General features: G+C 69.9%; 57 protein-coding genes and 1 tRNA gene (1 of these 58 only partly in view). 40 read left to right on the top strand and 18 right to left on the bottom strand.

Features of this window, described 5'->3' with window-relative positions:
• From nuoN to gloA, 25 genes are all read left to right on the top strand, one after another.
• On the top strand, positions 1-620 hold the 3' end of the coding sequence (gene nuoN, locus C8P66_RS13865; RefSeq protein WP_111398870.1) for an NADH-quinone oxidoreductase subunit NuoN. Its footprint begins 799 nt before the window's first position; only the last 620 of its 1,419 coding nucleotides appear in the window; the start codon falls outside the window, past its left edge; the stop codon is at positions 618-620.
• On the top strand, positions 617-1,339 hold the full coding sequence (locus C8P66_RS13860; RefSeq protein WP_111398869.1) for a biotin--[acetyl-CoA-carboxylase] ligase: 723 nt from the start codon (positions 617-619) through the stop codon (positions 1,337-1,339). The genes nuoN and C8P66_RS13860 overlap by 4 nt, the downstream gene beginning before the upstream one ends.
• Positions 1,340-1,347: 8 nt before the next feature.
• Positions 1,348-2,181 (top strand): type III pantothenate kinase, encoded by an 834-nt coding sequence (locus tag C8P66_RS13855; protein ID WP_111398949.1) that lies wholly within the window; start codon positions 1,348-1,350, stop codon positions 2,179-2,181.
• Between the two features lie 51 nt (positions 2,182-2,232).
• Entirely contained in the window at positions 2,233-3,882 is a 1,650-nt protein-coding gene (locus tag C8P66_RS13850; protein ID WP_111398868.1) for a ribonuclease J, read from the top strand.
• Complete coding sequence (locus tag C8P66_RS13845; RefSeq protein WP_111398867.1) at positions 3,879-4,142, top strand: DUF1467 family protein; 264 nt, start codon at positions 3,879-3,881, stop codon at positions 4,140-4,142. Before C8P66_RS13850 ends, C8P66_RS13845 begins: the two co-directional genes overlap by 4 nt.
• A gap of 439 nt (positions 4,143-4,581) precedes the next feature.
• On the top strand, positions 4,582-5,886 hold the full coding sequence (proS, locus tag C8P66_RS13840) for a proline--tRNA ligase (protein ID WP_111398866.1): 1,305 nt from the start codon (positions 4,582-4,584) through the stop codon (positions 5,884-5,886).
• Positions 5,886-7,142, top strand: a complete 1,257-nt coding sequence (locus C8P66_RS13835; protein ID WP_111398865.1) for a lipoprotein-releasing ABC transporter permease subunit — start codon at positions 5,886-5,888, stop codon at positions 7,140-7,142. Before proS ends, C8P66_RS13835 begins: the two co-directional genes overlap by 1 nt.
• Complete coding sequence (locus C8P66_RS13830) at positions 7,135-7,815, top strand: ABC transporter ATP-binding protein (RefSeq protein WP_111398864.1); 681 nt, start codon at positions 7,135-7,137, stop codon at positions 7,813-7,815. The genes C8P66_RS13835 and C8P66_RS13830 overlap by 8 nt, the downstream gene beginning before the upstream one ends.
• A gap of 20 nt (positions 7,816-7,835) precedes the next feature.
• Positions 7,836-11,258: a DNA polymerase III subunit alpha gene (gene dnaE / locus C8P66_RS13825; protein WP_111398863.1), complete on the top strand. Its 3,423-nt coding sequence runs from the start codon at positions 7,836-7,838 to the stop codon at positions 11,256-11,258.
• 52 nt (positions 11,259-11,310) lie between these two features.
• Positions 11,311-12,405: a zinc-binding metallopeptidase family protein gene (locus C8P66_RS13820; protein WP_111398862.1), complete on the top strand. Its 1,095-nt coding sequence runs from the start codon at positions 11,311-11,313 to the stop codon at positions 12,403-12,405.
• Positions 12,406-12,724: 319 nt separating this feature from the next.
• Positions 12,725-13,597 (top strand): 30S ribosomal protein S2, encoded by an 873-nt coding sequence (rpsB, locus tag C8P66_RS13815; protein ID WP_111398861.1) that lies wholly within the window; start codon positions 12,725-12,727, stop codon positions 13,595-13,597.
• A 73-nt stretch (positions 13,598-13,670) separates the two neighbouring features.
• A complete protein-coding gene (gene tsf, locus C8P66_RS13810; protein ID WP_111398860.1) occupies positions 13,671-14,618 on the top strand; it encodes a translation elongation factor Ts in 948 nt (315 codons plus the stop codon).
• Between the two features lie 78 nt (positions 14,619-14,696).
• Positions 14,697-15,416 carry a UMP kinase gene (gene pyrH, locus C8P66_RS13805; RefSeq protein WP_111398859.1) on the top strand — a complete coding sequence of 240 codons (720 nt, stop codon included), beginning with the start codon at positions 14,697-14,699 and terminating at the stop codon, positions 15,414-15,416.
• A gap of 34 nt (positions 15,417-15,450) precedes the next feature.
• Complete coding sequence (frr, locus tag C8P66_RS13800) at positions 15,451-16,023, top strand: ribosome recycling factor (RefSeq protein ID WP_111398858.1); 573 nt, start codon at positions 15,451-15,453, stop codon at positions 16,021-16,023.
• Complete coding sequence (uppS, locus tag C8P66_RS13795) at positions 16,023-16,802, top strand: polyprenyl diphosphate synthase (protein ID WP_111398857.1); 780 nt, start codon at positions 16,023-16,025, stop codon at positions 16,800-16,802. The genes frr and uppS overlap by 1 nt, the downstream gene beginning before the upstream one ends.
• Before the next feature lie 5 nt (positions 16,803-16,807).
• Positions 16,808-17,659 carry a phosphatidate cytidylyltransferase gene (locus C8P66_RS13790; RefSeq protein WP_111398856.1) on the top strand — a complete coding sequence of 284 codons (852 nt, stop codon included), beginning with the start codon at positions 16,808-16,810 and terminating at the stop codon, positions 17,657-17,659.
• A complete protein-coding gene (dxr, locus tag C8P66_RS13785; protein ID WP_211314146.1) occupies positions 17,656-18,828 on the top strand; it encodes a 1-deoxy-D-xylulose-5-phosphate reductoisomerase in 1,173 nt (390 codons plus the stop codon). The genes C8P66_RS13790 and dxr overlap by 4 nt, the downstream gene beginning before the upstream one ends.
• A 21-nt stretch (positions 18,829-18,849) precedes the next feature.
• On the top strand, positions 18,850-19,956 hold the full coding sequence (gene rseP, locus C8P66_RS13780) for an RIP metalloprotease RseP (RefSeq protein WP_245903515.1): 1,107 nt from the start codon (positions 18,850-18,852) through the stop codon (positions 19,954-19,956).
• A gap of 90 nt (positions 19,957-20,046) precedes the next feature.
• Positions 20,047-22,365 (top strand): outer membrane protein assembly factor BamA, encoded by a 2,319-nt coding sequence (gene bamA, locus C8P66_RS13775; RefSeq protein ID WP_111398854.1) that lies wholly within the window; start codon positions 20,047-20,049, stop codon positions 22,363-22,365.
• A gap of 26 nt (positions 22,366-22,391) precedes the next feature.
• Entirely contained in the window at positions 22,392-23,159 is a 768-nt protein-coding gene (locus C8P66_RS13770) for an OmpH family outer membrane protein (protein WP_111398853.1), read from the top strand.
• A gap of 2 nt (positions 23,160-23,161) precedes the next feature.
• Positions 23,162-24,196, top strand: coding sequence for a UDP-3-O-(3-hydroxymyristoyl)glucosamine N-acyltransferase (gene lpxD, locus C8P66_RS13765; RefSeq protein ID WP_170141576.1), 1,035 nt, complete (start codon positions 23,162-23,164; stop codon positions 24,194-24,196).
• 3 nt (positions 24,197-24,199) lie between these two features.
• Positions 24,200-24,697, top strand: a complete 498-nt coding sequence (gene fabZ, locus C8P66_RS13760; protein WP_111398852.1) for a 3-hydroxyacyl-ACP dehydratase FabZ — start codon at positions 24,200-24,202, stop codon at positions 24,695-24,697.
• Positions 24,698-24,699: 2 nt separating this feature from the next.
• The gene (gene lpxA, locus C8P66_RS13755; RefSeq protein ID WP_245903514.1) at positions 24,700-25,557 is read left to right on the top strand and encodes an acyl-ACP--UDP-N-acetylglucosamine O-acyltransferase; all 858 of its coding nucleotides are present in this window, start codon (positions 24,700-24,702) and stop codon (positions 25,555-25,557) included.
• Position 25,558: 1 nt separating this feature from the next.
• Positions 25,559-26,398, top strand: coding sequence for an LpxI family protein (locus C8P66_RS13750; RefSeq protein WP_111398851.1), 840 nt, complete (start codon positions 25,559-25,561; stop codon positions 26,396-26,398).
• Entirely contained in the window at positions 26,398-26,787 is a 390-nt protein-coding gene (gene gloA, locus C8P66_RS13745; protein ID WP_111398850.1) for a lactoylglutathione lyase, read from the top strand. Before C8P66_RS13750 ends, gloA begins: the two co-directional genes overlap by 1 nt.
• A 25-nt stretch (positions 26,788-26,812) precedes the next feature.
• On the opposite strand, the gene C8P66_RS13740 is transcribed toward gloA, so the two are convergent.
• From C8P66_RS13740 to C8P66_RS13725, 4 genes are all read right to left on the bottom strand, one after another.
• Positions 26,813-27,520, bottom strand: a complete 708-nt coding sequence (locus C8P66_RS13740; RefSeq protein ID WP_146422862.1) for a hypothetical protein — start codon at positions 27,518-27,520, stop codon at positions 26,813-26,815.
• A 69-nt stretch (positions 27,521-27,589) separates the two neighbouring features.
• Complete coding sequence (locus C8P66_RS13735) at positions 27,590-27,769, bottom strand: hypothetical protein (RefSeq protein ID WP_111398848.1); 180 nt, start codon at positions 27,767-27,769, stop codon at positions 27,590-27,592.
• Positions 27,769-28,947 (bottom strand): M20 aminoacylase family protein, encoded by a 1,179-nt coding sequence (locus tag C8P66_RS13730; RefSeq protein ID WP_111398847.1) that lies wholly within the window; start codon positions 28,945-28,947, stop codon positions 27,769-27,771. Before C8P66_RS13730 ends, C8P66_RS13735 begins: the two co-directional genes overlap by 1 nt.
• 17 nt (positions 28,948-28,964) lie before the next feature.
• The gene (locus C8P66_RS13725; RefSeq protein WP_111398846.1) at positions 28,965-30,668 is read right to left on the bottom strand and encodes a dihydroxy-acid dehydratase; all 1,704 of its coding nucleotides are present in this window, start codon (positions 30,666-30,668) and stop codon (positions 28,965-28,967) included.
• Between the two features lie 142 nt (positions 30,669-30,810).
• Here C8P66_RS13725 and rplM point away from each other — a divergent pair, with 142 nt between their 5' ends.
• The 7 genes from rplM (at position 30,811) to C8P66_RS13690 (ending at position 35,234) form a co-directional block, all read left to right on the top strand.
• Positions 30,811-31,302, top strand: coding sequence for a 50S ribosomal protein L13 (rplM, locus tag C8P66_RS13720; protein ID WP_111398845.1), 492 nt, complete (start codon positions 30,811-30,813; stop codon positions 31,300-31,302).
• A 2-nt stretch (positions 31,303-31,304) separates the two neighbouring features.
• Positions 31,305-31,820 carry a 30S ribosomal protein S9 gene (gene rpsI, locus C8P66_RS13715; RefSeq protein ID WP_111398844.1) on the top strand — a complete coding sequence of 172 codons (516 nt, stop codon included), beginning with the start codon at positions 31,305-31,307 and terminating at the stop codon, positions 31,818-31,820.
• Between the two features lie 96 nt (positions 31,821-31,916).
• Complete coding sequence (gene argC / locus C8P66_RS13710) at positions 31,917-32,873, top strand: N-acetyl-gamma-glutamyl-phosphate reductase (protein WP_111398843.1); 957 nt, start codon at positions 31,917-31,919, stop codon at positions 32,871-32,873.
• The gene (locus tag C8P66_RS13705; RefSeq protein WP_111398842.1) at positions 32,870-33,400 is read left to right on the top strand and encodes a gamma carbonic anhydrase family protein; all 531 of its coding nucleotides are present in this window, start codon (positions 32,870-32,872) and stop codon (positions 33,398-33,400) included. Before argC ends, C8P66_RS13705 begins: the two co-directional genes overlap by 4 nt.
• A 39-nt stretch (positions 33,401-33,439) precedes the next feature.
• Entirely contained in the window at positions 33,440-34,000 is a 561-nt protein-coding gene (locus tag C8P66_RS13700; RefSeq protein ID WP_146422860.1) for a hypothetical protein, read from the top strand.
• Entirely contained in the window at positions 33,981-34,604 is a 624-nt protein-coding gene (locus C8P66_RS13695) for a hypothetical protein (RefSeq protein WP_111398840.1), read from the top strand. The genes C8P66_RS13700 and C8P66_RS13695 overlap by 20 nt, the downstream gene beginning before the upstream one ends.
• A gap of 9 nt (positions 34,605-34,613) precedes the next feature.
• A complete protein-coding gene (locus tag C8P66_RS13690; RefSeq protein ID WP_111398839.1) occupies positions 34,614-35,234 on the top strand; it encodes a hypothetical protein in 621 nt (206 codons plus the stop codon).
• Between the two features lie 25 nt (positions 35,235-35,259).
• Here C8P66_RS13690 and C8P66_RS13685 read toward each other — a convergent pair whose 3' ends face one another.
• The 4 genes from C8P66_RS13685 to denD form a co-directional block, all read right to left on the bottom strand.
• Positions 35,260-36,243 carry a tripartite tricarboxylate transporter substrate binding protein gene (locus tag C8P66_RS13685; RefSeq protein WP_111398838.1) on the bottom strand — a complete coding sequence of 328 codons (984 nt, stop codon included), beginning with the start codon at positions 36,241-36,243 and terminating at the stop codon, positions 35,260-35,262.
• A gap of 88 nt (positions 36,244-36,331) precedes the next feature.
• A complete protein-coding gene (locus tag C8P66_RS13680) occupies positions 36,332-37,078 on the bottom strand; it encodes an SDR family NAD(P)-dependent oxidoreductase (RefSeq protein WP_111398837.1) in 747 nt (248 codons plus the stop codon).
• Between the two features lie 83 nt (positions 37,079-37,161).
• Positions 37,162-37,743, bottom strand: coding sequence for a TetR/AcrR family transcriptional regulator (locus C8P66_RS13675; protein WP_111398836.1), 582 nt, complete (start codon positions 37,741-37,743; stop codon positions 37,162-37,164).
• Between the two features lie 38 nt (positions 37,744-37,781).
• Positions 37,782-38,771 (bottom strand): D-erythronate dehydrogenase, encoded by a 990-nt coding sequence (denD, locus tag C8P66_RS13670; RefSeq protein ID WP_111398945.1) that lies wholly within the window; start codon positions 38,769-38,771, stop codon positions 37,782-37,784.
• Positions 38,772-38,854: 83 nt separating this feature from the next.
• Between denD and C8P66_RS13665 the strand changes: the two genes are divergently transcribed.
• The 5 genes from C8P66_RS13665 (at position 38,855) to C8P66_RS13645 (ending at position 43,919) form a co-directional block, all read left to right on the top strand.
• Entirely contained in the window at positions 38,855-40,018 is a 1,164-nt protein-coding gene (locus C8P66_RS13665; protein ID WP_111398835.1) for a diaminopropionate ammonia-lyase, read from the top strand.
• A gap of 65 nt (positions 40,019-40,083) precedes the next feature.
• On the top strand, positions 40,084-41,070 hold the full coding sequence (locus tag C8P66_RS13660; protein ID WP_111398834.1) for a tripartite tricarboxylate transporter substrate binding protein: 987 nt from the start codon (positions 40,084-40,086) through the stop codon (positions 41,068-41,070).
• 99 nt (positions 41,071-41,169) lie between these two features.
• Positions 41,170-42,168, top strand: coding sequence for an NAD(P)H-quinone oxidoreductase (locus tag C8P66_RS13655; RefSeq protein ID WP_111398833.1), 999 nt, complete (start codon positions 41,170-41,172; stop codon positions 42,166-42,168).
• 117 nt (positions 42,169-42,285) lie between these two features.
• Positions 42,286-43,161 (top strand): DMT family transporter, encoded by an 876-nt coding sequence (locus tag C8P66_RS13650; RefSeq protein ID WP_245903512.1) that lies wholly within the window; start codon positions 42,286-42,288, stop codon positions 43,159-43,161.
• Positions 43,161-43,919, top strand: a complete 759-nt coding sequence (locus tag C8P66_RS13645; protein ID WP_111398831.1) for an alpha/beta fold hydrolase — start codon at positions 43,161-43,163, stop codon at positions 43,917-43,919. Before C8P66_RS13650 ends, C8P66_RS13645 begins: the two co-directional genes overlap by 1 nt.
• 24 nt (positions 43,920-43,943) lie before the next feature.
• Here the strand turns inward: C8P66_RS13645 and C8P66_RS13640 are convergent, their stop codons facing one another.
• From C8P66_RS13640 to C8P66_RS13630, 3 genes are all read right to left on the bottom strand, one after another.
• Positions 43,944-44,864: a 2-hydroxyacid dehydrogenase gene (locus tag C8P66_RS13640; RefSeq protein WP_111398830.1), complete on the bottom strand. Its 921-nt coding sequence runs from the start codon at positions 44,862-44,864 to the stop codon at positions 43,944-43,946.
• Between the two features lie 94 nt (positions 44,865-44,958).
• A complete protein-coding gene (locus C8P66_RS13635; protein WP_111398829.1) occupies positions 44,959-45,936 on the bottom strand; it encodes a Bug family tripartite tricarboxylate transporter substrate binding protein in 978 nt (325 codons plus the stop codon).
• A gap of 70 nt (positions 45,937-46,006) precedes the next feature.
• Positions 46,007-46,567 carry an invasion associated locus B family protein gene (locus C8P66_RS13630; protein ID WP_111398828.1) on the bottom strand — a complete coding sequence of 187 codons (561 nt, stop codon included), beginning with the start codon at positions 46,565-46,567 and terminating at the stop codon, positions 46,007-46,009.
• A 107-nt stretch (positions 46,568-46,674) separates the two neighbouring features.
• On the opposite strand from C8P66_RS13630, the gene C8P66_RS13625 reads away from it, so the two are divergent.
• Complete coding sequence (locus C8P66_RS13625) at positions 46,675-47,265, top strand: tetratricopeptide repeat protein (RefSeq protein ID WP_146422858.1); 591 nt, start codon at positions 46,675-46,677, stop codon at positions 47,263-47,265.
• 21 nt (positions 47,266-47,286) lie between these two features.
• On the opposite strand, the gene hpf is transcribed toward C8P66_RS13625, so the two are convergent.
• The 7 genes from hpf to C8P66_RS13590 form a co-directional block, all read right to left on the bottom strand.
• Positions 47,287-47,874 carry a ribosome hibernation-promoting factor, HPF/YfiA family gene (gene hpf, locus C8P66_RS13620; protein ID WP_111398826.1) on the bottom strand — a complete coding sequence of 196 codons (588 nt, stop codon included), beginning with the start codon at positions 47,872-47,874 and terminating at the stop codon, positions 47,287-47,289.
• A gap of 47 nt (positions 47,875-47,921) precedes the next feature.
• The gene (rpoN, locus tag C8P66_RS13615) at positions 47,922-49,472 is read right to left on the bottom strand and encodes an RNA polymerase factor sigma-54 (RefSeq protein ID WP_111398825.1); all 1,551 of its coding nucleotides are present in this window, start codon (positions 49,470-49,472) and stop codon (positions 47,922-47,924) included.
• A gap of 46 nt (positions 49,473-49,518) precedes the next feature.
• Positions 49,519-50,271, bottom strand: coding sequence for an LPS export ABC transporter ATP-binding protein (gene lptB / locus C8P66_RS13610; protein ID WP_111398824.1), 753 nt, complete (start codon positions 50,269-50,271; stop codon positions 49,519-49,521).
• The gene (locus C8P66_RS13605) at positions 50,271-51,215 is read right to left on the bottom strand and encodes an LptA/OstA family protein (RefSeq protein ID WP_111398823.1); all 945 of its coding nucleotides are present in this window, start codon (positions 51,213-51,215) and stop codon (positions 50,271-50,273) included. Before C8P66_RS13605 ends, lptB begins: the two co-directional genes overlap by 1 nt.
• Positions 51,212-51,889 carry an LPS export ABC transporter periplasmic protein LptC gene (gene lptC, locus C8P66_RS13600; RefSeq protein WP_245903510.1) on the bottom strand — a complete coding sequence of 226 codons (678 nt, stop codon included), beginning with the start codon at positions 51,887-51,889 and terminating at the stop codon, positions 51,212-51,214. The genes C8P66_RS13605 and lptC overlap by 4 nt, the downstream gene beginning before the upstream one ends.
• A 131-nt stretch (positions 51,890-52,020) precedes the next feature.
• Entirely contained in the window at positions 52,021-52,671 is a 651-nt protein-coding gene (locus tag C8P66_RS13595; RefSeq protein WP_245903508.1) for a ribonuclease D, read from the bottom strand.
• A 22-nt stretch (positions 52,672-52,693) separates the two neighbouring features.
• Positions 52,694-52,780 (bottom strand) — tRNA-Leu (locus tag C8P66_RS13590).
• Between the two features lie 133 nt (positions 52,781-52,913).
• Between C8P66_RS13590 and C8P66_RS13585 the strand changes: the two genes are divergently transcribed.
• Together C8P66_RS13585 and C8P66_RS13580 are read left to right on the top strand one after the other, a co-directional pair.
• On the top strand, positions 52,914-53,867 hold the full coding sequence (locus C8P66_RS13585; protein WP_111398943.1) for a complex I NDUFA9 subunit family protein: 954 nt from the start codon (positions 52,914-52,916) through the stop codon (positions 53,865-53,867).
• 191 nt (positions 53,868-54,058) lie between these two features.
• Complete coding sequence (locus C8P66_RS13580) at positions 54,059-55,489, top strand: NAD(P)-dependent oxidoreductase (protein ID WP_111398821.1); 1,431 nt, start codon at positions 54,059-54,061, stop codon at positions 55,487-55,489.
• Positions 55,490-55,584 lie beyond the last annotated feature (95 nt).

Here is a 55,584-nt window from a genome sequence, read left to right as displayed (position 1 = left end):
TCGTGCTGGCCTCGCTCGGCTCGATGCTGCTCGGCGCCTTCGCCGCGATCGGGCAGACCAACATCAAGCGGCTGATGGCCTATTCCTCGATCGGGCATGTCGGCTACGCGTTGATGGGTCTCGCGGTCGGCTCGGATGCGGGCATGCGCGGGCTGCTGCTCTACATCGCCATCTATCTGTTCATGAACCTCGGCGCCTTCGCCGTGCTGGTCGCGATGCGTCGCGGCGGGCGGGCGCTGGAGGGGGTGGACGACCTCGCCGGCCTGGGCCGCACCGATCCGGGCATGGCCCTGGCGATGGCGGTGTTCATGTTCTCCATGGCCGGGATCCCGCCGCTCGCGGGCTTCTTCGGCAAGCTCTACGTCTTCCTCGCCGCGGTGCAGGGCGGCTATTGGACGCTGGCGGTGGTCGGCGTGCTCGCCTCGGTGGTCTCGGCCTACTACTACCTGCGGATCATCAAGGTCATGTATTTCGACGACTCCGCCGGCGCGATGGACCCGCGCCCGGCCGGGCTCTCGGTGGTGCTGGCCGGCAGCGGGCTGTTCACCGCGCTGTTCTTCCTGTTTCCCGCCCCGATCCTTGCCGCGGCACAAGCGGCCGTTGCCGCCTTGATGGGATGATCACGGGCGCACCCGCATGGCGGCTGCGCCGCTATGCTCATCTGCCCAGTACGCAAACCCTCGCCGTGACTCTGGCCGAGGCCGATGAGCCCGAAGGCCTCGCCATCCTCGCCGACCGCCAGTCGGCGGGGCAGGGGACCCAGGGGCGGGTCTGGGAAGGGGCCAGCGGCAATCTGCACATCTCGATGCTGCTGCGCCCCCGCGGGCCCATGGCCGAGGTCGCGCAATACGCGCTCCTGGCCGGCATCGCCCTGGCCGAGGCCGTGGCCGGCTTCGCCCCCGATCCGGCCGCACTCAGCCTGAAATGGCCAAACGACCTGCTGCTGGGCGGCGCCAAGATGGCCGGCATCCTGACCCAGGCGGCCGCGCGGCCTGAGGGCGGGATCGACTGGGTCATCTTCGGTATCGGCGTGAACCTGGTCGCGGCACCCCCGGTGCCCGGGCGCAGCACGGCCTGCCTTGGCCGGGCGGTTCCGGTCGAGGCGCTCGCCGCGGCGCTGCTGGCCCGGATCGACCATTGGCGCCTGGTCCGCAGCGTCGAGGGCTTTGCCCCCATCCGCGCCGCCTGGCTCGCCCGCGGGCCGCAGCGCGGCACTTGGCTCAACCTCTCCCGCCCGGATATCTCCGGGCGGTTCGAGGGCTTGGGCGAGGATGGCTCGCTCCTGCTCGGCACCGCGGGGCGCATCCATGCCCTGCGTGCCGGCGAAATCCGGGATTGATCCTGCCGATGCTGCTCGCCGTGGACGCCGGGAACACGAATATCGTCTTTGCCGTGCATGACGGCGTGGACTGGCGTGGCCGCTGGCGGGTGGCGACCCGCGATGACCGGACGAGCGATGAATATGCCGTCTGGCTGATGGCGCTGCTGACCCATGCCGGGCTCAAGACCACCGACATCGACCGCTGCGTGATCGGCACGGTGGTGCCGGCAGCACTCTACAACCTGCGCCGGCTGTGCCGGGACTGGTTCGACTGTGAGCCGCTGGTGGCTCGCGCGCCCTTGGACTGGGGCTTCGACATCCGCGTGGACAGCCCGGGCGAGGTCGGCGCCGACCGCCTGCTGAACGTCCTCGCGGTGCATCACCACTACAAGGGCCCGGCGGTGGTGATCGATTTCGGCACCGCCACCACCTTCGATGTGGTGGACAAGGACGGGGCCTATCTCGGCGGTGTGATCGCGCCGGGGATCAATCTTTCGATAGATGCCTTGCACCGCGCCGCCGCCCGGCTGCCCCGGATCGGCATCGGCCGGCCGCAGGCGGTGATCGGGCGCAGCACGGTTCCTGCCATGCAATCAGGCATTTACTGGGGCTATGTCGGCTTGATCGAGGGCATCGTCTCCCGCATACGGGCCGAATACGGCAAGCCGTTGAAGGTCGTCGCGACCGGTGGCCTTGCCTCCCTCTTCGCCGAAGGCACGCTTGTGATCGAGCGGACCGATCCCGACATTACCCTCGAAGGGCTCCGCCTGCTGGCCGAACGCAATCCGGCGCCCGCCGTTTCCTTCGCGCGCATGCGTGACCCGCTGCTGAACGACACGCTGACGCCCGACCCCGACTGACACCCGATCAACCGCCCCACAGACTCAAGACACGGATAGAACAGACCAGGAATGAGCACGACCACCGGAGATTTCGCCTTCATCCCGCTCGGCGGGACAGGCGAGATTGGCATGAACCTTAATGTCTATCGTTGCGACGGATCGCTTCTCGCCATTGACTGCGGCATCGGCTTTGGGGGCGCGGACACGCCCGAAGCCGATGTGATGGTGCCCGACCCCGCCTGGCTCGCTGAAAAGCGGGACAAGCTGGTGGGGCTCGTCATCACCCACGCGCATGAGGACCACTTGGGCGCGGTTGCCGCCCTTTGGCCCATGCTGCGCTGCCCGGTCTATGCCGGCCCCTTCGCCGCGGCGGTGCTGCGGCGCAAGCTGGGCGAGGCCGGCCTCACGCGCGAGGTGCCGCTGCATACCATCCCCCTCGGCGGCAGCTTCGAGCTGGGGCCGTTCGGGCTGCGCTTCCTGCGCGTCACCCATTCGGTGCCCGAGGCGCAGGCGCTGGCGATCCGCACCCGGCATGGCCTCGTGGTCCATACCGGCGACTGGAAGCTCGACCCCGAGCCGCTGATCGGCCTGCCGACGGATGAGGCCGCCTTCGCCGCCCTTGGCGAGGAAGGCGTCCTGGCCATGGTCTGCGACAGCACCAATGCCATGGTCGAGGGCCATTCCGGCAGCGAGGCCGAGGTCCGCCGCAACTTCAAGGCGCTGCTCAAGGGCATGAGGGGCCGCGTCGCGGTCACCTGCTTCTCGACCAACGTCGCGCGGCTGGAATCCATCGCCCTGGGTGCGGCCGCCAATGGCCGCAAGGTCGCGCTGTTCGGCCGCTCGCTGCGCAATGCCGAGGCCGCGGCGCGGGAATGCGGCTACCTGCGCGGCATCCCCTCCTTCATCTCCGAGGATGCCGCAAGCTCGCTGCCCGACGACCAGCTGCTGATCATCGCGACCGGCAGCCAGGGCGAGCCGCGTTCGGCGCTGTCCAAGATCGCCGCCGACATCCACCCGAATATCGCGCTGGGTGAGGGGGATACGGTCATCTTCTCCTCCCGCATGATCCCGGGGAATGAGCGGGCGATCATCAAGGTCCAGGATGAGCTGGCGCGCGCCGGCTGCCGGGTGATGACGGCCGAGGACCATATGGTCCATGTCTCCGGCCATCCGGCCCGGGATGAGCTGAAGAAGCTCTATGCGCTGGTGAAGCCGAAGTATTCGGTGCCGGTGCATGGCGAATGGCGGCATCTGTCCGAACACGCCGCCTTGGCCGAATCCTGCGGCGCGATTCCTTTCCTGATCGAGGATGGCGACATCCTCCGGCTTGGACCCGGCAAGCCGGATATCGCGGGCGATGTGCCCTTCGGCCGGCTGGTGGTCGATGGCGAGCGGCTGCTGCCGCTCGATGGCAACGTCCTCGCGGCGCGGAAGAAGATGCTGTTCAACGGCGTCGTCATCGCCTCCCTCGCGGTCGATCAGACCGGGCGGGTCATGGGGATTCCCCGGATCAGCGCGCCGGGCCTGTTCGATGAGCAGGATCCCGCGGCTGGCCAGATCGCGACCGAGCTGGCCCGTGGCATCGGCGACCTCTCCGGGCCCACGCGCAAGGAGGATGGCAGCCTGCGTGAGGCCGCCCGGCATCTGGTGCGCAAGGCCGTCGGCCGGCGTCTGCGCAAGCAGCGCCCGTCGGTCGAGGTGCATCTGATCCGCGTATGAGCTGGCTTACCGCCTTCGTCGTCTATTTCCTGATCTGGTGGCTGGTGCTCTTCGCCGTCCTCCCGATCGGGGTCCGCCCGGACGACGCGGGCGATCCCGCGGCCGGCGGCTGGCGCGGCGCGCCGCAGCGGCCGCGCATGGGCGCCAAGGTACTGGCGACCACGGTGATCGCGGCGGTGATCTTCATCGGAGTCTGGTGGCTGATTCAGAGCGAGTGGCTGTCATTCCGCAGCGACTGGCTCGCGGTTCAGGACCGCTAACGACCTTCTGCACACAAAATAGGCGGCAGGAGAGGCTATCCTCTCTTGCCGCCTATCCTGCGCGCAGTGTGATGCTGAGTGCTTGATTTTTGGAGCCGGGCGCCCGCGTTTCGCGTTGTTGAGCCCGACCCCTTCCGCCATTCTCATCTTCAGGAAGAGGGCTGGTCCTCTTCCTGCCGTGTGACTGGCGTTTCCTCCCTAAACTCGGGCCGCGTCCGCAAGGACTGCGGCCCGTTTTTTTTCTAGCCTGTGTCTTCCCGGACGCCAAGCGATTTCGGCCCGTCAAAGGCAGAAAACCGGCGAAAAGTTGTTTTTGGACGGGTGTTCTAGAAATTTTCTTGCTGCGGTGCAGCGTGACGCCCGCTCTGAGCGCAGGCAGCGTTCCCGTCCTTGCGGGGGTGCTTTAAGAAGGGGCGAGTCCCAACAGGAGCCCAGCCCCTTGCGCCTTTCCCGCGCCTTCCTGCCTACCTTGAAGGAAACGCCCGCCGAGGCGCAAATTGTTTCGCATCGTCTGATGCTTCGCGCCGGTTTGGTGCGCCAGACCAGCGCCGGCATCTATGCCTGGCTGCCGGCGGGCTTGCGGGTGCTGCGCAAGGTCGGCCAGATCGTGCGGGAGGAGCAGGACCGCGCCGGGGCGCAGGAAATCCTGATGCCGACCATCCAATCGGCCGATCTCTGGCGCGAGAGTGGGCGCTACGATGACTACGGCAAGGAGATGCTGCGCATCACCGACCGTGGCGAGCGCGACATGCTCTTCGGCCCGACCAATGAGGAGATGGTCACCGACCTGTTCAAATCCTATGCGCGGTCCTACCGGGACCTGCCGCGCAACCTCTACCATATCCAGTGGAAGTTCCGGGACGAGGTGCGCCCCCGCTTCGGGGTGATGCGCGGCCGCGAATTTCTCATGAAGGACGCCTATTCCTTCGACCTGACGCCGGAAGCGGCGGCGCATTCCTATCGCCAGATGTTCGTCGCCTACCTGCGCACCTTCGCCCGCATGGGGCTGAAGGCGATCCCGATGCAGGCCGATACCGGCCCGATCGGCGGCAATTTGTCGCACGAATTCATCATCCTGGCCGAGACCGGCGAGTCCCAGGTCTATCTGCACCGCGACCTGCTCGCCTTCGACGCCTTGGCCGAGGCCCCGAACTACGACGGCGACCTGAAGCCGCTGATGGATTTCTGGACCAGCCGTTATGCCGCCACCGACGAGAAGCATGACGAAGCCGCCTGGAACGCCATCCCGGCCGAGCACCAGGTCAGCGCGCGCGGCATCGAGGTCGGCCACATCTTCTATTTCGGCACCAAATATTCCAAGGCGATGGGCCTGTCCGTCGCCGGCCCCGATGGCGCCCAGGTGATCCCGGAAATGGGCTCCTATGGCATCGGCGTCTCCCGCCTCGTCGGCGCGCTGATCGAGGCGAACCATGACGAGGCCGGCATCAAATGGCCGGATGCCGTCGCCCCCTGGCCGGCGGTGGTGATCAACCTCAAGCAGGGCGATGCCGCCTGCGATGCGCTCTGCGAGCGCATGTATGCGGCGATCCCCGACGCGCTCTACGACGACCGCGGCGAGCGGGCCGGCGCCAAATTCGCCGATGCCGATCTGCTGGGCCATCCCTGGCAGGTCGTGGTCGGCCCGCGTGGGGCCGCGGCCGGCCGCGTCGAGTTGAAGCGCCGCGCCACGGGGGAAAAGCTCGAGCTTTCCCCCGAGGATGCCCTCGCAAAAATCCTCGGCTGATGTTCGGGGCCTTCGAACGGGCGGTCGCCTTCCGCTATCTGCGCGCGCGCAAGGGCGAGCGCTTCGTCTCGGTCATCGCGATCTTCTCGCTGGTCGGCATCGCCCTCGGGGTGGCGACGCTGATCATCGTGATGAGCGTGATGAACGGGTTCCGCGCCGAGCTTCTGGGCCGCATCCTGGGCCTCAATGGACACTTGGGCATCTACGCCCAGCATGGCGGCCCGCTGCCCGATTTCGATGCGATCGTGGCCCGGGTGAAGGGCTTGCCGGGGGTGGTCTCGGCGACGCCGGTGGTGGAGGGCCAGGTGCTCTTCACCTCCGACTACGGCGGGGCGGCGGGCGGCATCGCGCGCGGCATCCGGCCGGAGGATCTGCGCGCCAAGGAGGTCATCGCCGGCAATATCCGCCTGGGCTCGCTGGCCGCCTTCCAGGGCGAGGATGCCATCGTCATCGGCACCCGCCTCGCGCAGAAGATGCGGCTGACGGTGGGGGACCGCATCACCTTGGTCAGCCCGCAGGGCCGCGCCACGGTGATCGGGACGGTCCCGCGGGTCCGCGCCTATCGCATCGCCGCGTTGTTCGAGGCGGGGATGCAGGAATACGACAGCGGCTTCGTCTTCCTGCCGCTGGAGGCCGCGCAGATCTACTTCCAGGCCCCAGGGGCGGTGACGCAGATCGAGGTCTTTGTCACCAACCCCGACCGCGTCAACGCGGTCACGCGGGAGATCGGCGCCGCCTTCGCCCAAGGCCCGCCGATCCGGGTGCTGGACTGGCAGCAGTCCAACAGCGCCTTCTTCAACGCGGTGCAGGTCGAGCGGAACGTGATGTTCCTGATCCTGACGCTGATCATCATCGTCGCGGCCTTCAACATCGTCTCCTCGCTGATCATGCTGGTGAAGGACAAGGGGCGGGATATCGCCATCCTGCGCACGGTCGGTGCCACGCGGGGGGCGATCCTGCGGATATTCCTGCTCTGCGGCGCCTCGGTCGGCGTGGTCGGGACGGCGGCGGGGGCGGCCATCGGGCTGGTCTTCTGCCGCTATATCGAGGATATCCGGCAGGCCTTGCAGGCGCTGTCGGGCACCGAGCTGTTCAGCCCGGAGATCTACTTCCTGACCCGGCTGCCGGCGGTCGTGGACATGCATGAGGTGATGCAGGTCATCGGCATGGGCCTGTTCCTGTCGCTGCTGGCCACGGTCTATCCCTCCTGGCGCGCGGCGCGCACGGACCCTGTGGTGGCGCTGCGAAATGAGTGAACCTGTCCTGCGCCTCGCCGCCGTCGAGCGCCGCTTCCGCACCGAGGCCGGCACGCTCGACGTGCTGCGCGGCGCCGATCTCTCGATCTTCGCCGGCGAGATCGTGGCGCTGGTCGCGCCCTCCGGCACCGGCAAATCCACGCTGCTGCATCTGGCCGGGCTGCTGGAACGCCCGGATGCCGGCGAGGTTTTTGTGCAGGGCCGCGCCGCGGGCACGCTGGATGATGGCGGCCGCACGGCGATCCGCCGCTCCACCATCGGCTTCGTTTACCAGGCGCATCATCTGCTGCCCGAGTTCACCGCGCTGGAAAACATCGCGCTGCCGCAGATGGCCGCCGGCGTCGCGCGCAAACCCGCCGAGGCGCGGGGGCGGGAGTTGCTGGCCGCCTTCGGGCTGGAGGCGCGGGCCGACCACCGCCCCGGCCGGCTTTCGGGCGGCGAGCAGCAGCGGGTGGCCATCGCCCGGGCGCTGGCCAATCGCCCGGCGCTGCTGCTGGCCGATGAGCCGACCGGCAACCTTGATGTCGCGACCTCGGACCGCGTCTTCACCGAATTGCTGGAGATGGTGCGGGGGCAGGGGCTGGCGGCGCTGATCGCGACGCACAACCCGGCACTGGCGGCACGGATGGATCGCACGGTGACCCTGCGCGACGGGCATGTGATCCCGGCCTGACGGCCTGCTACCATAGGGCCATGTCCGACTCCTTCGTCCATCTGCATGCCCATTCCGCCTATTCGCTGAGCGAGGGCGCCATCAAGGCCGACAAGCTGCCGGCCCTGGCCCGTGCGGCGGGGATGCCGGCGGTGGCGCTGACCGATTCGGGCAATCTGTTCGGCGCGCTGGAATTCGCCCAAGCGGCCAGTGGCAAGGGCGTGCAGCCGATCATGGGCTGCCAGCTCTGGCTGGCGCGGCCCCCCGCCGACCAGCGCCCCGGCCAGCCGGTGCCGCCCGATCCGCTGATCGTGCTGGCCGCCAATGCGGAGGGGTTCACCAACCTCCAGCGGCTCTCCTCGCTCGGCTATATGGGCGATGATCCCTCCGGCAAGCCGGCGCTGGGGCTGCGGGATATCTGCGACAATGCGGCCGGGCTCTGGGTGCTGACCGGGGGGACCACGGGGCCGCTGGGGCGGCTGCTGGCCGAAGGCCGGCGTGATGCCGCCGAAGCCCTGCTGGGCGACCTCGCCGGCGCCTTCACCGATCGCTGCGCCGTCGAGCTGCACCGCCATGGCACCGCGCTGGATGCCGCGGTGGAGCCGGGGCTGCTGGCCCTGGCCGATGCCCGGGGGCTGCCCATCGTCGCGGCCAATGACGTGCAATTCGCCACGGCGGACATGTATTCCGCCCATGACGCGCTGTTGTGCATCGCCGAGGGCACCACCATCGGCGCCCGCGACCGCCGCCGCGTCACCCCGGAACACTGGTTCAAGCCGGCCGCGATGATGCGCGCCGCCTTCCACGACCTGGCCGAGGCCTGCGACAACACCTTGGCCATCGCCCGCGGCTGCGCCGTGATGGCCGAGGGCAAGAAGCCGGAACTGCCGCTCTGCCCCAAGGTGCGGCCGGGCATGACCGAGTCCGAAACCGTCGCGCAGATGGCGCGCGAGGGGCTGGATATCCGCCTGCGCGATGCCGATGCGGCGACCCAGGCGCGCTACCACGAGCGCCTGACCTATGAGCTCGGCGTCATCGAGCGCATGGGGTTCTCCGGCTACTTCCTCATCGTCGCCGACTTCATCCAATGGGCGAAGCAGCAGAACATTCCGGTGGGGCCGGGGCGTGGCTCGGGTGCCGGGTCGGTCGCCGCCTGGGCGCTGACCATCACCGATCTGGACCCGCTGCGCTGGGGGCTGCTGTTCGAGCGCTTCCTGAACCCCGAACGCGTCTCGATGCCTGACTTCGACATCGACTTCTGCCAGGACCGGCGCGACGAGGTCATCCAATACGTCCGCCGCGAATATGGTGCCGACCGGGTGGCGCAGATCATCACCTTCGGCCGCTTGCAGGCCCGCGCGGCGGTGAAGGATGTCGGCCGTGTCATGGGCATGTCCTATGGCCAGACCGAGCGCATCGCCTCGCTGATCCCCAACAACCCGGCCAAGCCCGTCACTCTGGCCCAGGCGATCGAGGGCGAACCCCGCCTGCGCGAAATGCAGGCGACGGATGAGGGGGTGGAGCGGCTGCTGACCACTGCGCTGAACCTGGAGGGGCTGTACCGCAACGCCTCGACCCATGCCGCCGGCATCGTCATTGGCCGCACGCCCTTGATCGACATCGTGCCGCTGTTCCGCGACCCGCGCAGCGACATGCTGGTGACGCAATACTCGATGAAATACGTCGAGCAGGCGTCGCTGGTGAAATTCGACTTCTTGGGCCTGAAGACCCTCACCGTGTTGCAGCGCTGCGTCGAGATCCTGGCCGAGCAGGGGGTCACGATCGACCTCGCCACTCTGCCGGAGACCGACGAGAAAACCTGGGCGATGCTCTGCCGGGGCGATGCCGCCGGGGTGTTCCAGTTTGAAAGCCAGGGCATGCGCGACGTGTTGCGCGCCATGAAGCCCGACCGCTTCGAGGATCTGATCGCCGCCGTCTCGCTCTACCGGCCGGGACCCATGGCGAACATCCCCGCCTATTGCGCCCGCAAGCACGGCGAGAAATGGGACGCCCCGCACCCCAAGATGCGCGACGCGGTCGAGGAGACCTATGGCATCCTGGTCTACCAGGAGCAGGTCATGCGGATCGCGCAGGAGCTTGCGGGCTATTCGCTCGGCACCGCCGATCTGCTGCGCCGCGCCATGGGCAAGAAGAACGCCAAGGAGATGGCCGACCAGCGCGCGATCTTCTCGGCGGGGGCGGTCGAACGCGGCATCCCGGCCGACAAGGCCACCGAGATCTTCGACCTGATGGAGAAATTCGCGGAATACGGCTTCAACAAGTCGCATGCCGCCGCCTATGCGCTGATCTCCTGGCAGACCGCCTATCTGAAGGCCAATTACCCGGTCGCCTTCCTTGCTGCCTCGATGACGCTCGACCTCGGCAATACCGACAAGCTGGCGGTGCATATGCAGGAGGCCTCCCGCCTCGGCATCAAGATCCTCTCGCCGGATGTGAACCGCTCCCGCGCCGATTTCACGGTCGAGGACCACAATGGGATCCCCGCCATCCGTTTTGCCCTGGCCGCCGTGAAGCGGGTCGGCGAGCAGGCGATGAAGGACATGGTCAAGGCCCGCGACGCCGGTGGTCCCTTCGACTCGCTGGCCGGTTTCGCCGAGCGGGTGGACCCGCGGCTGCTGAACAAGCTGCAACTGGAAAACCTCGCCCGCGCCGGCGCCTTCGACAGCCTGGAACCCAACCGCGCCCGCCTGGTTACCGGCGCGGAAACCGTGCTGCGCCGCGCCCAGGCGACCGCCGAGGAGCGCGTCTCCTCCCAGATCGGGCTGTTCGGCGGCGGCGCCCCCGATCCGCTGCGCCTGCCCGACATGCCTGATTGGCCGGAGTTGGAACGGCTGACCCAGGAGGCCGAGGCGATCGGCTTTCACCTCTCCGCGCATCCGCTGGATGCCTATGCCTCGGCGCTGAAGCGGCTCGGCGTCACCGGCTCGGCGCATCTGACCGACCGGGTGCGCGCCGGGGCCAGCCGGGTGAAGGTCGCCGGCACGGTGGTGAATGTGAAGGAGCGCAACACCAAATCCGGCAGCCGCATGGCCTGGGTGCGCCTCTCCGACGGCGCCGGCGGGTTTGAGGTGACGCTGTTCTCCGAAGTGCTGCATCGCTGCCGGGAGATGCTGGGCGAGGGCTCGGCGATCATGATCACCGCCGATGCGAAGCTGGAGGGCGAGACCCTCCGCCTCACCGCCTCGGAGTGCGAGACCCTGGAACGGGCCGCGGCCGGGGTCGGGCAGGAGCTGCGGATCGCCGTGGATTCGGCCGATTCCATGGCCGCCATCCGCGACCTGCTGGCGCGGGAGGGGCGGGGCAAGGGGCGTGTGATCCTGTTGCCGCGCCTGGGCCTGGGGCAGGAGGTGGAGGTCGCTCTGGCCGGGGCCTTCAACACCGGGCCGCGCCTGGCCCAGGCGATCAAGATGCTGCCAGGGGTGGGTGCCGTTACGGTCGCCTGAGGCAACCAATCGGCCGTGCCCGCGTTCCGTGTGCGACCAAAAGGGGCCGGTTATGCGTCTGTTCGAATGCCAATCCTGCGGCAACACGCTGTATTTCGAGAATACGCGCTGCGAACGCTGCGGCCATGGCCTCGGCTTCCTGCCCGCCGCCGGCATTCTCTCGGCGGTGGAGCCGGAGGAGGAGGGGCTGCGGGCGCTGGCCGATGGCGCGCTCTACCGCGCATGCAGCAATGCGACGCTCGGCACCTGCAACTGGCTGGTCCCGATCGAGGAGGATGGCCGGTTCTGCCGTTGCTGCCGGCACAATCGCAGGGCGCCCAATCTGGACGACCCCAAGGTCATGAAGATGTGGCGCACCATCGAGTTCAGCCAGCACCGGCTGTTCGTCACCTTGCTGCGCCTGAACCTGCCCTTGCCGACGCGGGAGGAGGACCCCGAGGCCGGGCTCGTCTTCGACGTGCTGGCCGACCCGAAGGACCCCAAGGCGCCGCGGGTGCTGACGGGTCATGACAAGGGGCTGATCACCTTCAACCTCGCCGAGGGCGATGACGCCGAGCGCGAGCGCCGCCGCGTCTCCATGGGCGAGCCCTACCGGACCATGCTCGGCCATATGCGGCATGAGATCGCGCATTTCTTCTGGGACCGGCTGGTGCGGGACGCGGGGCAGGGGGAGGTACTCTACGCCTGCCGCCAGGTCTTCGGGGACCCCAGCGTCGATTACGCCGCCGCCCTGAAGACGCATTATGAAAGCGGTCCGCCGGACAACTGGCAGGAGCATTACGTCAGCGCCTATGCCACCTCCCACCCTTGGGAGGATTTCGCGGAAACCACGGCGCATTACCTGCATATGGTGGATACGCTGGAAACCGCCTTCGCCTATGGCATGCGGCTGCGGCCGAATGTCGGCGATTCCACCGATATGGCGACAAGGATCGACTTCGACCCGCATGAGGAGGCGGATTTCGACCGCATCATCCATGCCTGGCTGCCGCTGACCTTCGCCATGAACAGCCTGAACCGCAGCATGGGCCTGTCGGACCTCTACCCCTTCCTCCTCAGCCAGCCGGTGATCGAGAAGCTGCGCTTCATCCACGGGCTGCTGCACCCCGCCGCCAGCCTGCCGGAGGCGGAGTCCGAAGCGGCCTGATCCGCCCGCGCCACCGGGGCGGGGTTGCCCCGGCGCGCGCATTCCGCCATACACCGCGCCGCTGGTCGGGTATCCCCCGGGAGCAAATCCCGCCTGTCAGGCGTCGCCTGACGGGCAAATGCTTGTCAGGCGCCGCCTGACGGGTAAATGCTTGTCAGGCGTCGCCTGGCGGGCAAATGCTTATCAGGCGTCGCCTGATGGGCAAATCCGCACGCGGCGCACCCTTCCCCCCTCATGGGGCCAGGGTCCGGTCCCGGCATTCGCCGGGCTTCGTGCCGCGGAGGCTCAACCGGACTTTTGAAGAAGGAAGAAATCGCCCATGGCGATGCCAGACGTTTCCCTGCGCGGCCTGCTCGAAGCAGGCGTCCATTTCGGCCACCACACCCGCCGGTGGAACCCGAAGATGGCGCCGTTCATCTTCGGCATCCGCAACCAGGTCCACATCCTCGACCTGCAGCAGACCGTCCCCCTGATGGACCGCGCCCTGCGCGCCGTCCGTGACGTGGTGGCTGCCGGTGGCCGCGTGCTCTTCGTGGGCACCAAGAAGGCCGCCGCCGAATACGTTGCCGAAAGTGCGACGCGCTGCGGCCAGTATTACGTGAACCACCGTTGGCTCGGCGGCATGCTGACCAACTGGAAGACCATCACGGGCAGCATCAAGCGCCTGAAGCAGATGGACGAGCAGCTGTCCGGCAACACCGCGGGCCTGACCAAGAAAGAGGTCCTGATGCTGACGCGCGACCGCGCCAAGCTGGACCGCGCCCTGGGCGGCATCCGTGAGATGGGCGGCCTGCCCGACATCATCTTCGTGATCGACACGGTCAAGGAGAAGCTGGCGATCGAGGAAGCCAACAAGCTCGGCATCCCGGTCATCGCCGTGCTCGACAGCAATGCCGATCCCTCGGGCATCGCCTTCCCGATCCCGGGCAATGACGACGCGATCCGCGCCATCACCTTGTACTGCGACAGCGTCGCCGGCGCCGTGCTCGACGGCATCAGCGCCAACCTGCAGGCCAGCGGCCTGGATCTCGGCGCCGCCGAGGACCTGCCGATGGAAGCCATGCCGGACATGACCGCCGAAGTGCTGGGCGAGCCCCCGGTGGATGAGGCGCTTGCCGCCGAACTCCTCGGCGAGACCCCCGCTGCCGCCGAGACCCCCGCTGCCGAAGAGCCGCCGGTCGCCCAGGCCTGATGATCCTCGCCGGGCGCTGATGCGCCCGGCGAGCCTGCTTGCTGTGTAATGACCACCCACGGGAGAGCTTCCGATGGCCGAGATTACCCCTTTGCTGGTGCGCGACCTGCGTGAACGCACCGGCGCCGGCATGATGGATTGCAAGAAGGCGCTCGTCGAAAACGGCGGCGAGATGGAAGCGGCCATCGACTGGCTGCGCAAGAAGGGCCTGTCCTCGGCCGCCAAGAAGGCCGGCCGCGCCGCGACCGAAGGCCTCGTCGGCGTCGCCTCCGGCCCCAAGGTCGCCGGCATGGTCGAAGTCAACGCCGAGACCGATTTCGTCGGCCGCAGCGAGCCCTTCCAGAATTTCGTGGCCGAAGTCGCCGGGCTCACCCTCTCGGTCGGTGACGACGTCGAGGCGCTGAAGGCCGCGACCTACCCCGGGACCCTCCACACCGTCGGCGACGAGTTGACCCGCCTGATCGCCACCATCGGCGAACACATGACGATCCGCCGCGCCAAGGTGCTGCGCGTCGAATCCGGCATCGTCGCGACCTATATGCACAATGCGATCAAGCCGGGCCTCGGCAAGATCGGCGTGCTGGTGGGGCTCGAAGCCCCCTCCGAGATCGATGCGCTCGAAGTCCTCGGCCGCCAGATCGGCATGCATGTCGCCGCCGCCAAGCCGGAGGCGCTGGAGGTTTCCGGCGTCGATCCCTCCGCGCTGCACCGCGAGCAGGACGTGCTCTCCGAGCAGGCCCGCGCCTCGGGCAAGCCGGAGGCGATCATCGCCAAGATGGTCGAGGGCCGCATCCGCAAGTACTACGAGGAAGTGGTGCTGCTGGAGCAGGTCTGGGTGCATGACGGCGAGAGCCGGGTGAAGGTCATCGTCGAGAAGGCGGGCGCCAAGCTCACCGGCTTCGCCCGCTTCCACCTGGGCGAAGGCGTCGAGAAGGCGCCGGCTGCCGATTTCGCCGCCGAAGTCGCCGCCGCCGCCGGGACCGCCCACCCGACGACCACCGGCGTCGGCCCCAAGGACTGACACACGCAAGGGGGCGGGACTTGCCGCCCCCTGGCCGTCGTCTCTAAAACCTCACAGCACACCCCCGAAGGAGCCCACATGGCCGAGCCGCGATACAAGCGCGTGCTGCTCAAGGTCTCGGGGGAGGCTCTGATGGGCGACCGCGACTATGGCCTCGACACCAAGGTGGTGAAGGCCATCGCCCAGGATGTCCGGGGCGTCCGCGAGCTTGGTGTCGAGGTCTGCCTCGTCATCGGCGGCGGCAATATCTTCCGCGGCGTCTCCGCCGCCTCCGTTGGTATGGACCGCGCCCAGGCCGATGGCATGGGCATGCTGGCGACCGTGATGAACGCGCTGGCGATGCAGAACGCGCTGGAAGGTGCTGGCGTCGAGACCCGCGTGCAATCGGCGATCACCATGGCCTCGCTGGCCGAGCCCTTCATCCGCCGCCGCGCCGTGCGGCACATGGAGAAGGGGCGGGTGGTGATCTTCGCCGCCGGCACCGGCAATCCCTTCTTCACCACCGACACCGCCGCCGCCCTGCGCGCCGCCGAGATGGGCTGCGACGCGCTGCTGAAGGGCACGCAGGTCGATGGCATCTATTCCGCCGATCCGCGCAAGAACCCGCGGGCCGAGCGCTACGAGACTCTGACCTACCTCGATATCCTCTCCCGCGACCTGGCCGTGATGGATGCCGCCGCCATCAGCCTGGCACGGGAAAACCATCTTCCCATCATTGTCTTCAACATCCATGAGCCGGGGGCCTTCACCGCCGTCATGAAGGGCGAAGGCAAGTTCACGACCGTGATAGACCAGTGATACAGACGATTTAAGACTTGGTGGGAGTTGGGTCATGCCGATCGATCTTGCAGGACTGAAAGAGGATCTGACCCGTCGCATGGACGGCGCGATCGAGACCCTCAAGAAGGAATACCAGGGCCTGCGGGCCGGCCGCCCGAGCCCGGCGCTGCTGGAGACGGTGCGCGTCGATGCCTATGGCAACAACACCCCGCTGAACCAGGTCGCCAGCGTCGCGGTCGCGGGGCCGGGGCTGTTGCAGGTCCAGGTCTGGGACAAGTCGCTGGTGAAGGCGGTGGAAGCGGGCATCCGCGAGGCCCAGCTTGGCCTGAACCCGCAGACCGAGGGCCAGGTGATCCGCGTGCCCCTGCCGCCGCTGACCGAGGAGCGCCGCAACGATCTGGTCAAGGCCGCCTCCAAATACGCCGAATCGACCAAGATCGCCATCCGCGGCGTCCGCCGCGACGGGATGGAGCAGACCAAAAACGCCGAGAAGGACAAGAAGGCGCCGATCAGCAAGGATGAGGCCAAGGACTGGACCGATGCGGTGCAGAAACTGACCGATCAATACATCAAGCAGATCGACGGCATCTTCACCGACAAGGAAAAGGACATCAAGACGGTCTGATGGCCGCCCCCGATACCTCCGCGGCACTGGAGCCCGCGACCCAGGCGCCCGCGCTGCTGCCGGCATCCGCCGGGGGGGGCGTTCCGGTCCATGTCGGCATCATCATGGACGGCAATCGCCGCTGGGCGCAGGCCCGCGGCCTGCCGCGCGCCCTGGGCCACAAGGCCGGCGCCGAGGCCGCCCGCCGCACCATCGAGGCCGCGGCCGATTCCGGCATCCGCTGGCTGACGCTCTTCGCCTTTTCCTCCGAGAACTGGAACCGGCCGGAGGAGGAGGTCCGGGACCTCACCGGCCTGCTCGGCCTGTATTTGCGGCATGAGGTCGGGCAGCTCGTGAAGAACGGCGTCCGGCTGCGGGTGATCGGGGATCGCAAGCGCTTCGGCCCGGACATCGCCGAGGCCATCATCACCGCCGAGACCCGCACCGCCGGGGGCACCCGGCTGAACCTGAATGTTGCGCTCTCCTATGGCGCGCGGGCCGAGATCGTCGCCGCCACCCGCGCCATCGCGGCCGATGTCGCGGCCGGCACCCTGCGGCTTGAGGATGTGACCGAGGCGCTGGTCTCCTCGCGCCTCTCGACCGCGGGCATGCCCGACCCCGACCTCGTGATCCGCGCCTCGGGCGAGCAGCGGCTGTCGAATTTCCTGCTCTGGCAGGCGGCCTATGCCGAATTCACCTTCCCCGATGTGCTCTGGCCGGATTTCGGCGCCGAGCATCTGCGTGCCGCCCTGGCCGAATACGCCGGGCGCGAGCGCCGCTTCGGCCTCAGGTCGGGCTGAGCCGCATGTCCGCGGCCCCGGTGGCGACGGCCAGAACGTCAAAGGATTGGCGCGACCTGCGCAAACGCGCCTTGTCGGCGGCGGTGTTGGGCCCCGCGGCGCTGGCCGGCATCTGGCTCGGGGCCGCGCCCTGGACCGCGATGATCGCGCTCGCCATCGCGGTGCTGGCCTGGGAATGGGTGCATCTCTGCGGGCTGCGGACGCGGACCTTGCCGGGGGCGGCGGTCCCGCTGGTCGTGCTGGCGGCCTGCACCTTCTCCATCGCCGATGAGGGCCGCCTCGCGCTGCTGGTGCTGTTCCTGGGCTTCGTCGGGACCTGGGTGATCGCGGCGCGGGATGTGGCGCCGACCAAGCCGCCGGCCTGGCTCGCGATCGGGGTGCTCTATATCGGTCTCGCCGGCATCGCGCTGATCGAGCTGCGTCACGACAATGCGGCGGGGCAGGCGAATGTGCTGTTCCTGTTCCTGGTGGTCTGGGCCAGCGACAGCGGCGCCTATCTCGCCGGCCGCGCCTTTGGCGGGCCCAGGCTCGCGCCCGCCATCTCGCCGGGAAAGACCTGGTCGGGGGCGCTGGGCGGGCTGCTCGGGGCGATGATCGTGGGTGTCGCGGTCGCCTCGGCCATGGCGCCCGGCCCGACCGGGCGGGTGATGGCGGTGGCGGCGCTGCTCGGCGTCGCGACCCAGGCGGGCGACCTGCTGGAAAGCGCGATCAAGCGGCATTTCCACGTCAAGGACACCTCCAGCCTGATCCCCGGCCATGGCGGGCTGCTGGACCGGCTGGATGGCGTGCTGGCGGCGGCCCCCACGGCGGCCCTGCTCGCGCTCTTCGTCGGCTATGGCGTGGTGCTGTGGCAATGAGGCGCATCACCATCCTGGGCGCGACCGGCTCGGTCGGGCGCAGCACCATCGCCTTGCTGGAGGCAGCGCCAGAGGGCGCCTTCGCCGTCGCGGCGCTGACCGCGCATCGCGATGTGGCGGCACTCGCCGCCTTGGCGCGCCGCTTCCGCCCCGATCTCACCGTCGTCGCCGATGCCGCCGAGGGCATGGCCCTGCGCGAGGCCCTGGCCGGCACCGGCCTGCGCTCCGGCGCCGGCGAGGCGGCCTTGCTGGAAGCCGCGAGCCTGCCCACCGACTGGACCATGGCCGCGATCGTCGGCGCCGCCGGGCTGCGCCCGACCCTGGCCGCCCTGGCCCAGGGCAAGACCGTGGCCCTGGCCAACAAGGAGGCCCTGGTCTCCGCCGGCGAGGTGATGCTGGCCGCCGCCCGTGCCTCCGGCGCGCGGCTGCTGCCGGTCGATTCCGAGCACAACGCCATCTTCCAGGCGATGCAGGGCCACCCGGCCGATGCGGTGGAGAAGATCATCCTCACCGCCTCCGGCGGCCCCTGCCGGCTGATGACCGATGAGCAGTTGGCCGCCGTGACCCCGGCGCAGGCGGTGCGGCATCCGGTCTGGTCGATGGGCGCCAAGATCAGCGTCGATTCGGCGACCATGATGAACAAGGGGCTGGAGGTGATCGAGGCCGCGCGGCTGTTCGGCCTCGACTCGGACCGGATCGAGGTGCTGGTGCATCCCCAATCGGCGGTGCATGGGCTGGTGCAATTCTCGGATGGCTCGATCCTGGCCCAGCTTGGCGCCCCGGACATGCGGACGCCGATCGCCCATTGCCTGGCCTGGCCGGATCGCATGGCGGCCGCGGTGCCGCGGCTGGATCTGGCGGCGCTGGCGCGGCTGGAATTCTTCACACCCGATACAAAACGTTTCCCGGCGCTGCATCTGGCCCGCGAGGCCTTGAGGGTGGGGGCCGGCGCCCCCACCATTCTGAATGCGGCGAACGAGGTCGCGGTGGCCGCCTTCCTGGCTGGCCGCCTCGGCTTCCTCGGCATTGCCGAACTTGTTGAACGTATCCTGGACAGGATGGGCACCCCGCCCGTCGTGGATCTGGATGCGGTGCTGGCGCTGGACACTCAGGCGCGGCGGTTGGCAACGGCGGCCCTGCCGGCCGCGCAGCCGCTCGCAGCTGTCTGACGCCCTTACGGAGTGATTGTGTTGGACCTTCTGCCCGAACCTTTCCGCACAGTGCTCTCCTTCGTCGTGGTGCTGGGCGTCCTCGTCTTCATCCACGAACTCGGCCACTACCTCGCCGCGCGCTGGCGCGGTGTTTATGTCGAGCGCTTCTCGGTCGGCTTCGGCCGGGCCCTGGCGAGATGGACCGACAGCCGCGGCACCGAATGGCAGATCGGTTGGCTCCCGCTCGGCGGCTATGTGAAGCTGCACGGCCAGGAAGGCCCGGATGACGCGACGCCGGAGCAGCGCGCCGCCTGGCGCCCGGGCGAGACCTTCCATGAAAAACCCGTGATCGACCGCGCCATCGTGGTCGCGGCCGGGCCCATCGCCAACTTCGCCCTCGCGGCCGTGCTGTTCGCCGGGCTTTTCGTCAGCGTCGGCCAGCCCATCGGCAGCACGACCATCGCCAGCGTGGCGGAAGGCTCGGCCGCCGCCCGCGCCGGGCTGCAGCCCGGCGATCGCATCCTGGCGATGGACGGCACCCCGGTCACCCGCTTCGAGGAGGTGCAGACCCACGTCCTGCCCCGCGCCGGCGTGCCGATCGAATTGCGCATCGCCCGCGCCTCGGGCGAGGAGGCGGTGCTCTCGGCGACCCCGGAGGCGCGGCCCGATTCGACCGAGGGCCGGCTTGGCGTCGGCGGCGGCGTGCCGACCTTCGTGCGCCTCGATCCGCTGAGCGCGGCCTGGGCCGGCGTCGCGCATACCGGGACGGTGACGGGGCAGACCCTGCATGGCCTGTGGCAGATGGTCTCCGGCCAGCGCAGCGCCGATGAACTCGGCGGGCCGCTGCGGATCGCCCAGCTTTCAGGCCAGGTCGCGACCATGGGGGCTGCGAGTCTCATCACCTTCATCGCGGTGCTTTCGGTCAATCTGGCGCTGATCAACCTGTTCCCGATTCCCGTGCTCGATGGCGGCCATCTCGTTTTCTACGCGGCCGAGGCGATCCGGGGCCGGCCGCTGCCGGCGCGGGCGGTGGAATATGGCTTCCAGGCTGGGTTTGCACTGCTGATGGCGCTGTTCGTCTTCGCCACCTGGAACGACCTGACCAGCCTTGGCGTGTTCCGTTGGGCGGCCGGATTGTTCGGCTGAGGCTGTTTATTCTCCCAGGGTTGGCGCCGCGTGGGCGGGCAGAGTAGTGTCCGCCGTCCTTCACGCTTTGTGCACCGCCAGGAACCAGCCTTGACCCCCAGCCGCGCCCTGCTGCTCGCAGCGTCCTGCCTCGTCCCGCTGTCTCTGGCGGCTCCGGCCGAGGCGCAGCAGCGGCGCCCCGCTCCGCCCGCGGCCCCCAGCTTCCCGACGGTGCAAGCCGTGGAGGTCCAGGGCAATCAGCGGATCGAGGCGGAGACCATCCGCTCCTACATGCTGGTGCAGCCGGGCGATCCGATGGATCCCGACCGGCTGGACCGCAGCCTGCGGACGCTGTTCGCGACCGGGCTGTTCCGCGATGTCACCGTCACGCCGAGCGGCGGCACGGTGACGGTGCGGGTGGTCGAGAACCCGATCGTCAATCGCGTCGCCTTCGAGGGCAATCGCAAGCTCAGCGACGATGTGCTGCGGCCGGAGGTGCAGACCCGCGCCCGCGCCGTCTTCACCCCCCAGACGGTGCAGGCCGACCGGCAGCGGATGCTGGACCTGTATGCCCGCCGTGGCCGCTTCGGCGCCCGGATCGAGCCCAAGATCATCGAGCTCGACCAGAACCGGGTCGATGTCGTCTATGAGATCACCGAGGGCGAGACGACCCTCGTCTCCCGCATCGCCTTCGTCGGCAACACCTCCTTCTCCGACAGCCGGCTGAAGGAGGTCGTCGCGACCCGCGAGGCCGCCTGGTACCGCCTGCTCTCCTCCTCCGACACCTTCGAGCCGGAGCGGCTGAACTTCGACCGCGAGCTGCTGCGCCGCTTCTACCTGCGCGAGGGCTATGCCGATGTGAACATCAGCGGCAGCACGGCCGAGCTCGCGGCCGATCGCTCCGGCTTCTTCGTGACCTATACGATCGAGGAAGGCCCCCGCTACCGGGTGACGAGCGCCGAGGTGAGCGGCAGTGTCCGCAACCTCGACATCGCGACCCTGGCGCCCGAGATGAAGATCGAGACCGGCGACTGGTACGACGGCGATTCGGTGGAACGCACCACCACGGCGATTTCCGATGCCGCCAACCGCCGCGGCTTCCCCTTCGTCGACGTCACGCCCCGCATCACCCGCAACCGCGAGAATGCGACCATCGGCCTGGTGTTCGAGGTCGCCGAGGGGCCGCGCAACTACATCGAGCGCATCGACATCACCGGCAACACCCGCACCGAGGATCGCGTGATCCGGCGCGAGTTCCGCGTGGCCGAGGGCGATGCCTTCAATGCCGCGCAGGTGCGCCGCTCGCGCCAGCGCATCCAGGACCTGGGCTACTTCTCCCGCGCCGAGGTGAATGCCCAGCCGGGCAGCGCCCCCGACCGCGTGATCCTGAACACCCAGGTGGCCGAGAAGGCGACCGGCGAAATCTCGCTCGGCGGCGGGTATTCGACCGATGCCGGCGCGCTGATCGATTTCGGCATCCGCGAGCGCAACCTGCTTGGCACCGGCCTCGATGCCCGCATCAACGCCGCCATCGCCGAGCAGCGCAGCCAGATCGACCTCTCGGTCACCGATCCGTCCTTCCTGGACCGCAACCTCGCCCTCGGCGGGGATCTGTTCTACGTGCAGCGCGACCTCACCGACACCTCCTCCTACAAGGAGCGGCGCGCGGGCGGCGTGGTCCGCATCGGCTACGAGTTCAACGAATATTTGCGGCAGACGCTGTCCTACAGCCTCATCCAGCGCGATGTGTACGACATCCTCAGCGACGCCAGCCGCTACATCAAGGAACAGCAGGGCATCACCCTGTTGAGCCAGGTCAGCCAGACCTTGACCTACGACCGCCGCGACAGCCGGCTGGAGCCGCGCGACGGCTATGTGCTGCGCCTGGCGAACGACCTCGCGGGCCTCGGCGGCGATGTCTCCTTCCTGCGTTCGCGGGTGGATGGCTCCTATTACATCCCGCTCGACCGGCTGCTTGGCCACCAGAGCTACGTGATCGCGCTCAGCGCCTCGGCCGGGTATTTGCAGAACCTGTCCGGCACCGATGAGCGCATCATCGACCGCTTCTTCCTCGGCGGCGACAATCTGCGCGGCTTCCGCACCGCCGGTGCCGGCCCGCGCGACATCACCACCAACGACAGCCTCGGCGGCCGGATGATCTGGACGCAGAGCAGCGAGTTCCGCTTCCCGCTGCCGGTCCCGGATGAGCTGGGGCTGCTCGGCCGCACCTTCGTCGATGTCGGCTCGCTGTCGCAGTCCGTCTCCGCGGCGGGCGTCGAGGATGACAGCAGCCCGCGCGTCGGCGTGGGTGTCGGCATCTCCTGGCGCAGTCCGTTCGGCCTGATCAACCTCGATTTCGGGCAGGCCGTCATCAAGAAATCCTACGATCAGACCCAGGTGTTCCGCTTTGGCTTCGGAACGCGGTTCTGATCCGTCAATTCACGGGAAATCGTATCATGGCGCTTCGCGCAACCGCCGCCCTCGTGGCGGGCCTGAGCCTTATCCTTCCGCTTCTGCCGGCCCCCGCGCTGGCGCAGGCCCAGCAGGAATGGTTCGTCCCTGGTGGGGGGCAGCAGCGGCCGCCGCAGGCGCAGCGCCCGGCCCGGCCCGCGCCGGCGCCCGCACGCCCGCCGGCCCGCCCGGCTGGGCCGAACCCCGCCCCGCTCGCGGCCGGCGAGCCGCCGCCGGCGGCCGTCATCGGCATCGTCGATGTGCCCGAGGTGCAGCGCGTCTCCTCCGCCTTCAATGGCGTGCGCGAGGAGATCGAGCGACGCCGGCAGCGGCTGAACGACGATCTGCAGCGTGAGCAGGGCCGCTGGCGGGAGGAGCAGCAGGCGCTCGCCAACCAGCGCGCCACCCTGAGCGCCGACCAGCTTCGTGAACGCGAGCGTGGCCTGCAGGACCGCATCACCGATGCGCAGCGCATCTTCCGTGAGCGCAACCGGGCGATCGAGCAGACCGCCCAGGCCGCGCTGCAGGAAATCGAGCAGGCCCTGGCCGTCGTGCTGCGCCAGGTCGCGACCAGCCGTGGGGTGAACCTCGTGCTGCCGCGCCCGCTGGTGATCTTCAACGAGGCGCCCTTCGACCTGACCGACGAGGTCGCGCAGCAGTTGAACCGCGTGCTGCGGACCGTGACGCTGCCGGCCGAGGGCGCCACCCCCGCGGCCGCCGCGGCGCCCGCGACCCCGCCCGCCGCCCCGGCCGCCCCCGCCCGGCGGAACTGACCTTGGCCGCCGATCCGCGTTTCTTCGGGCCGCCGCGGCCGCAGAGCCTGGGCGCCATCGCGGCCCTGCTCGGCGTCGTGCTGCCCGAGGGCGCGGACGGCGCCATGGTGTTCACCGGCACCGCCACCTTGCGGGCGGCGACGGCGGACCAGATCTCCTTCATTGAAAGCCGCCGCTATCTGCCCGCGCTGCGGGACACCGCGGCGGGTGCGGTGTTCTGCCTGCCCGAGCAGGCGGCCCTGGCACCGCCCCATTGCGTGGCGCTGGCGATGGCCGCGCCGCAACTGGCCTTCGCCCGCGTGGCCGCCTTGTTCCATCCGGTGCCGCCGCCGCGCCCGGGCATTCACCCCACCGCCGTCATCGACCCCACCGCCGAGATTGGCGCGGAGTGCGAGATCGGCCCCTATGCCGTGGTTGGCGAGGGCGCGCGGATCGGGGACGGCAGCCTGCTCGGCGCCCATGCGGCGATCGGGCCTTGGTGCGTCTTCGGTCGCGGCTGCCGGATTCTGACCCATGCGAGCGCCTCGCATACTCTCGCCGGTGATGGCGTAGTGCTGCACCCGGGCGCCCGGGTCGGCCAGGAAGGCTTCGGCTTGGTGTTCACCGCCGAGGGGCGTTTCGAGACGGCGCCCCAGCTTGGCCGCGTGCTGCTCGGCGACCGCGTGGAGGTGGGCGCCAATGCCTGCATCGACCGTGGCGGCCAGCAGGACACGGTGATCGGCGCCGGTTCGCGGATCGACAATCTGGTGCAGGTCGCCCACAACGTCACGATGGGCAAGGGATGCGTCATCGTCGGACAGGCTGGCATCGCCGGGTCAACCACGCTTGGCGACTACGTGACCCTGGCCGGGCAGGTCGGGGTTGCCGGCCATCTGAACCTCGGCAGCAAGGTGCGGGTCGGTGCCCAGGCCGGGGTGATGAGCGATGTTCCCGCCGGGCAGGATGTGCTCGGCAGCCCCGCCTGGCCGGCGCGCGACACGCTGCGTGCCTTCGCCCGTCTCCGCCAGCTCGGACAACCAACCGCCAAAAAGGCCTGAGCCATGGATGCCTCGCCCGATACCACCGCCCAGGCCGCGGCCGAGGGGCCCGCCTTGGCCCCCGACACGCTCGACATCGCCGGGATCATGGCGGCGATCCCGCATCGCTTCCCGATGCTGATGATCGACCGCGTCGTGGATCTGATCCACGATGAATCGGCGATCGGCATCAAGAACGTCACCATCAACGAGCATATCTTCGCCGGCCACTTCCCCCACCACCCGGTGATGCCGGGCGTGCTGATCATCGAGGCGATGGCCCAGACCGCCGCGGTGCTGGTGGTCGAGACGCTGGGCCCTTCCGCCAAGGGCAAGCTCGTCTATTTCATGTCGATCGAGGGCGCGAAGTTTCGCAAGCCCGTGGTGCCCGGAGATCAGATGCGCATCCATGTCACCAAGGACCGCCGTCGCGGCAATGTCTGGAAGTTCCGTGGCGAGGCGCGCGTGGACGGGGTTGTGGTGGCCGAGGCGACCTATGCCGCGATGATCCTGGACAAGTGAAGGTGGCAACCAGCATCCTTCCCGCCGCCGCCAAATCGGGGCTGATCCACCCGACCGCGATCGTCGCCTCGGGGGCGCGCATCGCGCCCGATTGCCGGATCGGGCCCTATTGCATCGTCGGGCCCGATGCCGTGCTGGGCGCGGGCGTCGAGCTGATTTCCCATGTGGTGATCGAGGGCCATGCGACCCTCGCCGAAGGGGTGCGGGTGCATCCCTTCGCGACCATCGGCCAGGCGCCGCAGGATCTGAAGTACAAGGGCGAGCCGACCCGGGTCGAGATCGGCGCCCGCACCATGGTGCGCGAGCACGCGACGATCCATCGCGGCTCGGTCAGCGGCCATGGCGTCACCACCGTCGGGGCGGATTGCATGATCATGGTCGGCGCGCATGTCGCGCATGATTGCATCCTGGCCGACCGGGTGCTGCTGGCCAACAACGTGCTGTTGGGCGGCCATGTCGAGATCGAGGACACCGTCTTCGTCGGCGGCGGTGCGGCGGTGCACCAGTTCGTCCGCATCGGCCGGCAATCGGTGATCGGCGGGCTGTCGGGCGTCGAGGCCGATGTCATCCCCTATGGCGCGGTGCTCGGCAACCGGGCGCGGGTGATCGGGCTGAACCAGATCGGGCTGAAGCGGCGCGGCGTGGCGCGGCTGGAGCGCCATGCGATGCGGCTCGCCTTCCGCAGCCTGTTCTTCGGCCCCGGCAGCATCGACGAGCGCCGTGCGGCGGCCGAGGCGCAATGGCCCGATCTGCCGCAACTGGCCGAGATCCTCGCCTTCCTGCGCGCCCCGTCCAAGCGCGGCTTCTGCAAGGCCGGCCGCGCCGCGCTGGTCGAGGACGACGACGCCGGCGAGGCCTGAGATGGCGCCCGTCGGCTTCGTCGTCGGCGCCGGGCTACTCCCGCGCCGGACCCTGGATGCGGCGCTTGCCGCCGGCCACGAGGTCCGCGTCGTGGTGCTGGAGGGGTTCGGCGACCCGGCCCATTACGCCGACCAGCCGCATATCATCTGCCGCCTCGGCGCCGCCGGGCGGATGCTGGGCTGGTTCCGCGAGCAGGGCGTGCGGCAGATGGTCATGGTCGGCCGCGTCACCCGCCCCTCCTTCTTCGCCTTGCGGCCCGATGCCGGTGCCGCGCGGCTGCTTCCCAAGATCGGCATGCGGGCCTTCGGCGGCGATGACACGCTGCTGGTCGCGGTCGCGCGGGTGCTGCGGGATGAAGGTTTCGAACCGCTCGGCGCGCAGCAATTCCTGACCAGCCTGCAGGTGCCGCCGGGGCGGCTCGCGGGGCCGGAGCCCGATGAGACGGCGCGTGCCGATATCCGGCGCGGGGTGGCGGTGCTGTCGAGCCTCGGCCCCGCCGATATCGGCCAGGGCTGCGTCGTGCAGCAGGGGCTGGTCCTGGCGGTGGAGGCGATCGAGGGCACCGATGCCATGATCGCCCGCGCCGGGGATCTGCGACGCGAGGGCCCCGGCGGCGTGCTGGTGAAGCTGCTGAAACCCGGGCAGGATCGACGCTTCGACCTGCCCACCACCGGGCCGGACACGGTCCGGGCGGCGGTGGCGGCGGGGCTGCGCGGCCTGGCCATGGAGGCCCATGGCGGCATCCTGATCGACCGCGAGGAAACCTGCCGGTTGGCCGAGGCGGCGGGGTTTTTCCTGCTGGCCATCGACCCCGGCGAATGGACAGGAGAACCCAACTGATGCCGAGCTTCCTGCACACCATGCTGCGCGTGACCGACCTTGAGCGCAGCGTCGAGTTCTACACCAAGCTCCTGGGCATGAAGGAACTGCGCCGCCGCGACGTGCCCGATGGCAAGTACACGCTGGTCTTCGTCGGCTATGCCGAGGAATCCACCGGGGCGGCGGTGATCGAGCTGACCTACAACTATGGCGTGGACAGCTACGAACTCGGCACCGCCTTCGGCCATCTGGCGGTCGGCGTGCCGGATATCTATGCGACCTGCGACGCGCTGCGCGCCGCCGGGGCCAAGATCTCCCGCGAGCCGGGGCCGGTGAAGTTCGGCACCACGGTCATCGCCTTCGTCGAGGACCCGGACGGCTACAAGATCGAGCTGATCGAGCGGGCCTGAGCTTCAGGCCCAGATCAGGCCGAGATCAGGCCCAGATCGGCAGCCCGAGCCGGGACGGCTCGGTGGTCAGGGCCAGGCCCGTCACCGCCTTGGGCGGCGGGCCCACCCACCAGACCAGCGACGGGTTGAGCAGCAGCACATCCCCCGCGCGCAGATGCAGCCGCAGCGCCAGCGCCGGATCGGACAGGGCCTCGGCCAGCGCCGGATGGGCGCGATGGCGCCCCGCGAAGACGCCGCCTGTGGTGCTGAACACCGGCCGGGGCGGGGCGAAGAACCGGGCGAGCGCCCCCCGATCCGCCTGCATCACCGCATTATGCACGGCGGCGGCCGAGACCAGCATCACCTCCTGCGCCGCCTCCGACAGCAAGGCCCAGACATCGGCGCGGCCGGGCTCCTCCGCCATCGGGCCGGGGGGGGCGATCTGGCTGCCCAGCGGCCCGCACAGCAGCGCCAGCAGCGCCGCCTTGGCCGCCGCATCGGGCGCCAGACGCTCGACCGGCAGGCCGCGCAGCAACGCCAGCCCGCGGCCATGGTCGAGCCGGCCGGCGATCTCGTTCAGCTCGGGTATCAGCTCTGTCAGCCCGCCGGCGCCGGCCAGGGCGGCCTCGATCTCGGCGGTGGCCTTGCTGCCCAGGGCGCGCATGAAGGCATCCGGGGCAAGGTTCGCCCCCTGCCAGACATGGTCGCCGAGTTGGGGAGTGGCACGAAAAGGCGGGAGGGTTGAATCGCTCATCGCCGCCATCCTACCGCCGCTATCACGGAAGCGATATCGGGGGCGCCCCAGAGTCGATCAATGGGGCGATCAATAGCGCGGCTTGGGGGCGACATACTCGCCATAGGGGGCCTGCTGCTCTTGCTGCTGCTGGGCCGCGATTGCCGCATCCAGCAGCGCGCCGAGGGAAGCACCGGGGCCCTGCGGTGGCGGCGCCACCACCTGGACGCAGCCGCCAAGCAAGGCGGCCGCGAGCAGGGCCCGGATCATCACCCCTGCCTCGGCAGCAGTTGTTCGACCAGCGTCGCCCAATAGGAGGCGCCGGTCGGCAGGATCGCGTCGTTGAAGTCGTATTTCGGGTGGTGGACCTGCGGATCGGAAGCGTCCTTGCCGCCGCCGAGCATCAGATAGGCGCCGGGCTTCTCGTTCAGCATGAAGGAGAAATCCTCGCCGCCCATGGTGGGCTTCTCCATCTCCATCACGCGGGCCTCGCCGACCACGGCGCGGGCGGCGCGGGCGGCGCGATGGGTGGATTCCGCCTCATTGACCGTGGCGGGGTAGGAGCGGCGGAAGATCACTTCGGCGGTGGCGCCGAAGGCCTCGGCAATCCCGGTGGCGAGGCGGATGACGCCTTGCTCCAGGATGTCGCCGACCTCGGGTTTGAACCAGCGGGCGGTGCCCTGCATCGTCACCGTCTCGGGGATGACGTTCCAGGTGTTGCCGCCATGGATATGGCCGATGGTGACAACCCCCGCCTCCACCGGCTCCACGTTGCGCGCCACGATGGATTGCAGCGCGCTGACCACCTGGGCCGCGATCACCACCGGGTCGATCCCCTGGTGCGGCATGGCGCCATGGGCACCCTTGCCGCGGATGGTGATGTCGATGTTGGCGACCGCGGCCATCACCGGCCCGACCCGCCAGAGGAAGGTGTTCTCCGGCGCACCCGGCCAGTTGTGGATGCCATAGACCTGCTGGACCGGGAACCGCTCGAACAGCCCTTCCTTCACCATCAGCTCGCCACCGGCCAGGTTCTCCTCGGCCGGCTGGAAGATCAGCACCACGGTGCCGTCGAAATTGCGGGTCTCGGCGAGGTAGCGGGCGGCGCCCAGCAGCATGGTGGTGTGGCCGTCATGGCCGCAGGCATGCATCGTGCCGGGGGTTGTGCTGGCCCAAGGGGCGCCGGTCAGCTCCTCGATCGGCAGCGCATCCATGTCGGCGCGCAGCCCGATGGCCTGGGTGCTGTCGCCGCGGCCGTGGATGAGGCCGACGACGCCGGTCTGGGCGATGCCGGTGATGACCTCGTCTACCCCGAACTCCCGCAGCTTCTGGGCGACGATGGCGCTGGTGCGGTGCTCCTGCAGCCCGATCTCGGGGTGCATGTGGAAATCGCGCCGCCAGGCGGTCATGTCCTCGTGGAAATCGGCGATGCGGTTGATGATCGGCATGGCGGGGCGATCCCTGTTCAGGCGTTGGGCGCGGGTTGCAGGAAGCGCAGGTCAACGCCTTCGGGCGCCTGGGTGACCTGATCGAAGACGAGGCGGTCCCAGCCACGGCCGGGCGAGGGGGGCGCGATCCATTTGGCGCGGCGTTCGGCGAGCACCGCCGCCTCCACCAGCAGGTCCAGGCTGCGGTTCTTGACCGAGAGGCGGATGCGGTCGCCGGTCTCGACCAGCGCCAGCGGGCCGCCGGCCGCGGCCTCGGGCGAGATGTGGAGGACCACGGTGCCGAAGGCGGTGCCGGACATGCGGCAATCGCTCATCCGCACCATGTCCTTCACCCCGGTGCGCGCCAGCTTGCGCGGGATCGGCAGGTAGCCCGCCTCCGGCATCCCGGCGGGGGTGAGGGGGCCGGTGTTCTTGAGGATGAGGATGTCCTCGGCGGTCACATCGAGGTCCGGGCTGTCGATGCGCGCGGCCAGATCCTCGACCCCGTCGAAGACGATGGCGCGCGCCTCGGTCTCGAACAGGGCAGGGGTCGCGGCACTGCGCTTGAGGATGGCGCCATCCGGCGCGAGCGAGCCGAAGAGGGTGACGATGCCGCCGACCGGGGAGACCGGCGTCTCGCGGGCGCGGATATAGGTGCGGTCCACCCAGGGGCTCTCGCCGATCTTTTCGCCCAGGGTGCGGCCGGCGACGTCCACGGCATCCAGATGCAGCAGGTCGCGCATTTCCCACAGCATGGCGGGCAGGCCGCCGGCGGCGTGGAAATCCTCCATATAGCCTTCGCCGGTCGGCTTCAGATCGACCAGGACAGGCGTGGTGTCCGACAAGGCGTTCAGCTTGTGCAGATCGACCTTGATCCCGGCGCGGCCGGCGATCGCCGCCAGATGGATCAGCGCATTGGTGGAGCCGCCGAGGGCCAGCAGCGTCCGCAGCGTGTTCTCCACCGACTGTTCGGTGACGACCTCGCTCGGGCGGCGCGGTTTGCTGGCGGCCAGGGCGCCGGCCTCCTCGGCCGCGCGCAGCCGGTCGGAATGCACGGCCGGGATCGAGGCATCGAGCAAGGGCATGAAGCCCAGCACGGCTGCCAGGCAGGCCATGGTGCTGGCCGTGCCCATCACGCCGCAGGTGCCCGAGGTGGTGGCGAGCTTGCCCTCGACCCGGGCGATCTGGGCCTCGGTCACGTCGCCGGCGCGGTAGCGCGCCCACCAGCGGCGGCAGTCGGTGCAGGCGGCCAGGCGCTCGCCCTCGAAGCGCTGGGCCAGCATCGGGCCGGTGACCAGCATCACCGCCGGCACATCGGCCGAAACCGCGGCCATCAGCTGCGCCGGCACGGTCTTGTCGCAGCCGCCGATCAGCAGCACCGCATCGATGGGCTGGGCGGTGACCATCGCCTCGGTGTCCAGCGCCATCAGGTTCCGGTAATGCATCGAACAGGGGAAAAGGGAGGGCTCGCAGAGCGAGACGGTGGGGAAGGCCAGCGGCAGGGCGCCCGCGGCCAGCGCGCCGCGCTTGGCGGCCTCGACCAGCTCCGGCACCGAACGGTGGCAGTTGTTGAGGTCCGAGCCGGTGTCGGCGATGCCGACCACCGGGCGTTCCAGCATCGCCTGGCTGTAGCCCATCGACTTGGCGAAGGACCGGCGCAGGTAGAGCGCGAACTCCTTGTCGCCATAATTGGCGGCGTTGCGGGCGAGGCCATGCGGCGGCGGCGAGATGGGATCGGTCATGAGCGCAGGCTAGGACGGGATCGGGCCCTGCGAAAGCCCGCCTCAACGGCTTGTGGTAGCATGATACCACAAGCGCCAAGGCTTGACCAAAGGCCGGGTTTTGCCCCATACGCCCCGCCAGACACGTATCTCACGGATAATCATGCTCACCACCCTCACTCGTTCGCTGAAGCCTTCCGAGGTCGAGAAGGCCTGGATGGTCATCGATGCCGATGGCATCGTCCTCGGCCGGCTCGCCGCCTTCGTCGCCAACCGCCTGCGCGGCAAGCACAAGGCCAGCTTCACCCGCCACGTCGATTGCGGCGACCATGTCGTCATCATCAACGCCCGCAAGGTGAAGGTCACCGGCAACAAGGCCGAGCAGTCGGTCTTCTACTGGCACACCGGCTATGCCGGCGGCATCAAGGAGCGGACGGTGCGCGAGCGCCTCGAGGGCCGCTTCCCCGAGCGCGTGGTCGAGAAGGCCGTGGAGCGCATGGTGCCCCGTGGCCCGCTCGGCCGCGACCAGATGCGCAACCTGCACGTCTATGCCGGCCCCGAGCATCCCCATGCCGGCCAGACCCCGACGGTGGTCGATTTCGCCGCCATGAACCGTAAGAATGTCGCGGCCGCGGCCAGCGTGAAGGCAGCCTGAGCATGAGCGAGCAGCAGACCACCGCGACCAGCCTCGCCGATCTCAAGGATCTCGTGGCCGGCACCCCGGCGGAATCGACCTCCAACACGGTCGGCTCCACTGGCCCCATCTATGTCCGCAAGGTCGATGCCCAGGGCCGCTCCTACGCGACCGGCCGTCGTAAGGACGCGGTCGCCCGCGTCTGGATTTCGCGCGGCACCGGCGTCATCACCATCAACGACCGCGCGGCCTCGGTGTATTTCGCCCGCCCGGTGCTGCGGATGCTGATCACCCAGCCGTTCCTGGTGGCCGACCGCTACCAGCAGCTCGACGTGCGCTGCACGGTCAAGGGCGGCGGTCTTTCGGGTCAGGCCGGCGCCGTGCGCCACGGCATCAGCCGCGCGCTCGTCTCCTTCGAGCCTGAGCTGCGAGGGATCCTCAAGAAGGCCGGCTTCATGACGCGCGATCCGCGTACGGTCGAGCGCAAGAAGTACGGCAAGATGAAGGCCCGCCGGTCGTTCCAGTTCAGCAAGCGCTAAACGGAACACCCACCTCGATCAGAGGGGCAGGCCCAGCCGGGTCTGCCCCTTTTTTTGTTTCCAGGCTATTTTCCTCCGCAGCAGGAGCACAGCGCCATGGCACAAGGCACCATCCCCAGCGTCTTCATCGACGGCGAAGCCGGCACCACGGGCCTGCAGATCCGCGATCGTCTGGCGCGCAACAGCGCTGTCGGCCTGCGCTCCCTGCCGGACGCCGATCGCAAGAACCCCGAGGCCAAGCGCGCGCTGATGGCCGAGGTCGATCTGGTCGTGCTCTGCCTGCCCGATGCCGCCTCGAAGGAGAGTGCCGCGATGGCCGCGAGCCTCGGCGCCGACGCGCCCAAGGTGCTGGATGCCTCCACCGCCTTCCGGGTGCATCCGGACTGGGTCTATGGCCTGCCCGAGCTGACGCCGGACCAGGCCGCGCTGATCGCCGCCGCCCCCCGTGTCTCCAACCCCGGCTGCTACCCCACGGGGGCGATCCTGCTGCTGCGGCCGCTGGTCGATGCCGGCATCCTGCCGGCCGACCACCCGATCTCGGTCAATGCCATCTCCGGCTATACCGGCGGCGGCAAGGCGATGGTCGCGGAATACGAGGCCGGCACCGCGCCGGAGTTCGAGCTCTACGGCCTCGGTCTTGGCCACAAGCATGTGCCGGAGCTTCAGGCCTATGCCGGGCTGACGCGGCGGCCGATCTTCGTGCCCTCGGTCGGGGACTACGCCCAGGGGATGCTGGACAGCATCCCGCTGCACCTCGACCTGCTGCCCGGCTCGCCGAGCCCGGCCGATCTGCACGCAATCCTGGCCGAGCGCTATCGCGGCATGGAGTTCGTGCGGGTGATCGAGGCGCCGGCCTCGGGCAAGATCGAACCCCAGGCGCTGAACGGCACGAACATGATCGAGCTGATGGTCTTCGGCCATCCGGTGCAGCGCCAGGCGGTGCTGGTCGCGCGCTTCGACAACCTCGGCAAGGGTGCCTCGGGGGCGGCGGTGCAGTGCCTCGGGCTGATGCTGGGCATCGAGGTCGAAACCGCGCTGTCGGTGGCGGCATGAGCCTGGGCCCAGGGCTCTACGCCTTCGAGGGCAAGACCCCCTCCATCGCCGCGACCGCCTATATCGCCCCCACCGCCGCCTTGATCGGCGATGTGACGGTGGGCGAGGGCTCCTCGGTCTGGTTCCATTGCGTGCTGCGCGGGGACACCAACTTCATCCGCATCGGCGCCCGCACCAATGTCCAGGACGGCACCATCGTGCACGTCAACAAGGGCGCCGAGCCGACCATCATCGGCGATGACGTCACCATCGGCCATGCCGCCATCATCCATGCCTGCACGCTGCACGACCGCGCCTTCGTCGGCATGGGCGCGCTGGTGCTGGACCGCGCGGTGATCGAGAGCGGCGGCGTGCTCGCCGCGGGCTCGGTGCTGCCGCCGGGCAAGCGCATCGGCGCGGGGGAGCTGTGGATGGGCAACCCCGCCGTGCTGGTGCGGGTGCTGGATGAGGCAGGGCGCGCCCGCTTCGCCCGCAACGCGCCGAGTTACGCCGAATTGTGCCAGCGCTATCGTTGCCAGACGGGCTGACCCGCCCCAGGTCCAGGTGGCGAAAAGGGGTCACTCCACATGCGCCACGCTGCCCTTCTCCTTCTCTTCCTCGCCGGCTGCACGGCACCCCCGCGGCCCGGCCCCGCCGCCAGCCTGCCCGAGGCCAGCAGCCTGGGCATGGGCGATCCCACCCGGGCGGCGATCGTCTCCAGCGCCTGGGCCTTCGCCGATCCGGCCAATCTCGCGGGCCAGCCGGCCGAGGCCGCGGCCGCGGTGGCGCGGCTGGAATACCTCGCCACCGAAATCCCGGTCGGGCCGCGCTGGGTGGAGATTTCGCCCCTGGCCGCGATGGATTTGCAGCGTGGCGTCGGACAGGCCCGCACGGCGCTCGGCATCCCGGCGGATGCCCCGCCGCAGGCCGTGATCGATGCGCTCTTCGCCGCCCGCGCCGCATTGTTGGCCGGGCAGGCCACGGCGGCCGAGGCGGCGCTGCCGGCCGCGACCTTCCCCGCCGGCGGGCGCGTCACTCTGGTCCGGCTCGGCAATTTGCCGGCGCTGCCCGCCGCCGCCGCCGGTGCCCAGGCGGTCCAACACCAGATGGACAGGAACGGAGGCGACAATGACAATTGGGACGACTAGCCTCGGCCTTCTGGGCGGCCTTCTGGGCGGCCTGGCGCTGCTGACGGCCTGTGCCGCGGCCGGCCCGCCGCCACCGCCCGCCGACCTGCCCGCCGATTCGGTCACGGGCGCGGAGGACCCGACCCGGGCCGCGATCTTCGCCACCGCCTATGCCTTTGGCGCGCCCTCCCGCCTGGCTGGCCGCCCGGCGGATGCGGCGGAGGCGGTGGCGCGGCTGGAATACCTCGCGACCGAAATCCCCACCGGGCCGCGCTGGGTCGCCTTCGATCCCACCGTCGGGCTGATGCTACGCCAGGGGGCGGCCGAGGCCCGGCAGGTGCTCGGCATTCCCCCGGACGCGGCGCCGCAGCGGGTGATCGACGCGCTTTACGCCGCCCACCGCGCCTTGGCCGCCGATGACCGGGCCGGGGCGGCCGCCGCCTTGCCGCCCGCCGTCTTTCCGGCCGGCGCCGAGGCGACCTTGGCGCGCCTTGCCGCCCTGCCGGCGCTGCCCGCGGCGGCGGCGGGCACCCAGGCGGCGCAGCGCGCGCTGACGCGGCCGGAGCGCCGGTCCTGGCCATTGTCGGGGCGCAGCCGTGGTGACCGGCGGGGCGCGATGTTCTAGCCTCGCGGCATGCGCTGCCTCCTCCTGCTTCTCGTCTGCCTTTCAGCCTGTGCGGAGCTGCGGACGCCGCAGCGAAGCAGCCTGCCGCCGCTCGGGCTGGTCTCCCGCACCAATGATCCCGGCCGTGCCGCGATCGACGATGCCGCCGCGGCCTGGGACACGCCGGGCCAGCTTGCCGGCGATCCGGCGGCGATGGCGCGGGCCGCCGCGCTGCTGGAATGGCTGGCGGCGGAAATCCCGACCGCGCCGCGCTGGTCGCCGATTCCGCGCCAGCTTGGCTATGACCTCGGCTTCGCGCGGACCGAGACGCGCCTCGCCCTCGGCATTCGCGCCGATGCGCCGGCACCGGAGGTGACGGCAGCCCTGGCCGCGGCGGCCGCCGCGGGCGGCGATGCGGCGGCGCGGGCCAGGGCGCTCTCGGGCAGCGCCTTCGCGCAAGGCCCTGATGGCACGGGCGCCCGGCTTGCCGCCCCGGGCACGCTGAGCCTGCCCCCCACCGTCACCGCCAATCTGCGGCGGGAGGTGGTGCGGCTGGATGCGGTGAACGGCTGGAACCAGAACCCGGTGCGGCTGGAGGAGGCCGTCCGGGCGGGCGAACGCAGCACGGGCGGCCTCGGCACGTTTTACTGATACTGGTTGGGCCACTGGGCGGGGATCACTCCCGCCACGGCCGGATCGCCCAGAGCGCGCGTAGCTGCGCCTGGTCCGCCAGCATCATGTCGCGATAGGCATCCCCGATCAGCGGCCGCAGCGGGATGTTCTGCTGCGCGGCCAGGGCGATATAGGCCGGATCGGCCAGCGCCTTGGCGAAGGCCTCGCGCAGCCTGGCGACGATTTCGGCCGGCATCCCCGGCGGCCCCGCGATCCCACGGGCACTGCCGCCCAGCGCGTCGAAGCCTTGGTCGCGGAAGGTCGGCACCTCGGCCGCCGGCGCCCAGCGCTCCGGCCCGCCCTGGGCCAGGCAGCGGATGCGGCCGTCCTTCATCAGCGGCAGCCCCTCGCTCATGTTGAGGGAGCCGATGTTCAGCGTGCCGCCCAGCAGGTCGCGCAGCACCGGCGCGGTGCCGGCATAGGGGACGTGGGAGAGCCGCACCCCCGCCGCCTGCTCGAAGGCGAGTTGCAGCAGATGATCATCCGAGCCGATCCCGGCGGTGCCGACCGAGATCGTGTCCGGCGCGCGCAGGGCGGCGGCCTTGAGGTCGGCCAGCGATTTCAGCGCGGAATCCGGGCGGACCCAGAAGCCGCCGGGATCGTCCACGACATTGGCGATCCAGGAGAACTGGTCGGCGCGGTAGCGCGGGTTGCGCTCGATCGCGACGGTGTTCATCGCCGTGTTGGTGACGGCGCCGATAGTGTAGCCATCGGGGTTGGCGTTGAAATTCGCCTCGAAGCCAAGCTGCCCGGCAGCACCCGGCCGGTTGATGACGGCGAAGCGCGCACCCGGCAGGTAATTCGCCACGAACACCAGGATCGGCCGCGCCATCTGGTCCACGCCGCCGCCGGGTGGGAAGGGGATGATGACCTCGATGGTGCGATCGGCCGGCCAGGCGGCGGCGCGTGCCAGGCGTGGGGCGGCGAGCCCCGCCAATGCGGCCGCCGCGAGGGCGCGGCGGCCGGTGATGGCCTTGGTCAAACTCATGGTGACGTTCCCCGTTGCCACGGGGATCGCCCCCGTTTTGCCGGGATCATGATCAGCCGCGGGGCGGGCGGCAATCCCGGCGTGGGGATCAGCGCGCGGTCATGCCGCCATCGATGCTGAGCGACTGGCCGGTGACGAAGCTCGCCTTGTCCGAGGCCAGGAAGACGATGACCTGCGCCACCTCCTCCGGCGTCCCGGCGCGGCCGAGCGGCAGCCCCGCGACCATGCCGGCCTTGCGTTCCTCGGTGCCGGTGAAGCGGTTCAGCATCGGCGTCTCGATCGGGCCCGGGGCGACGGCATTGACCCGCACGCCGGCGGCTGCCCCCTCCAGCGCCGCGGCCTTGGTCAGGCCTTCGACGGCATGCTTGCTGGCGGCATAGACCGAGACGCCCGCCAGGCCGATCTTCCCGACCACGGAGGAGACGTTGACGATGCTGCCCCGCCCCTGCGGCAGCATGACCCGCATCTCATGCTTCATGCTCAGCAGCAGGCCGAGGACATTGGTGTCGAAGGTCGCGGCATAGCTCTCGGCGGTCTGCTCGGTGACGGGGCCGGGGGTGCCCTCGGTGCCGGCATTGTTCACGGCCACATCCAGCCGGCCGAAGCGGGCGATGGTGCGGTCGATCAGACTGGCCAGTTCCGCATCGTTGCGGACATCGGCCTGGACGAACTCGGCCTCGGCGCCGCGGCCGCGCAATTCGGTGGCCAGCGCCTCGCCGGCCTCGGCCCGGCGGCCGGAGACGACGAGGCGCGCGCCCTCATCCGCGAAGGCGAGGGCGGTGGCGCGGCCGATGCCGGTGAGGGCGCCGGTGATCAGCACAACAGGGGTGTTCATAAGGGGGGTGATCCCGAAAGGCGGCACGCAAACGGCCGCGTCGGGTCTAATATGTACGTACGTATTGGAGGATCAAGAGGCGCTCAACGCAGAACATTGGCAAACAGCGTGTGCCGGAAGCGCTCGATCGGGGCCGGGCTGCGTTCGGCCTTGGCGATCAGCGTCGCCCCCTGCAGCGAGGAGAAGATGAACCCCGCGACCTCGGTGCAGGCGAAATCCACCGGCAACTCGCCGGCCGCCACCGCGGCACGCAGGCAGCCGGCGATGGCGGCCTCGACCTCGGCGAAGATCTCCAGCAGGCGGCGGCGGATGGTTTCGCTGTGCTCGCAGGCCTCGGCGGTGAAATTGCCGATGAGGCAGCCGCTGCGCATGTTGTCCTGGTTCAGCCGGCTGCGGTTGCCGTCGATGTAGGCGCGCAGCCGGTCGAGCGGCAGCAGCGCCTCATTGCCGAGGGTCTCGGCGGCGACCGCGCGCGCCCGCTCCATGTAGAGGTCCAGCACCTCCAGCCCAAAGGCCTCCTTGGAGGCGAAGTGGTTGGTGAAAGATCCTTGCGGCACCCCGGCCGCCTGCACGATGTCGCGCACGCTGGCGCCGCTGAAGCCGCGCTCATGAACGACCCGAAGGCCTTCGGTCAGGATCTTTTCCCGGTTGGATGGTCTGGACATGCAATTAATATGTTCGTCCATATTTACAATTCAAGCGGTCACCCCGCAGCGCGATCCGCCCGAGTCGCTGCCAAATCATCGGCGATGAAAGCGCGCAGCAGCGACTCGACGTCCTCCTGGACGGAAAAACCCAGGGTGCGGGCGCGCGTCGCGGTGAATTCGGCCGGCCAGCCGCCGACGATCGCCTGCACCGCCGGGTCCGGCGCCGCCGTGACCAGGGCGCGCGCCTGCGGCCCCGCCACCGCCTCCAGCCCCGCCAGCATCTCGCCGACCGTGATCCGCCGCCCCGGCGGGTTGATGCCCCGGTCCAGGCCGAGGGGGGCGGTATCCATCGCCGCCGCATACAGCAGCCATTCCACCGCCCGGCGCGGCGAGCAGACCCAGACGCCGAAGTCGTCCCCCACCGGGCAGGTGGTCGGCAGCCCCAGCAGCGGCTCGCGCAGGATCGCCGAGACGAAGGAGGAGGCGGCCTTGTTCGGCCGCCCCGGCCGCACGATCACCGTGGGCAGCCGGATCGAGACGGCATCGATCAGCCCGCGCCGGCTCGCATCCTGCAGCAGAAGCTCGCCCATCGCCTTCTGCGCGCCATAGGAATTGCCCGGAAGCTGCCGCGCGTCATCGGCCAGCAGCGCCGCTTGCCCGCCACCGAAGGAGGCGACGGAGGAGGTGAAGACCACCCGCGGCACCCCGCCCACCTTCTGGCAGGCCGCCAGCACCGCCATGGTGCCGAGCAGGTTCACCCGAAGGCCGAGCTCCAGATCCGCCTCCGCCGCCGCCGAGACGACCGCGGCGAGATGGATCACCACCGCCGTGCCCTTGGGGATCGCGGCGCCCAGCGCCACGGGGTCGGAGAGATCGCCGGAGAGGCAGCGCACCTCGAAGGGGGCCTTCGCCGGCGCCTTGGGGGTGTTCAGGTCGAACAGCGTCAGCCCGGTGATGGCGCGGCGCCCGACCGTGCCCGTGGCGGCCAGCTGCGCCGCGATTTTCTGGCCCAGGAAGCCACCGCCCCCAAGAATCGTTACCAGCATGTCTGCCTCCCGCCGTTTCGCCGTCCCATCCTGCCGGTGCGGCGCGGTTGCCGCCACCCCGCCGGACGGGCAGTTTGCGCGGCATGATCGGTGAACACCCCTTCCGCCTCGTCCTGAACCGCGCCCATGGCGTGCCGGGTATCGTCACTTTGCCCGATGGCGGCTTCCGCCGCGCCAAGGCGGAGATCACCTCCTGGCCCGGCTATGCCCCCACGCCGCTGCTGCCGCTGCCCGAGGTGGCGGCCGAGGCCGGGGTCGCCGAGGTCTGGTACAAGGATGAGGGCGGCCGCTTCGGCCTTGGCTCCTTCAAGGCGCTGGGCGGGGCCTATGCCGTGGCGCAGGTGCTGCGCCAGGAGCTCGCCCGCGCCGGCGTCGCCGATGCGGCGAGCAGTGCGGATCTGGTCGCCGGGCGCTACGCCGCCGCGACGCGGGCCATCACCGTCACCTGCGCGACCGACGGCAACCATGGCCGCAGCGTCGCCTGGGGCGCGCAGCGCTTCGGCGCCGCCTGCGTGATCTTCGTGCATGCGGGCGTCAGCCAGGGCCGGCGCGACGCCATCGCCGCCTATGGCGCCGAGGTCCGCGAGGTCCAGGGCACCTATGACGACTCCGTCCGCGCCGCAGAGCAGGCCGCGGCCGAGCACGGCTGGCACACCATCTCCGACACCTCCTGGCCCGGCTATACCGAGGTCCCGCGCGATGTGATGCAGGGCTACCGGGTGATGGTGGACGAGGCCTGCGACCAGCTTCCCGGGCCCCCCACCCATGCCTTCATCCAGGGCGGCGTCGGCGGCGTCGCGGCGGCGGTCGCGGCCCAGCTCCGGTCACGCTACCCGGACCGCGCCGTCACCGTGGTGATCGCCGAGCCCGAACGCGCCGCCTGCCTGACCGACAGCCTGGAGGCGGGCGAGATCCGCACCGTCCCCGGCGAACTGGATACGCTGATGGCGGGCCTGGCCTGTGGCGAGCCGAGCCTGCTCGCCTGGCAGGAGCTGTCCCGCAGCGCCTGGGCCGCCGTCGCGGTGCCGGATGCGGCGGCGGTGGAGGCGATGCGCGACCTCGCCCATCGCGACCCCCCGATCGTGGCCGGGGAGAGCGCGGTGGCCGGGCTCTGCGCGCTGGTGCTGGCGGGGCGGCAACCCTTGGCGAGCGGGATGCTCTGGCTGCGCCCGGACAGCCGCGTGCTGCTGTTCGGCACCGAGGGCGCGACCGACCCCGAGGTTTACGAGCGCCTTGTCAACGGTTGACCGAGGCTGGGCACGACGCCCACCTTGGCCCGATCATTCCTGTCGGTTCACGGAGGCCTAACCACATGACCGCCAAGCTTCACCGTCGTACCCTGGGCGCCGCCGCCCTCGCCGGGCTGGCCCTGCCGGGCAGCCTGCGCGCGCAGGGCACCGACTGGCCCAACCAGCCTGTTCGCCTGATCGTGCCCTTCGCCGCCGGCGGCCCGACCGACATTCCCGCGCGCCTCATCGCCGAGCGGATGTCGAACACGCTGCCGCAGCGCGTGATCGTGGAGAACCGCACCGGAGCGGGGGTGATCGTGGGCTCCGAGGTCGTCGCGAAGGCGCCGAAGGATGGCTACACCCTGCTCTACAACACCGTGGCGCATTCGGTGCTGTCGGCGCTCTTCGCGCGCCTGCCCTTCGATCCCGTCGCCGATTTCAAGCCGGTGGCCCTGGTCGGGGTCATCCCGATGGTGATCGCGGTCAACAAGGACTTCCCCGCGACGACCCTGGCCGAGCTGGTCGCGGTGCTGCGCGCCAATCCCAACCGCTACGACTATGCCAGCAGCGGCAATGGCGGTGCCTTGCATCTTGCGACCGAGCTGTTCCTGAAGACGGCCGGGGTGCAGGCCAACCACGTGCCGTATCGCGGCTCGGCCGCGGCGATGCCCGATGTGATGAGCGGGCGGGTACCGATCATCGTCGATGTCGCCGCCAGTGCGCTGCCCTACATCGACCGTGGCGAGCTGCGTGGCATCGCGGTGATGAACGACAGCCGGATGCCCCAGCTTCCCGCCGTGCCGACGACGGCCGAGGCCGGCATGCCGGGGTTGACCGCCTCCACCTGGCACATGGTTCTCGCCCCCGCCGGCACGCCGGCGGCGGTGGTTGCCAAGGTCAATGCCGAGGTGAACAAGGTGTTGGCGATGCCGGAGGTCGAGCGGCGCCTGACCGAACTTGCGATGCAGGTGAACAGCACCAGCACCCCCGACTCGGCAACCGCCTGGCTTGCTTCGGAGACGGAGAAGTGGACCCGGATCGTCCGTGAGGCGGATATCAAGGCCAATTGACGTTCGCGCGCCCTCGCAGGCCGGGGGCGCGCCGGGCAACCTTGACCGGCAGCGCTGCGCCGGGCCTTCTGGCACCCGTCGCAACTCCCGGAATGTACCATGCCGCCGCAGATGACCTTCATGGACCATGGCGCTGGCGGCACGCCCGATGTCTTCACCAAGGCGACCGGCGCGGTGCCGGTGCCGAAGGCGGATGAGGTGCTGATCCGGGTGCTGGCAACCGGGGTGAACCGTCCCGATGTCGCCCAGCGCCAGGGCACCTACCCGCCGCCGCCCGGCGCCAGCCAGATCTGCGGCCTGGAAGCGGCCGGCGAGGTCGTGGCGGTGGGCGCCGATGCGGCGCGCTGGGCTGTCGGCGATCGCGTCTGCGCGCTGACCAATGGCGGCGCCTATGCCGAATACGTCACCGCCCCCGCGACGCAATGCCTGCCCTGGCCCGATGGCTATGACGCGATCCGCGCCGCGGCGCTGCCCGAGACCTACTTCACCGTCTGGGCGAACCTGTTCGGCCATGGCCGGCTCGCGGCCGGCGAATCGATGCTGGTGCATGGTGGCACCAGCGGGATCGGCGTGACCGCGATCCAGCTTGCCCACGCCTTCGGCGCCACCGCCTACGCGACGGCGGGCAGTGCGGAGAAGGTTGCGGAATGCCTGCGCTTCGGCGCCACCGCCGCCTTCGACTACAAGACCCAGGACTGGGTCGCCGAGCTTCAGGCCGCCACCGGCAAGCGCGGGGTGGATGTGGTGCTGGATATGGTCGGCGCGCCCTATTTCCCGCAGAATCTGCGCTGCCTCGCGATGGACGGGCGGCTCGTGTTGATCGCCTTCCTCCATGGCTCGCTGGCCGAGAAGGTGGAGCTGCGCCACATCATGATGCGCCGCCTGACCGTGACCGGCAGCACCATGCGACCGCGCACCACGGCCCAGAAGGCCGCGATCGCGGCCGAGCTGGAGGCCCGGGTCTGGCCGCTGCTGGCCAAGGGGCAGGCGGGGCCGCATATCCATACGGTATTCCCGTTGGCCGAGGTGGCCGCGGCGCATCGCCTCATGGAAAGCAGTGCCCATGTCGGCAAGATCATGCTGAAGGTTGCCGATTGACCATGACTGGGACGCGTCTCCGGGTCCTGCTGCCGCATCAGGCCGGCAATGGCCGGAACTTGCCCGGATACGGCGCGCGCCTTTGGAACGACACCGCGCGATGAGGCTGTTGCGCTCGTGGGGGTGGCAATGGTGACGGCGGCCGACCTGCGGCTGCTGGCCATCGCGATCCTGCTGTTCGGCCTCGCCTGGCCGATCACCAAACATGCGATGCTTGACGCGACGCCGCTGTGGTTCGCCGCTGTCCGCAGCCTGGGCGCCGCGGGTATCTCCAGCCTTTTGCTCGGGCTGCGGGGGCGGATGGTCTGGCCGGCCAGGCAGGATATGCCGACCGTGCTGGGGGTCGGGTTCTTCCAGCTCGCGGTCTTCTTCGCCCTGGCGCATCTGGCCGTGATGCTGACCAGCGCGGGGCGGACGGCCATCCTGGCCAATGTCATCACGCCCTGGCTGGTGCCGCTCTCGGTGCTGGTGCTGAAGGAGCGGGTCTCCCCCCAGCGGTGGGCCGCGGCCATCCTGGGGCTTGCGGGTGTGGCGGCCCTGGCCGGGCCCTGGGCGGTCAACTGGTCCTCGCCCGAGGCGCTGATGGGCAATGGCATGCTGCTGCTGGCGGCGCTGTCCTGGACCATCTCGATCCTGATCACGCGGGCGCGCCCGCCTGAGCACAGCATCGCGGAGCTGCTGCCCTGGTGTTTCGGGCTCAGCGCGCTGTTCCTGGTGCCGTTGGCGATGTGGCGGGAGCCGCATGGCGGGATCGGGCCCGCCTCCTACTGGCAGGCGGCCTGGGTCGCGCTGGTGGTCGCCCCGATCGGGACCTGGAGCGTGATCGAGATCGGCCGCCGCCTGCCCGGCGCGGTCTCCTCCGTCGCCTTCCTGCTGGTCCCGGCCGCCGGCGTCGTCACCGCCGCCATCTGGCTGCATGAGCCGGTGGGCTGGGATCTGCTCGCCGGCGGGCTACTGATCGCCGCGGGCGTGATCGTCGCGGCCCGCAGCTGATGCGGCTGAATACCATCGCGGCGGGCCAGGGGCCGGTGGTGGTGCTGCTGCATGGGCTGTTCGGCGCCGCCGGCAATTGGGGCAGCATCCAGAAGGCGCTGGCGGAGCGCTATCGCGTCCTGGCACTCGACCTCAGGAACCATGGCGCCAGCCCGCATGCGGCCACCATGGACCAGGCGGACATGGCCGCGGATGTGGCCGAGACCCTGGCGGCGGAAGGGGCGGTCCCGGCCGCCGTCATCGGCCATTCGCTCGGCGGCAAGGTCGCCATGGCGCTGGCCCAGGCGCATCCCGCGACGGTGCTGCGGCTGCTGGTCGCCGATATCGCCCCGGTCGCCTATCCGCCGAGCCTGCGCGGCTATGTCGCCGCGATGCAGGGCCTGGCGCTGACCCCGGGCCTGACCCGCCGCGCCGCCGATGCGGCGCTGGCCGGGGCGGTGCCGGAGGCCGGCATCCGCGCCTTCCTGTTGCAGAACCTGCGGCTGGACCTGCCGGTTCCGGCCTGGCGCTTCGGCCTGGACGAGATTGCCGCCGCGATGCCGGCGCTGGAGGCAGCCCCACCCTTGGGGCCGCCCTACCAGGGCCCGGTGCTGGCGGTCAGCGGCACCCGCTCCCCCTATGTGCGGGAGGAGCACCACGCGGTGTTCCGCAGCCTGTTCCCCGCGGTGCGCTTCGCCAGCCTGCCGACCGGGCATTGGGTCCATGCCGAGGACCCCAAGGGCTTCCTGGCCCTCGCCGAGGCGTTCCTCTCCGAGTGATCCGGCCCGCCTAATCCGGCCCGCCTAATCCGGCCCCGCCAGCACATGCTGCGGCCGCCCGCCCGCGAGCGCCGCGTCGATGCTGGCGAAGAGCGTCTGCCGCTGGGCCAGCAGCGAGGCGGGCGAGCGCCCGGCGACATGCGGCGTCAGCAGCAGGTTGGGGGCCGCGAGCAGTGCGGCGGGCACCACCGGCTCGCCATCCACCACATCCAGGGCCGCGGCGGCGATGCGCCCCGCCTGCAAGGCGGCGACCAGCGCCGCGGTATCCACCACCGAGCCGCGGGCGATATTGACCAGGAAGCCCTCCGGCCCCAGCGCCTCCAGCACTTCGGCATTGACCAGATGCCGCGTCGCGGCGCCGCCGGGGCAGGCCAGCACCATCACATCGCTCTCCCGCGCCAGATCGAGCACCGAGCCGACATGCCGCCAGGGCACATCCGGCCGCGCCCGGCGGGTGTGGTAGGCGATCGCCATGTCGAAGGCGGCCGCACGCCGGGCGATCTGCGCCCCGATCAGCCCGAAGCCGAGGATGCCGAGCCTGCCGCCGTTCAGCGTCGGGCGCGGCTTGCGCGCCTGGTCCCAATTGCCCGCCCGCACCTCGCGGTCCGAGGCATGGAAGCCGCGGGTGATGGCCAGCATCAGCCCGATCGCATGGTCGGCGACCGTCGCGGTATTGGTGCCGGGGGCGTGGGTCACCCAGATGCCGCGCGCGCGGGCGGCCTCCAGATCCACCCCCTCATGCCCCGCGCCGAAGCAGGAGACGACGCGCAGCTCCGGCAGCAGCGCCATGGACTCGGCGCTGAGCCCGAGCCCGCCATTGGTGACCACCGCGACGGTGCCCGGCTGGCCCAGCGGCTCCTGCGGCCCCGCCACGCGATCGAAGCGCTGGGCCAGGCCCTCAAGAACGACCGGCGCCAGAGGTGCCCGGTGATGGACGACCCTCATGCCCGCGACCGTGCCGGCGAGGGGGTGGGTTCCGGCGTGGCGATGCCGTCCATGCTGTGCTCTCCCTGGGCGTGCTGGCCCTGGGCGTGCTGGCTTAGTCCAGGGTCACGCCGGTACGTTTCACGATCCCGTCCCAGCGCTCGATTTCCGCCAGGACGAAGGCCTGGGTCTCGGCCGGCGGCATCCCGCCGGGCTCGACCCCGATGGTGGCGAAGCGATCACGAACCGCCTTGGTTGACAACGCCTTGACGAGCTCGCGGTGCAGCCCCTGCACCGCCTCCTCCGGGGCGCGGGCGGGGCCGGCCATGCCGAACCAGTTGGTGGTCACGACCTCCGTCAGGCCCTGCTCGGCGACGGTCGGGACATCGGGGAAGGCCGGGCTGCGCTGCGCCCCGCTGACCGCGAGGGCCACCAGCGTGCCGGCCCGGATATGCGGGGCGGCCGAGGGCAGGCTGTCCCACATTAGCTGGATGCGGCCGCCGATCAGGTCCTGCGTCGCGGCCTGGGCGCCGCGATAGGGCACATGGACGATATCCACACCGGCCGTGAGCTTCACCATCTCCCCGGTCAGATGATGCAGCGTGCCATTGCCGCCGGTGCCGTAGTTCAGCGCCCCCGGCTGGGCGCGGGCCAGGGCGAGCAGCGCTTGCAGATCCCGCGCCGGCAACATCTTCGGGTTCACCACCAGCACCAGCGGCAGCGTGCCGATGAGGGTGACATGGCGGAAATCGGTGCGGGTGTCGTAGGGGATGCTCGGTTGCAGCGCCCGCACGATCGCCTGCGGCCCGACATTGGTGGTCAGCCAGGTGAGGCCGTCCGGCGCCGCCTTGGCGACGTAGTCCGAGCCGACGATGCCGCCGGCGCTGGCACGGTTCTCGACCACCACGGTCTGGCCGGTCTGTTCCTGCACGGCCTGGGCCAGGGTGCGGCTCAGTATGTCCGAGGCCCCGGCGGGGGGAGAGGAGGAGACGAAGCGGAGCGAGCGGCCCGGCCAAGGCGCCTCAGCGCGGGCGCCCCTGACCAGGGCGGGGGAGAGCAGGAGAGGGCAAAGCAGGCGTCGCGTCAGGCGCATCCGTTTCGTTCCGTCACAGGTTCGGAGCGGTTGCTAGCCAATCCCGTGCCAGAGGAAGGATCCGCGCGGATTACTCCCGCCCCAACGCCTCCAGCGCCTGCGCCAGCCCGCGGAAGGACATCGGCAGCGCCGCATCCGCGCCCGAGGCCTGCTTGAAGGCGAGGCGCCCGGTCTGCTCGGCGGTGCGGGCGGCGAGGCGGGTCAGCAGGGCGGTGTCGCGCAGGTCGATCTCGGCGTAGCAGCCGGTCGGGATGCATTGCCGCCAGTTCAGCGCCAGCGGCGTGCCGGTGGTGGTGCCGCCCTCCAGCACCAGCCGCGGCTGCGCGGTCAGCAGCACATTGACCGGCAATTGCGCCACCAGCTTCATCGGATCGGTCCGCGCCAGACGGCCGATGGCGAAGACGCCGACCGGCTGGGACCGGCTGTTCTGCACGGTCTGCGTCACCTCGCAGTTGCGCGCCTCGCCCACCCCCTCGCAGCGCACGGCCCAGTCGCCGAAGACCGCCATGCTGCGCTCGGGCTCGGGGGTGGCGGGGGCAGGGGCGGCGGCGCGCTGCGCCAGCGCGGCCGGTGCCTGCGCGAGCAGCAGCAGGGCCAGCAAAGCGGCGTGGGTCGGGCGCTTGATCGGCATGATCGAGGTCTCCTTCGGCCCCTTCGATGCCGCGCCCGGCAGCCCTGGGCAACCCCCCCGGCGCTTGGCGCTTGCAAGCGGGCGCCGAACGGATTGAGGCTTGCGCCATGCGCCTCCTCCATGCCCCCGTCCTGCTTCTCCTCCTGGCCGTGCCGCCCCTGGCCGTGGCGCAAACGCCCCTGCCTCAGCCCGCTCCGCTCAGCCCCGCCGAAATGCGGCGGGCGATGATGGACCAGCTGTTCGGCACGCTGCGCGAGGCGGGGGATGAGGAATCGGCGGCGCTGATCGAATTGCGGATCCGCGGCCTCTGGGCGCAGGGGGCGAGCCCCGCCGCCGCTTTGCTGCTGCGGCGCGGGCAGCGCAACCTCCAGGCCGGGGTGCCGGAGGAGGCGTTGGAGGATCTGGATGCCGCTTTGACCCTGCAGGATGATTATGCCGAGGCCTGGCTGCTGCGCGCCCAGGCCCTGGCCGCCACGGGTGAGCCCGCCGCCGCCGCGCGCGACATCCAGCAGGCGCTGCGGATCGAGCCACGGCACTTCATCGCCCTGCAGGCGCTGTCGGCCTTGCAGGAGAGTGTGGGGGACGCGCTGGGCGCGTTGCGGAGCCATGAGGCGGTGCTCGCGCTCCACCCGCGTATCCGGGGCGGGCAGGAGCGGTTGCGGGAGTTGCGGCGCCGTGCGCTCGGCGATGCGACGTGACGCACGGCGCCGCGTGACCGGTTAACGCCCGGCGGGGTCGATCCAGCCGATATGGCCGTCCGGCCGGCGATAGATCACGTTCAGCTCCCGCGTCTTCTGGTTGCGGAACATCATCAGCGGCGCCTGCTCCAGATCCAGCCGCATCACCGCCTCACCCACCGAGAGGAAGGCGATTTCCGCCGGCTGCTCGGCCACGATCGCGGCGGACTCACCGTGCAGTTCGGGCTCCTCCATCTCCTCCCCATCGACATGGGCCTCGTGGTGCAGGATGACCTGGCGCGCCGCCTGCGGCCGTTCACGATCGGCGCTGCTTCGGGCGTGCTCGTTCACCCGGCGTCGGTAGCGGCGTAGACGTTTGGCCAAATGCTCGGCGGCGATATCGAAGGCGCGATGGGCGTCGGTGCCCTCGCCCTCGGCGCGGACGCTGAGGCCGCGCCCGGCCTTGAGGTTGATGTCGCAGCCGAAAAACGCACGGTCACGGCTGAAGGTGACGCTGGCTTCGATGGCATGGTCGAAATACTTGCCGGTGAGGATGGCGAGCCCGTCCGAGACGTGAGTCTTCAGCGCTTCGCCTGTTTCGACCTGCTTGCCGGCGACGGTGACATGCATTTGGGAAACCCTCCTTCTTGGTTGGAAGAGGCCCTCCCGGGTGTAGGTCAGGCCGGGACGGCCTTCTCCCTTTTGCGCTGCACCGAGCTTGGTATCCGCAGCGCGTCCCGGTATTTCGCCACCGTTCGTCTCGCGATGTCCACACCTTCGTCACGCAACCGCAGCACAATAGCGTCGTCGGACAACACACCCTCGGGACCTTCGGCCTCCACCATGGTCTTGATGCGGTGCCGCACGGCCTCCGCACTATGGGTTTCACCACCCATGGTGCCGGCGATGGCAGTGGTGAAGAAGTATTTCAGTTCGAAGGTGCCACGAGGTGTTGCGATATACTTGTTCGCGGTCACCCGGCTGACAGTACTTTCGTGCATCGCCACCGTCTCGGCGACGTCGCGCAGGATCATGGCACGCAGGAAGCCGACGCCGTGACGGAAAAATCCATCCTGCCGGCGGACGATTTCGGCCGAGACCTTGAGGATGGTATTGGCGCGCTGTTCCAGGCTCTTCACCAGCCAGTTGGCGCTCTGGGCATGTTCGGCGAGGTAGGTCTTGGCCTCGCGGTTCGCCCCCACCTGGGCGCGGGCCAGGAAGCCGCGGTTGACCAGCACGCGGGGCAGGGTCTCGGGGTTCAGCTCGATGATCCAGGACTGGTCCGGTGCCCGCCGCAGCAGCACGTCGGGGACCACGATCGGCGCCGGGGCGATGTCGAAATCCGCGCCGGGCTTGGGGTTCAGCCGGCGCAGCTCGGCCACCATCTCGGCCATGTCCTCGGCATCGACGCCGCAGACCCGCATCAGCCCGCGGGTGTCCCGCCGGGCCAGCATTTCGAGGTTGTCGAGCAGCGCCTCCATCGCCGGGTCCAGCCGGTTCTTCTCCGCAAGCTGCACCGCGAGGCAGTCGCGCAGGCATTCGCTGAACATGCCGGTGGGATCGAAGCGCTGCATCCGTGCGCGCACCGCGGCGACGCGCTCCACGGTGGTGCCCATGGCCCCGGCGATGCGGCTGTCGGGCACGGCGCAGCGGCCGGCGGGATCGATGAGGGCGAGGAACTGCGCCGCGATCATGCGGTCCTGTCGGTCGAAGAAGGTCAGCCGCGCCTGTTCGGCCAGATGCTCGCGCAGATTGGCCGGGCGGGCGATGGCGAGATCGTCGATTCCCCTGTCGTCGTCACCAAAGTCGCTGCGCCCGCCGCTGCCGCTGGACTGGCCGGAGAATTGCGGCTCGCCGGACTCCGTACCGCCATCGGCGACATTGGACCAGTCGCGGACATCGAGGGCTTCCTCGCCCGCCGGCTGCAAGGTGCCGGCCGCGGCGGCATCGAAGGCATCCAGCACCGGCGGCGGATCGAGCCCATCGCCGGTGGTGGCCGGCAACAGGGCGCGGGGCTCGGCGAAGCCGGCTTCCTCGGCATGGGCATCGGCGCCGGGATCGAGGGCGCGGTCGTCGCGCTCCAGCAGCGGGTTGCGCTCCAGCTCCTCCTCGACGAAGGCGATCACCTCCATGTTCGAGGATTGCAGCAGCTTGATCGCCTGCCGCAATTGCGGCGTCATCACCAGCGATTGCGACTGGCGCAGATCGAGGCGCGGTCCCATCGCCATCGCGGTCAGGTCGATCCGGGCGCGAAAATGATGGACGGCATCGCGGTCAGAGGCTGAACCGTTCGCCGAGATAGACGCGGCGGACCTGGCTATCGGCCACGATCTCCGCCGGCGTTCCCTCCTTGATGACCTGCCCGTCGTGCAGGATGTAGGCGCGGTCGATGATCTCCAGCGTCTCGCGCACATTGTGGTCGGTGATCAGCACGCCGATGCCGCGGTTCTTGAGATGCTTGACCAGGTCACGGATCTCACCGACGGCGATGGGATCGATGCCGGCCAGCGGCTCGTCCAGCAGGATATAGGCGGGGTGGGTCGCAAGCGCCCGCGCGATCTCGCAACGCCGCCGCTCGCCGCCGGACAATGCCAGCGCGGGGGCCTTGCGCAGATGCGCGATGCCGAATTCGGCGAGCAGCGCATCCAGCATCTGCCCGCGCCGTTCGCGGTTGGGCTCGACCACTTCCAGCGCGGCGCGGATGTTGTCCTCGACCGAGAGGCCGCGAAAGATCGAGGCCTCCTGCGGCAGGTAGCCGAGGCCGAGGCGCGCACGGCGATACATCGGCAGCCGCGTCACATCATGCCCGTCGAGCATCACCTGCCCGGCATCCGGCGTGACGAGGCCGGTCATCATGTAGAAGGTCGTGGTCTTGCCCGCGCCATTCGGCCCGAGCAGCCCGACGGCCTCGCCACGATGCAGATGCAGCGACACGCCGCGCACCACCGGGCGCTTCTTGTAGCGCTTGACCAGACCCGTCGCGATCAGCCCCTGGCCGCCCGCAACGACGCGCAAGGCTTCAGACATCAGCGACGCTCCGGACGGGGGGTAGGGGTGGTGGTGCCGGGCTGTTCGCTGCCCGGGACGATGAGCCCCTGGACGCGGCCGCCCGGGGCGACCAGCCGGGCGGTGCCGGCGCGCAGATCGACGATCGCCTCCTGCCCGTTCAACTGGTTCTGCCCACGGGTGATGCGGACGGCGCCGAGCACGCGGGCGAGGCCGGTGACGGGCGAATAGACGGCGCGATCCCCGCGCACGACCTCGGCGGCGGTGCGGATCTCGACATTGCCGAAGGCCTCCACACGGTCGAGCTTGCTGCCCGCGCCCGGGACATTGCCGGGGGTGCCCGGAGCACCGGGAAGCGTCGCGCTGGCGGTGGCGGCACGGGCGGGGGCCGCCGCGCGGGCCGGGGCGGGGGCGGGCTCCAGCGGGGCCTCCAGGAAATAGCCGACCAGCGTATCGGCCTGGATGCGGCGGTCGTCGGTGGTGGTGACCACGGCGGCGCCGCGTGCCACCGCCATCCGCCTGGCCGGCCAGTATTCCAGGCTGTCGCGGGCGGTGATGCGGCTGTCCTGTGTGGTCATCCACAGGTCGCGCCCGGTCAGGACCATGACAGCCTGGTCGATGTCGTAGACCGCGCGATCCCCCGCGGCGCGATCGGTCGCGGTGGAAATGCGGACCGCACCATCGGCCTCGAACCGCCAGATCTCGGAGGAGGAGGCCGGGCTCTCGCTGGTGGGCGCCGACGGGGCGCCGCCACGGGCGCGGTAGCGGGCGAGCAGCCGCTCGGCCTCCACCGTCACGCCGTCACGGATCGCGCGGGCATCGCCGCGGGCGATCACCACCTGCTCCTGCTGGCGCCATTCGATGCCGTCGCTGGCGGTGATGTCGGTCGGCCCCCCGCGGGAGAGGTCCAGCGCCTGCGCCAGGGCAAACCCCGGCAGCAGCACGAACAACAGCGCGAGCCTCATCGATTGCCCTCCAGCACGGCATGGGCGCGGCCGGTGAACACGACCACGGCCCCGCGATCGGTCAGGCGGAAGCCTTCGGAGGTCAAGGTGCCGAAGGGCCCTTGCGCGGCCACCGGCTTGTCGCCCTCGGCCAGGCCCGCGCGCAGTTCCACATGCGCGGCCTCGGTCAGCATCATGGTGCCGTCGTCGTGGAACAGGGTCACGTGGCCGGCGAGGTCCAGGATATTGGCACGGCGGAAGAACTGGCCCTGGTCGCTCTCGGCCAGGACCCAGGCACCGTCGCCGAGGTTGATGTCGGCGCGCGGCTTGGTCAGATCCACGATATCGGTATCGGTCCCGCGCTGGGCGGCGACCCCGGCGGTGACCGTATAGGGGCGCTGCTGCTCATCCACGCCATCGTAGCGCGGCTCCACCACCCGCATGGTGTCGGGCTGGGCGGAGGAACTGCGGCGGAAGGAGAGGCGGCCGCGATCCTCGGCGCGGTCGAATTCGGGCCAGAGGGCGATGGCGCCGAGCAGCACCAGCGCCACCGCCGGCAGCAGCCACTTCAACGCACCGACCGCAATGCGTCGGCGCAGCATCGCCTGCGGCGTCGGAGCCTGGCGGGCGCGGGTCAGCACCGGCATGCCACGCGCACGGGGAGGCGGCACCGGGGCGGGCAGGGGGGGAGGCATGGTCAGGATCGCGGGGGGGGCAAGAGCATCGCGCCTTGGATATGCGGCCGGGGGCGGGGCGGGTCAACGCCGCGCAGGGCTGCAAGGGCCTGCTTCCGCCACTTGCGGACAAAAAACGTGCCAGAAATGACCTAGTGGTGAAAAATGTCGGGCTCCACATAGCCCAGCAAATCCAGCGCGCCGCGGGCGGGCAGGAAGGCGAAGCAGGACTCGGCCAGTTCCAACCGGCCTTCGCGGATCAGCAGCCCCTCCAGCTTGGCCCAGAGCGCATGCAGATGGAGCACGTCCGAGGCGGCATAGGTCAGTTGCTCGGGCGACAGCTCCGCGGCACCCCAGTCCGAGGTCTGCTGCTGCTTGGAGATGTCGACGCCCAGCAATTCGCGGCAGAGATCCTTCAACCCATGGCGGTCGGTGAAGGTGCGGACCAGCTTGGCCGCGACCTTGGTGCATTTCACCGGGGCGCAGGTGATATCCAGCGCGGCCTTGAGGATGGCGACGTCGAAGCGGGCGAAGTGAAACAGCTTCACCACCTTGGGATCGGTCAGCAGCCGCTTCAGATTCGGGCAATCGGCGCCACGACCGCCGAGGGACGGCGGGACGATCTGCACGCAATGGGCATGGCCGTCGCCGGCGGAAAGCTGGACCAGGCAAAGCCGGTCGCGGCGGGGGTCGAGGCCCATGGTCTCGGTGTCGATGGCCACCATCGGGCCGAAATCGAGCCCGTCCGGCAGGTCATTCCGATGCAGGCGGATGTGTCCCCGGGCGGTGAACAATGTCGTCACAGGGGCGGGGACCAGATAGGGGTGGTGCCCAGGAAAGGACTCGAACCTTCACAACCTTGCGATCGCTGGCACCTGAAGCCAGTGCGTCTACCAATTCCGCCACCTGGGCATTTCGGGGCAGGCCCGCCGTTTATGAGTTCGTCCGGGGGGCGTCAAGCGGGCGTCTGACGCTTTCCTGCAAAGGCGTCGCTTGGCGCGGTCGGGCGGGGGCTTTACCAAGGGCGCGGTTCGGTTGGGGGATGCTGGCAATGCGGCGTGTGGCGACGGTTTTTGGCGGGACGGGCTTCATCGGACGCCAAGTGGTGAAGCGTCTGGCGCGGCAGGATTATGTCGTGCGGATCGTCACCCGCGATCCCGAATCGGCGCGCGGGCAGATGACCCAGGGCCGCGTCGGGCAGATCGTGGCGGTTCGGGCCGGCATCGAAGATGCGGCGGCCATCGCGCGCGCCGTGTCCGGGGCCGATGTGGTGGTGAACCTGCTGGGCATCCTCGCCGAATCCCGGCCGGGCGATTTCAGCCGGGTGCAGGCCGAGGCACCGGGGCGCATCGCCGAGGCGGCGACGGCGGCCGGGGTGCGGCACTTCGTGCAGATCTCGGCGATCGGCGCCGATGCCAGCAGCCCGAGCCTTTACGCCCGCACCAAGGCGGCGGGGGAGGCGGCGGTGCTCGCCGGCTTCCCGGGCGCGGTGATCCTGCGTCCCTCGATCGTGTTCGGGCCGGGCGACGGCTTCTTCAACCGTTTTGCCGGGATGGCGCGGATGCTGCCCTTCATGCCGGTGATCTCCGGCGACACCCGCTTCCAGCCTGTCTACGTCGGCGATGTGGCCGATGCGGTGATGGCGGCGGTCTCGCGAGGGGATGCGGCGGGGCGCACCTATGAACTCGGCGGGCCGCGCGTGGCGCGGTTCCGTGACCTGCTGGCCGATATCCTCGGCTGGACCCGCCGGCGCAATCGTATGGTGGCGATACCCATGGGGCTGGTGCGGCTCCAGGCCCGGATCTGCGAGTTCCTGCCCACACCGCCGCTCACGCGCGACCAGTTGCTGCTGCTGGAGCGGGACAATGTTGTGGCGGCGGGGGCCTCGGGCCTTGCCGAGCTTGGCGTGGCGCCGACGCCGATGGAGGCGGTGGTGCCCGGCTACCTGGCGCGATTCCGGCAGGGTGGTGGGCGTCGGGATGCGGTCGCGACGGTATAGGTCCGAAACGGTCATAATTTGATAGGGCACGGCTGAGCCTGGAACCCTTCCGAAACGGCATGGCTGGTATTATGTCAGTCATGCTGTCATATCAGTGCAAAAGGTCTTTGATGGCGGGTGCGCCCGTGTCATTGCTGCGCCCGCTCCAGCGGTGGCGTATCCGGCTGGCCGCGTTTCAGGGATGACCGCCGATGGCCGACCGCATGCTGAAATTCGTCTCGACCCCGCAGCGCACGCCCGAAAAGCGTGGCGCCGCGGTGCGGCGTGAGGATTTCGCCGAGATCTACGCCCGCTTCACCGCCGAACGCGCCGCCGAGCAGTCGAGCCGTTGCAGCCAGTGCGGCGTGCCATTCTGCCAGGTGCATTGCCCGCTCAACAACAACATCCCCGACTGGCTGAAGCTGACCGCCGAGGGCCGGCTGGAGGAGGCGTATGAGCTGGTCTCCGCCACCAACACCTTCCCCGAGGTCTGCGGCCGCGTCTGCCCGCAGGACCGGCTCTGCGAAGGCAATTGCGTCATCGAGAAGGGTTTCGAAAGCGTCACCATCGGCGCCGTCGAGAAATACATCACCGACACCGCCTGGGAGCGCGGCTGGATCAAGCCGCCGACCCCGCGGCATGAGCGCCGCGAGAGCGTCGGCATCATCGGCGCCGGCCCGGCCGGGCTCGCCTGCGCCGAGATGCTGCGCAAGCGCGGCTGGCAGGTCACGGTCTATGACCGCTACGACCGCGTCGGCGGGCTGATGATCTATGGCATCCCGAACTTCAAGCTGGAGAAGGAGGTCGTCCTCCGCCGGCATGAGCAATATGCCGCGGCCGGCATCAACTTCGTGCTCGGCGTGGACATCGGCCGCGACGTGACGCTGGAGCATCTGCGCCAGAAGCATGACGCGGTGCTGATCGCGACGGGCGTCTACAAGGCGCGCGACATCGCCGCCCCGGGTAGCGGGCTCGGCGGCATCGTGCCGGCGCTGGATTACCTGACGGCGAGCAACCGCAAGGGCCTCGGCGATGCGGTGCCGGAATTCGACAGCGGCGCGCTGGATGCGGCCGGCCGCGATGTCGTCGTCATCGGTGGCGGCGACACCGCGATGGATTGCGTGCGGACGGCGGTGCGGCAGGGCGCGAAATCCGTCTCCTGCCTCTATCGCCGCGACCGGACCAACATGCCGGGCAGCCTGCGCGAGGTCACCAATGCCGAGGATGAGGGGGTGCGTTTCCTCTGGCTCTCGGCGCCGGAGGCCTTCATCGGCGATGGCCAGGTGACGGGTGTGCGCGCGACGCGGATGCATCTCGGCCTGCCGGATGCGACGGGGCGGCAGCAGGTCGAGCCGATCGCGGCGAGCCACCACATCATCCCGGCCGACCTCGTCATCAAGGCGCTCGGCTTCGACCCGGAGAACCTGCCGAAGATGTTTGACGAGCCGGCGCTCTCGGTCTCGCGCTGGGGCACGCTGCGGGTGGATCATCGCACGATGATGACGAGCCTGCCTGGGGTTTTTGCGGCGGGCGATATCGTGCGCGGGGCCTCGCTGGTGGTCTGGGGCATCAAGGATGGCCGTGACGCGGCCAAGCAGATCGAGACCTATGTCGGGGCCAAGACCCCCGTAGCGGCGGAGTGAGCTGCGTAATGCGCCAGTCAAGCGGCTTTTCGGGTGGGATCGAAGTTTTGTCGCGAGTGGAGCATGGTCCACAGGACGTTGACGCGTCGTCTGGC

Origin of the sequence: Humitalea rosea (genome assembly GCF_003253705.1) — a bacterium.
GTDB lineage: Bacteria > Pseudomonadota > Alphaproteobacteria > Acetobacterales > Acetobacteraceae > Humitalea > Humitalea rosea.
This window is presented reverse-complemented; position numbering and strand designations above follow the sequence as displayed.

Coding starts and splice junctions, on each gene's coding strand:
- C8P66_RS13705 (WP_111398842.1), top strand. CDS start 32,870: ATGAGCCTGGGCCCAGGGCTCTACGCCTTCGAGGGCAAGACCCCCTCC.
- dnaE (WP_111398863.1), top strand. CDS start 7,836: ATGTCCGACTCCTTCGTCCATCTGCATGCCCATTCCGCCTATTCGCTG.
- C8P66_RS13750 (WP_111398851.1), top strand. CDS start 25,559: ATGGCGCCCGTCGGCTTCGTCGTCGGCGCCGGGCTACTCCCGCGCCGG.
- C8P66_RS13700 (WP_146422860.1), top strand. CDS start 33,440: ATGCGCCACGCTGCCCTTCTCCTTCTCTTCCTCGCCGGCTGCACGGCA.
- C8P66_RS13685 (WP_111398838.1), bottom strand. CDS start 36,243: ATGAGTTTGACCAAGGCCATCACCGGCCGCCGCGCCCTCGCGGCGGCC.
- hpf (WP_111398826.1), bottom strand. CDS start 47,874: ATGCATGTCACCGTCGCCGGCAAGCAGGTCGAAACAGGCGAAGCGCTG.
- C8P66_RS13855 (WP_111398949.1), top strand. CDS start 1,348: ATGCTGCTCGCCGTGGACGCCGGGAACACGAATATCGTCTTTGCCGTG.
- rplM (WP_111398845.1), top strand. CDS start 30,811: ATGCTCACCACCCTCACTCGTTCGCTGAAGCCTTCCGAGGTCGAGAAG.
- C8P66_RS13660 (WP_111398834.1), top strand. CDS start 40,084: ATGACCGCCAAGCTTCACCGTCGTACCCTGGGCGCCGCCGCCCTCGCC.
- C8P66_RS13860 (WP_111398869.1), top strand. CDS start 617: ATGATCACGGGCGCACCCGCATGGCGGCTGCGCCGCTATGCTCATCTG.
- tsf (WP_111398860.1), top strand. CDS start 13,671: ATGGCCGAGATTACCCCTTTGCTGGTGCGCGACCTGCGTGAACGCACC.
- C8P66_RS13655 (WP_111398833.1), top strand. CDS start 41,170: ATGCCGCCGCAGATGACCTTCATGGACCATGGCGCTGGCGGCACGCCC.
- C8P66_RS13635 (WP_111398829.1), bottom strand. CDS start 45,936: ATGCGCCTGACGCGACGCCTGCTTTGCCCTCTCCTGCTCTCCCCCGCC.
- C8P66_RS13850 (WP_111398868.1), top strand. CDS start 2,233: ATGAGCACGACCACCGGAGATTTCGCCTTCATCCCGCTCGGCGGGACA.
- C8P66_RS13690 (WP_111398839.1), top strand. CDS start 34,614: ATGCGCTGCCTCCTCCTGCTTCTCGTCTGCCTTTCAGCCTGTGCGGAG.
- gloA (WP_111398850.1), top strand. CDS start 26,398: ATGCCGAGCTTCCTGCACACCATGCTGCGCGTGACCGACCTTGAGCGC.
- C8P66_RS13695 (WP_111398840.1), top strand. CDS start 33,981: ATGACAATTGGGACGACTAGCCTCGGCCTTCTGGGCGGCCTTCTGGGC.
- uppS (WP_111398857.1), top strand. CDS start 16,023: ATGGCCGCCCCCGATACCTCCGCGGCACTGGAGCCCGCGACCCAGGCG.
- rpsI (WP_111398844.1), top strand. CDS start 31,305: ATGAGCGAGCAGCAGACCACCGCGACCAGCCTCGCCGATCTCAAGGAT.
- C8P66_RS13630 (WP_111398828.1), bottom strand. CDS start 46,567: ATGCCGATCAAGCGCCCGACCCACGCCGCTTTGCTGGCCCTGCTGCTG.
- lptB (WP_111398824.1), bottom strand. CDS start 50,271: ATGTCTGAAGCCTTGCGCGTCGTTGCGGGCGGCCAGGGGCTGATCGCG.
- C8P66_RS13580 (WP_111398821.1), top strand. CDS start 54,059: ATGGCCGACCGCATGCTGAAATTCGTCTCGACCCCGCAGCGCACGCCC.
- C8P66_RS13625 (WP_146422858.1), top strand. CDS start 46,675: ATGCGCCTCCTCCATGCCCCCGTCCTGCTTCTCCTCCTGGCCGTGCCG.
- C8P66_RS13680 (WP_111398837.1), bottom strand. CDS start 37,078: ATGAACACCCCTGTTGTGCTGATCACCGGCGCCCTCACCGGCATCGGC.
- C8P66_RS13740 (WP_146422862.1), bottom strand. CDS start 27,520: ATGAGCGATTCAACCCTCCCGCCTTTTCGTGCCACTCCCCAACTCGGC.
- fabZ (WP_111398852.1), top strand. CDS start 24,200: ATGGATGCCTCGCCCGATACCACCGCCCAGGCCGCGGCCGAGGGGCCC.
- denD (WP_111398945.1), bottom strand. CDS start 38,771: ATGCTGGTAACGATTCTTGGGGGCGGTGGCTTCCTGGGCCAGAAAATC.
- rpoN (WP_111398825.1), bottom strand. CDS start 49,472: ATGGCGATGGGACCGCGCCTCGATCTGCGCCAGTCGCAATCGCTGGTG.
- C8P66_RS13605 (WP_111398823.1), bottom strand. CDS start 51,215: ATGAGGCTCGCGCTGTTGTTCGTGCTGCTGCCGGGGTTTGCCCTGGCG.
- C8P66_RS13820 (WP_111398862.1), top strand. CDS start 11,311: ATGCGTCTGTTCGAATGCCAATCCTGCGGCAACACGCTGTATTTCGAG.
- C8P66_RS13675 (WP_111398836.1), bottom strand. CDS start 37,743: ATGTCCAGACCATCCAACCGGGAAAAGATCCTGACCGAAGGCCTTCGG.
- C8P66_RS13640 (WP_111398830.1), bottom strand. CDS start 44,864: ATGAGGGTCGTCCATCACCGGGCACCTCTGGCGCCGGTCGTTCTTGAG.
- C8P66_RS13835 (WP_111398865.1), top strand. CDS start 5,886: ATGTTCGGGGCCTTCGAACGGGCGGTCGCCTTCCGCTATCTGCGCGCG.
- frr (WP_111398858.1), top strand. CDS start 15,451: ATGCCGATCGATCTTGCAGGACTGAAAGAGGATCTGACCCGTCGCATG.
- C8P66_RS13725 (WP_111398846.1), bottom strand. CDS start 30,668: ATGACCGATCCCATCTCGCCGCCGCCGCATGGCCTCGCCCGCAACGCC.
- C8P66_RS13735 (WP_111398848.1), bottom strand. CDS start 27,769: ATGATCCGGGCCCTGCTCGCGGCCGCCTTGCTTGGCGGCTGCGTCCAG.
- C8P66_RS13730 (WP_111398847.1), bottom strand. CDS start 28,947: ATGCCGATCATCAACCGCATCGCCGATTTCCACGAGGACATGACCGCC.
- C8P66_RS13770 (WP_111398853.1), top strand. CDS start 22,392: ATGGCGCTTCGCGCAACCGCCGCCCTCGTGGCGGGCCTGAGCCTTATC.
- C8P66_RS13790 (WP_111398856.1), top strand. CDS start 16,808: ATGTCCGCGGCCCCGGTGGCGACGGCCAGAACGTCAAAGGATTGGCGC.
- rpsB (WP_111398861.1), top strand. CDS start 12,725: ATGGCGATGCCAGACGTTTCCCTGCGCGGCCTGCTCGAAGCAGGCGTC.
- C8P66_RS13845 (WP_111398867.1), top strand. CDS start 3,879: ATGAGCTGGCTTACCGCCTTCGTCGTCTATTTCCTGATCTGGTGGCTG.
- pyrH (WP_111398859.1), top strand. CDS start 14,697: ATGGCCGAGCCGCGATACAAGCGCGTGCTGCTCAAGGTCTCGGGGGAG.
- argC (WP_111398843.1), top strand. CDS start 31,917: ATGGCACAAGGCACCATCCCCAGCGTCTTCATCGACGGCGAAGCCGGC.
- lptC (WP_245903510.1), bottom strand. CDS start 51,889: ATGCCTCCCCCCCTGCCCGCCCCGGTGCCGCCTCCCCGTGCGCGTGGC.
- C8P66_RS13830 (WP_111398864.1), top strand. CDS start 7,135: ATGAGTGAACCTGTCCTGCGCCTCGCCGCCGTCGAGCGCCGCTTCCGC.
- C8P66_RS13645 (WP_111398831.1), top strand. CDS start 43,161: ATGCGGCTGAATACCATCGCGGCGGGCCAGGGGCCGGTGGTGGTGCTG.
- C8P66_RS13665 (WP_111398835.1), top strand. CDS start 38,855: ATGATCGGTGAACACCCCTTCCGCCTCGTCCTGAACCGCGCCCATGGC.
- dxr (WP_211314146.1), top strand. CDS start 17,656: ATGAGGCGCATCACCATCCTGGGCGCGACCGGCTCGGTCGGGCGCAGC.